Origin of the sequence: Fulvimarina thalattae, from assembly GCF_040239565.1 — a bacterium.
Classification (GTDB): domain Bacteria; phylum Pseudomonadota; class Alphaproteobacteria; order Rhizobiales; family Rhizobiaceae; genus Fulvimarina.
In genome coordinates, this window is record NZ_JBEHWS010000015.1 from 1 (window position 1) to 56,816 (window position 56,816).

The following is a 56,816-nucleotide window of genomic DNA, read 5'->3' on the forward strand; positions in this document are numbered from 1 at the left end:
GCATGAGCCAGAAACGGCGGTAGAGCACGCCGTTCGGCCCGGAATTGGCATCAGAGAACAGCCGATTGGGGCAAGAGGGAACCAAATCCGCCTACCAAACGGAAATCATCGGGTTTCCGGAGGCGTCCAGGTGGTCAGGCAACAGGTTCACATCTTCGGCGAACATGCAAAAGACCAGACGGTTGATGAAATGAGCGACCAGTTCCGGTTCATGCCCCTTTGAGCGGAGCGACGTTGCGAGTGCCGCGAACTCTCCCGCGACCTCTTCGGTCAACTCTTGTCGGCTCTTTGCGGGCCGAAGGGCATCAGGGTCCGTGAAGGCGTGCTTCAGGCGCTCTCGTTGCGCGGCGTCCTCAAGTTCCACGATCGGGATTTCGTAGGTCTTCGAGACCGAGTTCGTCCAGTTCGTGTGAATACGGATCGTCGTTCCCATGTCGGACACGATCAACAGCGGAGGATTATCGAGAGCGACCGCGTATCGCTGAAGCTGGGCAAACGCGCCGTTCAGATCCCCTTTGGTCCCTTTATACTCCCAGCCGAAGCACCCGCGCTTGAACACGTCGGCGAACCCATGACCGCCCGTGGTTTTCGTTGCACCGACTTCAAAGCCGTAATCTAGCCCTGTGGGGTCCACATCGCCTGGGGTAGGTTCATCCAACAGACGGCAGAGGTCGAGGAAGTGTTCTTGCGCAGCAGCTCGCTCTTTGCGCTTCGTGGCCTGCCATTTCTTAATGAAGTCGTGCGGTGTCATGCGGCTCCCCTTGCAAAGGGAAGCTTCACAATCTCAGGCGAGAAAATGCAAGCCGAGAAAGGCAGCCGAGACAGCGAAGAGCATCATGGGCTACCAGTTTGGTCTAACGCTGGGCTACCAGAGCCGAGTTCCGACGGGCTAACCCACTGATATTTATTGCTGTTTTTTCATGATTTTGAAGTGGCTGGGGAACCTGGATTCGAACCAGGACTAACGGAGTCAGAGTCCGCTGGTCTACCGTTAACCTATTCCCCAACAGGCCGCCGGACGGCGTGTGATGGTCGATATATCGTCTCGGGGGCGGGATGGAAACCCTGTAGGGGTGAAAAATTCGATCGCAAGCCGATTTTACGGGGCTTGAGTTCCGGCGCTCATTCGGTGCGTTGCATAGACCTACGCGACCTGCCCCATTGCGCGGCTTTCCGAGTGGGGAGGCGTTCGGCGCGATTTTTGCTCCCTATCGACGGCCATGCGGAATCGATATGGAATTTCGACGCGATGACATGGGCTCGTTCGGATGGTTGAAGACGGAAAAACAGGTCTGATCGAGGGACATGACGGAACATGCCGTTGCGCATGGGCGGGACATGATCCGCTGTATCAGGCCTATCATGACGAGGAGTGGGGACGGCCGGTCTCTGATGATCGGCGGCTTTTCGAGAAACTCTGCCTTGAAGGCTTTCAGGCGGGCCTCTCCTGGCTGACCATCCTGAAAAAGCGCGAGGCGTTTCGCGAGGTCTTTCATGGCTTCGACATCGAGCGCGTCTCCTCGATGGGCGAGGAGGATGTCGCGCGACTGCTTGGCGATGCGCGCATCATCCGCCATCGCGGAAAGATTTCGGCTGCGATCTCCAATGCTCGCGCGGCGCTGGCGCTGATAGAAAAACAGGGCTCGCTTGCGGCCTTTCTTTGGTCCTTCGAGCCGCCGCAGTGTGAGCGTCCCGAACGCGTCACGCCCGAGTGGATGGGCGAGAACCCCGTGACACCGGCATCGGCGCGACTTTCCAAGGCACTGCGCAAAGAAGGCTTTCGCTTTGTCGGCCCGACGACCTGTTATGCGTTCATGCAGTCCATGGGCTTCGTCAACGATCATATGCCGGGGTGTCATGTGCGGCCGGCGACGGAGGCCGACCGCAAGGACTTCATCAGGCCAGAGAGCAAAAGCTGACTTCGTCAGGCAGACCTCTGACTTCTCAGCTCGCTTCGTCGCCGGGCGTCAGCTTGATCAGCCGGCCGCCCGCGCCGTCTTCCAGCACCCAGACCGCACCGTCCGGTCCCTGCTCGACCTCGCGCACCCGCGAGCCCCAGGAGAAGCGCTCGGCTTCGCTCGCCTCTTCGCCCTCGATGTCGACATGGACGAGCGCCTGACCGGAAAGGGCTGCGATCAGCGCATCGCCCTGCCAATCGGTGAAGGTCTCGCCATCGTAGATAAGGAGGCTTGCGGGCGAGATGACGGGCGTCCAGGAGGCTTCCGGCGCGTTGAAACCGTCCGAACCTGGATCATGGTCGGGGATCGGCACGCCCGAATAGTTTATTCCGTTGGAGGCTTCCGGCCAGCCGTAATTGTCGCCGGGTACGATGAGGTTCAGTTCGTCGCCGCCGCGCGGTCCCATTTCGATCTCCCAGAGACGATCCTCGGTGTCGAATGCGAGACCCAGAAGATTGCGGTTACCAACGGTCCAGAACTGGGCTGCGATGCCGCCTTCTTCGGCGAAGGGATTATCTTCTGGCACGGAGCCGTCGAGATTGAGACGAACGATCTTGCCGAGATTTTTATCCATGTCCTGCGCGGGCGTCTGCTTCTGCCGATCGCCGGAGGAAATGAACATATAGCCATCCTGATCGGAGCCCTCCGGCCCGAAGGCAATCTTGTGTGAGTAGTGGCCCTGACCCGGAACGTGCGGCTCCTGTTCCCAGATTTTTTGGATCTTGGTGAGCTGTGGTGCGTCTCCAGAGCGGTCGAGTTCGGCGCGAACGACGGCGGCTCCGAAGGTCTGGCCGTCGTCGAGGCTCTCGGCATAGGAGATGTAGATTTCGTTCGACTGCTCGAAATCGGGTGCGATCACCACGTCGCCGAGGCCGCCCTGTCCGCCATATGCAACTTCGAACATGCCTTCGACGGCTGTCTTCTCGCCTTCGGGTGAAACGTGCTGAAGCGTGCCGCCGCGCTCTGTGACCAGCATTGAGCCGTCCGGCAGGAAGGTCATTGCCCAAGGCTCGTTGAATTCGCTCAGCGGCTGGCCCGAAAGGGTCGTGCCGTTGTTACCGTCGATCGTGAGTGTGTCCTGTGCGAAAGCAGGTGCCGCATTCAGAGCACTGGTGGCGATGAGTGCGATGGCCGTCGAAAGACCGGTTCTGGCGGTGCGTTTCATAACGTTGACCTCCGTAAAAATTGCAATGGGCTTAAGGGTTTAAAGTAGTGCACACTGCGCTTCGATGGACCCCCTCCGTGCACTCACTTTGACGCAGCCCCTTCACGATTCAGACATGTCGGACTGAAGGCAGGCGGCATGACCGGTGGCTCGTGATAGCCAGCGGACAGGAAAGCGGGCCGGGCCGGTGGTAGTTTGACTTCCCGGCGATGAAAAAGCCCATATACCCTTTAGTAAGAGAGCGTTGTTGTTCGCGTTTGAATTGCGTCATTCTTTGAAATAGCAACAACCAATTGTTGTCTGGGGTGGCGAGGGAGGCCGAAACATGCCTCATCGATTTGGGCGCCGGCCGGCTGCAGCGGTTCGATGGCTTCCCATTCCGCATCCGAGAAATCGGTTTCGCAGCGCAAGTGATTGGGGTCATGATTTGCGAAAGTGGCCGGGGCCCAAATGTCTCCGCCAGAACAGGCTTCCGATACCTCCTCAGATCATCGCCATTCCGACCATCCAACATTTTGGGGAGGGACTCAAAATCCGCTGGCGATCAGCAGCTACAACCGAGCAGCAACCACGGCAGTCACGTCCGCCTTCTCCTCTTGACTGGCTCGGCACCCCAGCCGCGAGATAGCGACAAACGCCCTGCTAAATCGGGGCGCTAACATACAAATCATTTGGAAAATCTGGAGCGGGCGATGGGATTCGAACCCACGACCCCAACCTTGGCAAGGTTGTGCTCTACCACTGAGCTACGCCCGCCCGCTCCGGCCGCTCACGCTTTTGCGTGTCGGCGACGGGCGCTATATCGCGCAAAGAGACGGCGAATGCAACATGGCCAGACGCGAAATTTTTGCTTTCTGAAAAAGCGCGGTAAGGGGCTCGGCAATGGCGAGTTCGAGCGGCTGAGTGGGGACGAATATGGCAATGACGCGCGGCGATCTCATGGAATTTTTCGCGGAGCACGATATCGTGGTGACGACGGTCGATCATCCGGCTCTTTTCACGGTTGAAGAGTCCCGCGCCGTCCGCGGCGAGATTCCGGGTGCGCACACGAAGAACCTCTTCCTGAAGGATAAGAAGGGCAAGATCTTCCTCGTCGTCGCGGAGGAGGAAACCGATGTCGCGTTGAAGACCCTCCACAAGCGGATCGGCGGTTCGGGGCGGCTCTCCTTTGCGAGTGCCGATCAGATGCGTGAGCTGCTTGGGGTGGAGCCCGGATCGGTTACGGCCTTCGGTGTCGTCAACGACAATGATCATGTCGTCAATGTCGTTCTTGATGAGAGCCTCGGCGCATACGATATCGTCAATGGACACCCGTTGACCAACACCGCCACCACCTCTCTTCGCTACGAAGATCTGTTGCGGTTCTTCCGGTTGACGGGTCACGAAATTCTCGTCACCAAGCTCGGTGACGACGATGAACCGAATGCGAACGAGACGAGCGCCCCATGAGCGACAACCCTTACGCCAATTCCTTCGCGGGTTCTTACGCGCCCGGTCCCGGTGGCGCGCCGGGCCCTGCCGGTGCGTCCGGGCCAGCCGCCGCTGAACCGAAGCCGACCCTTCAGGGCTTTGGCGACATAGCGGGCTCTGGCTCGCCTCCGGCCGGCGATCTCATCAAGGACACGACGACCCAGGCTTTTTCGAATGACGTCATCAAGGAGTCGCGCAATCAGCCCGTGCTCGTCGACTTCTGGGCGCCCTGGTGCGGACCCTGCAAGCAGCTGACGCCGCTTCTTGAGCGCGTGGTTCAGGCCGCGGGCGGCAAGGTGAAGCTCGTCAAGATGAATATCGACGAGCATCCCTCGATTGCCGGACAGCTCGGCGTCCAGTCGATCCCGGCGGTGTTTGCCTTTCTCGACGGTCAGCCGGTCGACGGCTTCATGGGTGCGCTTCCGGAAAGCGAGCTCAAGAAGTTCATCGATAAGATCGTTCAGCAGGCCGGACCGTCGCGCGGCGGGGGCGATCCGATCGCCGATGCCATGGCGCAGGCCGACGAACTGCTGAAGGCCGGCGATGCCGGCAATGCCGCGCAGATCTACGGCGCGGTCCTGCAGCACGAAGAGGGCCATATCGGAGCGACCGGCGGACTTGCCGAATGCTACATGAAAAGCGGTGACAGCGAGCGTGCCTCGCAGCTGGTGGCATCGCTTCCGCCCGAGGCCGATAGCGACCCGAAGGTTGCCGCAGTGAAAGCGAAGCTCAAGCTCGACGAGGAAATCGCGGGGCTCGGCGATCCGGCTGAGCTTCAGACTCGGCTCGATGCCAATCCCGACGACCATCAGGCGCGCTTCGACCTTGCCCTTATCGCCCAGGCCCGGAACAACCGGCCGAAAGCCGCCGAACTGCTCTTGGACATCATGAGCAGGGATCGGGAATTTGCCGATGACGGCGCACGCAAGAAGCTGCTCGAACTCTTCGAGGCCTGGGGGCCGACCGATCCGGCGACGAAGGATGCGCGCCGCAAGCTCTCTTCGCTTCTGTTCCGCTGAGCGTGGGACAGGCGGCCGCGCCGCGAAGGCCTTGAGTCGGCCAAATAAACTCCCAGTTTCCGTCCCTGAACCAACGAGGGAGATAACCTGTGGCACAGGCTGGAAACCGGGTCTATCGTGACGAGACCGAACTTCCCGAACGCGTGCCGGTCTTTCCCCTGAGCGGCGCGCTGCTTCTTCCGGGCGGTCAGTTACCGCTCAACATCTTTGAGCCGCGCTATCTGGAAATGATCGACGACGCTCTCGGCTCCGAGCGTCTGATCGGCATGATCCAGCCGCGGCTCGATGGTGCGAGAAAGGCCGATGGCGAACCCGAACTCTGCCGGGTCGGCTGCATCGGCCGTATCACGTCATTTTCCGAGAGCGGGGACGGCCGCTATCTGATCGCTCTTCACGGTGTCGCGCGGTTCCGCGTTCTCGAAGAGGTGGATGTCCGACGGCACTACCGCACCTGCCGCATCAAGGCCTTCGCCGGCGATCTCGTTGAGGACGACGGCGCGGCGGCGGTCAACCGGCAGGGCCTTCTCGACATCTTCCGGCGCTATCTGGAGGCGAACCAGCTGGAAGCCGACTGGGACAGCGTGAAATCGGCGCCGGATGATCTGCTCGTCTCGGCGCTGTGCATGATGATGGCGCCGCAAGGTGCGGCGGAACGTCAGGCGCTGTTGGAAGCGGAGGACCTGAAGACGCGCACTGAGACACTGATTGCGATCACCGAGATGGCGCTCGCCGAAGATGGCGAGGACGACGACGGGCCACGCACGCTGAATTGAGTGCCGGCATTGCCCCGGATCGAATGGGTGGGCTAATCCGGCTTGGATATTGGTTGAGAGACCACTCGGGGCGGGTTGGAGAAACGAGACATGACCGACGCAAAGACAATCGCTCAGCCCGATCCGAAGCTGCTTGAATTGCTCGTTTGCCCGCTGACCAAGGCGACGCTGCGCTATGATCGCGAGGCCCAGGAGTTGATCAGCGAAAAGGCGAAGCTCGCCTATCCGATCCGCGACGGCATTCCGATCATGCTGGCGTCGGAAGCGCGCGAACTGGAAGACTGACGTCCTGATGGCGTATGAGCGGAGCCGCAATTTGCGTCAGCTCCGCTCGAACTGATGCCTCAGATGCCGTCGCCGTAATAGCCGGGACCAGCCTCGCCCTTCGACTTTTCGACTGTCTCCTCACGCCCGTCTCCGAAAAGATCGTAGAGAATCGGGCGGAGAAGGAAGTCGAGTGCCCCGATGATCGTCGCGGCGAAAACGCTCAGGCCGAAGAGAACCCCCAGAACGACCAACAGTCCGCTCATGACGAAGCGGTTGCGCGTGAGCGATACGGCGATATCGGGATCGACGCTTGCGTCCCGGCCGAGCCATTTTGCCTTTAGCTTCTGAAAGCCGGAAAGAGGCGTCGCCTCGCTCGCGCCGGGCGCGGGCTGTTGTATAGCCGGTTTCGCCAGCTTGGTGACGATGCCGAGCGCGACCGTCTCGTTCGTCAGCTGGTCGATCAGGATGAACGCGCCAAGTTCCCGGTTTTCGGCGTAGGTCGTCGCCACCGGCGGCCGGTCGAACGAGATGGTCACCTTGCCGATCTCGTTCATGAGAAGGGCGTTGGCGGGCTTCACCTCATAGGAATGAATGTCCACCGAACCGTTCAACGCGCGCAAGGTCGCGGGCGTGTGGTGCGAGCCGAGCTTGGCGATGAGGCGGCCGCCGGCGACCATCGGCCGGTCGACCATCCAGAGGATGTCCGCCTCGACCGTCTTCACCGGCTGGATGGAGTCGCCGTCACGCACGATGACGTCGCCGCGCGAGGCGTCGATCTCGTCGTTCAGCGTCAGCGTGATCGCATCGCCCGTCCGCGCGTCGGCCGCTTCGGCATCTGCATTCCACACGGATTTCACCGTGGATTTTTGGCCCGAAGGTAGGGAGATGATCTTGTCACCGGCCTTCACCGTTCCGCTCGCCACCGTGCCGCAAAAGCCGCGGAAGTCGAGATTCGGGCGGTTCACCCACTGCACAGGCAGGCGGAACGGCAGGTCGTCGGCTTCGAAGGTCTCCGGATTGGCGGTTTCAAGGCGCTGAAGCAGCGTCTCGCCCTTGTACCACGGCGTATTCGGCGAGCGCTTGACGATGTTGTCGCCATTCTTGGCCGAGAGCGGAATGTAGGAGACGTCCGTGAAGCCGAGCTGCGGCAGGATCGCTTCGTAGCCGCGCTTGATCTCCTCGAACCGCTCCTCGGAGAAGTCGACGAGGTCCATCTTGTTGATGGCGATGACCACCGACTTGATGCCGACGAGAGACGTGATGAAGGAATGTCGCCGCGTCTGCGGCAGGATGCCCTTGCGCGCATCGACGAGGATCACGGCGAGCTCGGCCTGAGAGGCACCCGTCGCCATGTTGCGCGTGTACTGCTCGTGACCGGGCGTATCGGCGATGATGAAGGCGCGGTTTTCGCTCGAAAAATAGCGATAGGCGACGTCGATCGTGATGCCCTGCTCGCGCTCTGCCGAAAGCCCGTCCACGAGAAGCGCGAAATCGAGATCGCCGCCGGTTGTGCCGAACTTTTTTGAGTCCTTTTCGAGCGCTTCCATCTGGTCGTCGAAGACCGCGTTCGTTTCGTAAAGGAGACGGCCGATCAGCGTTGACTTGCCGTCGTCGACGGAGCCGCAGGTGATGAAGCGTAAGAGAGATTCGGCCGGCGAGACGAGCGGCGTCATCGCCCCCTGCGGATCGACGATCGTCGCGCCGTCGGCATCGGGGGCGGGGCCGGCATAGGTTTCGTCTTGAAGCGCGGCAGGCGTTGAGCCTTGCGCCGTATCGGCCTCGTCGGGGAGGCGTTCTCTGAGAGCGTTGGCCATGATCAGAAATAGCCTTCCTGCTTCTTTTCTTCCATCGATGCGCCCGAGTCGCGATCGATCACGCGCCCCTGCCGCTCCGAAACGCGCGAGCCGCGCATTTCGGCGATGATTTCGTCGAGTGTTTCGGCTTTCGATTCGACCGCACCGGTCAGCGGATAGCAGCCGAGGGTGCGGAAGCGGACCATCATCTCTTCCACGGTCTCGCCGGGACGAAGCTGCATCCGGTCGTCGTCGCGCATAATCAGCGCGCCGTCACGCCGCACGATCGGGCGCTTGGCCGCATAATAGAGCGGCACGACGGGGATGCTTTCGAGAGCGATGTAGTCCCAGATGTCCTGCTCGGTCCAGTTCGACAGCGGGAAGACGCGGAAGCTCTCGCCGTTCTTCTTGCGCGTGTTGAAGAGGCGCCAGGGCTCCGGCCGCTGGTTCTTGGCGTCCCAGCGATGCTCGGCCGAGCGCAGCGAAAAGACGCGCTCCTTGGCGCGGGACTTTTCCTCGTCGCGCCGCGCGCCGCCGAAGGCCGCGTCGAACTTGTACTTGTCCAGCGCCTGCTTCAGCGCCTGCGTCTTCATCACATCGGTGTGGACCGCCGAACCGGAATCGAATGGGTTGATGCCAGCCTTCACACCCTCCTGATTGGTATGGACGATCAGCTCGATGCCGAGTTCCTTCGCACGCCGGTCGCGGAACTCGATCATCTCCCGAAACTTCCAGGTCGTGTCGACGTGGAGAAGCGGGAAGGGCGGCTTGCCCGGCGCGAAGGCCTTCATCGCGAGATGCAGCATCACCGCCGAGTCCTTGCCGATCGAATAGAGCATCACCGGGTTGTCGGCGCTCGCCGCAACCTCGCGGATGATGAAGATCGATTCGGCCTCCAGGCGCTGGAGGTGTGTCATGTGTTTCATGGCCGGTGGCCTTCGTTCTTTTCTGCCGTTACCCAGCGTCTGCCACTGGGTCGGGTTCAAACTCTCGGATCGTCATCCTCGGGACGTGCCCAAGGTGACGGAGGAGGGGAGGAAGGAATTAATCCTTAAATACCGGCGCCCTCTGCGACGTCGTGCCGGTCCGGCACGTGGAGGCCGCATTCGCGTTTGGTGTCGTCTTCCCACCACCAGCGTCCAGCACGCTCCGGCTCGCCTGGCTGGATCGCCCGGGTGCAGGGCGCGCAGCCGATGGAGAGGAAGCCCTTGTCGTGCAGCGCGTTGATTGGCACGCCGTTGTCTGCGGTGAATTCGGCGATCGCCTCGCGCGACATGTCGAAGACCGGGTTCGCCTTGATCAGCCCGCGCACCGCGTCGAAGCCGACGAAATCCATATCCTGCCGGTTCGCCGACTGATCGGCGCGCAGGCCCGTCACCCAGCCGTTCGCGCCGTCGAGTGCGCGGCCGAGTGGCTCGATCTTGCGGACGCCGCAACAGTTCAGGCGAAATTCCTTGGCATAGTAGAAGCCGTCGATACCCTGCTCGTCGATAAGCTCTTCCAGCTTGTCGCCCTTCGGATATTTCGCGTGAATGCGCTTGCCGTATTTTTCTTCCGTATTGCGCCAGAGATCGTAGGTCTCCGGGAAGAGACGTCCGGTGTCGAGCGTCACGACATCGATCTTCACGTTATGCTTGAAGATCAGATGGGTAATCATCTGATCCTCGATGCCGAGGCTGGTGGTGAAGACCAGGCGGCCGGGCGTGACCTCGCGCAGACGCTCGAGTCGCTTCACCGGCGAGAGCGCCGGAAATTCGGCATTCAGCTCGCGGGCAAGCTCCTTCAGTTCAGGATGCGCGTCGTCTCTCATTGCGCCGCCTCCTTCCGTGCCGCCAGCCTCTGCTGGAGAATGCTCTGACCCTCGCCGAAGCCGGTCTGATAGTGGACCGTCATGGAATCCTTCATGGCCAGCCACTGCTGTACCGGCTGGCGGTTCGCCATCGTGTCCGGCAGGTCGACCTCGTCGAAGCCGCAGGCGAGCGCATCGGCGAACTGATCGGCGATCAGCGGCCCGCTGGCGCGGAGCGTGCCCTCGAAGCCTTCGCGGCGCAGACGCTTGGCAAGCGAGAAACCGCGCCCGTCGGCAAAGGCCGGAAAGGTGACGGCGATGAGATCGACCGAACCGAAATGCCTGGCGATCTCATCGACAGGCGTATCGTTCGGCACCAGAAGGCCGTAGGGCGACGTCGGCACCTCGATTTCACTCGCGAGCGCCAGAGGCACCAGTGGCTTGGACGCCGACTTCGCCTCCTCCGCGGTATCGACGAGCGTATAGGCGTTCGGGCGTTCGCCCTCGCTGGAGATGATCGTCATTATTCAGCGGCCTCCAGAGCCTTCGAACGCTCCTCGATGAAGCTTGCGAAGCGCGTCTTGAACGGGTCCGGACCCACGCGCCGCACGGTTTCGATGAAGCTCTCCGACCCCTGCTTTTCGCCCAGATAAGTCTCGACGATCGCCTCGATCGCGCCCGGCACGTCCTCGCCATCGATGCCGGGGCCAAGCCGCTCGCCGAGCGCAGCATGCTCGGTGGCATCACCGCCGATGGTGATCTGGTAGTTCTCGCGCCCGCCCTTTTCGAGCCCGAGAATGCCGATCGCGCCCACATGGTGGTGGCCGCAGGCATTGATGCAGCCGGAGATCTTGATCGGCAGTTCGCCGATCTCCCGTTGGCGAGCATCATCCGCGAAGGTTTTTGCGATCTCCTGCGCGATCGGGATCGATTTCGCCGTCGCGAGCCCGCAATAATCGAGGCCGGGACAGGCGATGATGTCGGTCACCAGGCCGGCATTCGCCGTCGCGAGATCATGGCTTTTCAGCTCGGCATAAAGCGCCGGTACATCATCCTTCTTCACATAGGGAAGGACGAGGTTCTGGCTGTGCGTGACGCGCAGCTCGCCGAGTGAATACTTCTCCGCGATGTCCGCGAAGGCATCCATCTGATCCGCGCTCATATCGCCCGGCACACCGCCGACCGGCTTCAGCGAAACCGTGAAGGCGATATAGCCCGGCTGCTTGTGGGCAAAGCCATTCTGCTCGACGAAGCGGTCGAGGCCAGAATCCTCGCGCCGCGCATTTTCGAGCGTCACAGATTCGGCCGGCAGATCCTCGTAATCGGGCGCTGCGAAATAGGCCGATATGCGATCGATCTCTTCCTGCGGCGCGTTGATCGTCGGGCCGTCGAGCTTGGCGTACTCGGCTTCTACACGCGCCTTGAACTCCTCCGTACCGGTCTCGTGGACGAGGATCTTCACCCGCGCCTTGAACTTGTTGTCGCGCCGTCCTTCGGCGTTGTAGACGCGCATGATTGCCTCGACATAGGCGAGCAGCTCGTCCTTGGGCAGGAATTCCCGGATCACCTTGCCGATCATCGGCGTGCGGCCGAGACCGCCGCCGACCGAGATTTCGTAGCCCGGCTCGCCGGCTTCGTTGCGCTTCAGCTTCAGGCCGATGTCGTGGACCTTGATGGCCGCGCGGTCGTGCTCGGCACCTGTGACGGCGATCTTGAACTTCCGCGGCAACCAGACGAATTCCGGATGCTGGCTCGACCACTGGCGCAGGAGCTCGGCGGTCGGGCGTGGATCTTCCGATTCGTCGGCGGCAACGCCGGAGAACTGGTCGGCCGTCGTGTTGCGGATGCAGTTGCCGGAGGTCTGGATCGCGTGCATCTCGACATCGGCGAGGAGGTCGAGGATCGCCGGAACGTCTTTCAGCTTCGGCCAGTTGAACTGGATGTTCTGGCGCGTCGTGAAGTGGCCGTAGCCTTTGTCGTATTCGCGCGCGATCTTCGCGAGCTGCCGCAGTTGCCGCGCGCTCATCGTGCCGTAGGGCACGGCTATGCGCAGCATGTAGGCGTGCAGCTGGAGATAAAGCCCGTTTTTGAGGCGCAGCGGCTTGAACTCGTCTTCGGTCAGCGAGCCGTCGAGGCGCCGCGCGACCTGAGTGCGGAACTGCTCCACCCGTTCGCGCACGAAGCGCTCGTCGAATTCGTCGTAGCGGTACATATCGAAACCTATTCGCGTTCGAAGCGGGTCAGGCGATCGGGCCGAAATCGGCCTGCTTGCCCATGTCGGGATGGACGGACGGGCCCTTCTGGCGCATCACGTCCCGGAAATGCTTTGCAACGGGGCGGCCGTCCTCGGTGAGTTCGACCGGCACAAGATAGGGATCGACCACGGCATTCGCCGCAGCCGCGCCCCGGCCCTCTGCCTCCATGGCGTCGGCCGTTTCCTGATCGTAGGCAATGCGCGCCTCTCGAGAGTCGCGCGTCCAGCCGTCCTTCACGAGGAATACAGTATCGCCTTCCAGAAGGTCGCTCGCCATCAGGATGGCCGGCAGCTTTTCGCCCTTCACCTTCGATCCGGCGCGGTGGTCCTTCGCCATGGATCAACTCCCATCGTTTTGAAGCGGCCAGCGCGAAGCATGGTCGGATAGTTGTCGTAAGCGGGAAAGTAGGGCTTTCGCCTCGACGTTGCGCCGTCAGCGATTGCAAGCAGACGGCGATGAGAGAAACATTATTCCCCGCCCGAAGGTTCAAAACGGCAGAATCATTCTAAGGAAGACGGGGCGGGTTATTCGCCGAGTGGCTTGACCGGACCGGCTATGGCCGGCGGACCGTCATCCGATGTCAGCAATGGCGTGTGCAACTGAAAGCTGATCGCGTCGAATTCCGGTACGATCCGCTTGAGGCACTCGACGGCGCGGCCGGTCTCGCCTGCTTCGATGGCAGCTTCCACCGTCTTCAGGTTGCGCGAGAGCAGTTGGACGTCAAGGACGCGCGAGCGTGCAAACATTAGGCCTTCCCGGCCGGTCTCTTCGCGCGCTTCCTCGGTGGAAAACAGCTCCTCATAGAGCTTTTCACCTTTGCGCAGGCCGGTAAATTCGATGGCAATATCGATATGAGGGCGAAGGCCCGCAAGCTGGATGAGGCGCTCGGCGAGCTCGGCAATGCGCACCGGCTTTCCCATGTCGAGAACGTAGATGAGGCCCTTCGAACCGGCATTGTTCATGCCATGCCCTGCCGCATGGAGGATAAGGCGCGTTGCTTCCGGGATCGTCATGAAGAAGCGTACGATGTTCGGGTCGGTCACGGTAAGCGGGCCGCCGCGTGCGAGCTGGGTCTGAAACAGCGGGACCACGGAGCCTGTGGAGCCCAGCACGTTGCCGAAGCGCACGGTCATGAAGCGCGTTTCATCCTGGCTGAGATCAAGCGACTGGCAATAGGCTTCGGCCGCACGTTTGGAGGCGCCCATGACATTTGTTGGGTTTACGGCCTTGTCGGTGGAGACCATGACGAACGCCCGCGATCCATAGGCGAGGGCCGCGTCCGCCACGTTGCGCGTGCCGAGGAGATTGGTCTCGATGCCCTCGATCGGGTTTTCCTCGACGATCGGTACATGCTTCATCGCTGCGGCGTGGAAAATCACCTCTGGTTTGAGCTCGGCGAACAGCCGGTCGATCCGGTCCTTGCGGCGAACATCGAGCGTACGCGCGACGACGGCGAGATCGGGGAAGTCGGCAGCAAGCTGGCGCTCGATTGCCCAGAGATTGAATTCGCTGTTTTCGACGAGGATCAGCACGGCGGGATTGAAGCTCGCGATCTGGCGCACGAGTTCCGAACCGATCGATCCGCCTGCTCCTGTGACCGCAATCCTTGAACCGAACAGCAGGTCGCCGGTCTCTTCCAGATCGAGGTCGACGACCTTCCGACTCAAGAGATCCTCGAGCTGGATCGGCTGTGGCTCGATCGGTGCATTTTCGTCCACGATGCCGGCGCGGTTGATATCAGGCAGGCGCTTGACCGTGATCTTGTGGGGTGCGGCATGCGCGACGAGGTCGGATAGAACCTGGGCGGGAATTTCCTGGTCGGCAACGACGATCTCGCCGATCGCTCGCAGCCCTTTTGCCTGTTGCTGCGCGATCACCGAGGAGAGGTCGGACCATCCACCGACGACAGGTACGCCGTGAAGCTGCCGCCTGCGGTTCTTCGGCCGCTCGTCGAGAATGCCGACGATCCGCTGCCCTTCGCCGGCCCGTCGCGCATTGCGAACGTAAAGATCGGCACTGTCGGTGAAGCCTACGACGAGAACCGCATTGCCAATGTTGACGCTCGGATCCTCGACCTCAAAGCCGCGCCCGCCCTCCTTCATCAGCCGGTAGGCGAGACGAGGGCCGCCAAGGCCAACGATGAGTATGAACCAGGTGTTCACCAGCGCCGCGCGTGGGACGTAGTCGCCGCGAAAAATAAAGAAGCCAATGCCGAGGAAGATGAAAACGACTGCCGTCACCGCCTTCACGATCGAAGCAACGTCCAGCAGAGACGCGTAGCGCCAGGCGCCGCTGTTCAGCCGGAAGAACGGGAAGACGACGATGCAGAGGATGGTGAAGATGCCGATCAGCGCCCAGATCTGCCAGAGCGTCATCATGGCGGTTAGACCCCATGAAAGGCTCATTGCCGCCGTGATCGCAAGGAAGCTGACCAGAGCGTCGTGCACGAAGCCGAGCTGGCGCAGGGATGTGCGTGGCAGACGCGGCATCCTCAGACCGTCGAGAAACTTCCTGGCGAACGACCGGCTCATTCCCGTCCTATATTCTTCGTGCGCTATGGGCCATGATTACCGGACAGTTTAAAACCGTTCAAATCGCGGTGCCTTACGCCGCGAAGACGCCGGCGCCTTCGTCGGCCGCGCCGACCATTGCCCGGAACGGCGCGAAGAGCTCGCGGCCGATGCCGTGTTCGTAGGCCGACAAATCCATCGTGAAGGGCTCGCGCGCTTCGAATTCGGCTGTGTCGACCCGCACTTCCAGCGTGCCGGCCTCGGCGTCGAGTTTCACGACGTCGCCTTCCTTCAGCTTGGAGATCGGACCGCCGGCTTTCGCCTCGGGTGTCACGTGGATCGCCGCCGGCACTTTGCCCGATGCGCCGGACATGCGGCCGTCGGTGACGAGCGCGACCTTGTGGCCGCGATCCTGGAGGATGCCGAGGAGCGGCGTCAGCTTGTGAAGCTCCGGCATGCCGTTCGACTTAGGGCCCTGGAAGCGCACGACGCAGATGATGTCGCGGTCGAGTTCTCCGGAATCGAACGCCGCCTTTACCTCGTTCTGGTCGTTGAAAATGCGCACGGGTGCCTCGACCGTCCGGTGCTCCGGTTTCACGGCGGAAATCTTGATGACGCCCTTGCCAAGATTGCCGGTCAGCATCTTCAATCCGCCATTCGAGGAGAAAGGTTTGTCCGCCGTCGTCAGAACCTTCGGGTTGCCGCTTTGCTTCGGGGCCGGTTCGCGCACCACGCTCTGGCCGTCCTCGCCGAGCTTGGCTTCGATCGCATAGGCACTGAGTCCCGTGCCCCAGGCGGTCTTGACGTCGTCGTGTAGAAGCCCGCGCGAGAGGAGTTCGCGGATCAGGAAGCCCATACCGCCGGCCGCGTGGAAGTGGTTCACGTCGGCAAGCCCGTTCGGATAGACGCGCGCAAGCAGAGGCGTGATGTCGGAGAGGTCGGATATGTCCGACCATGTGAGCTTGATGCCCGCCGCCCGGGCAATCGCGACGAGATGCAGCGTATGGTTGGTCGAGCCGCCCGTTGCGTGGAGGCCGACGACGCCGTTCACCACCGCGCGTTCGTCGACCACCATGCCGGCTGGCGTATACTCGTTACCAAGCGCGGTGATCGCGAGGGCGCGCTTCGTCGCTTCCCTGGTCAGCGCATCGCGCAGCGGCGTGTTCGGATTGATGAAGGACGAGCCCGGCGTGTGGAGGCCCATGATCTCCATCAGCATCTGGTTGGAGTTCGCCGTGCCGTAGAAGGTGCACGTGCCGGGGCCGTGATAGGACGCAGACTCCGCCTTCAGAAGTTCGTCGCGGCCGACCTTACCCTCGGCATAGAGTTGGCGGATGCGGCTCTTCTCGTCATTGGGAAGGCCTGAGGTCATCGGCCCGGCTGGCACGAAGATCGCAGGCAGATGGCCGAAGGTGAGAGAGGCGATGGCGAGGCCCGGGACGATCTTGTCGCAGACGCCGAGATAGACGGAGGCATCGAACATGTCATGCGACAGGCCGACGGCGGCGGCCATGGCGATCACGTCGCGCGAGAAGAGCGAGAGCTCCATCCCGGCCTGCCCTTGCGTGACGCCGTCGCACATGGCGGGAACGCCGGAGGCGACCTGCGCCGTCGCACCAACCTCGCGCGCCGCTTCACGGATGATGTCCGGAAAACGTTCGAAGGGCTGATGCGCCGAGAGCATGTCGTTATAGGCGGTGATGATGCCGAGATTGGCCGTCACGTCCCCCATTAGCCGTTCCTTGTCGGTCGGGCCGCAGGCGGCAAAGCCATGGGCGAGATTGCCGCAGGTCAGCGTAGAGCGCTTCGGGCCTTCCGCGCCCTTGGCCTGTATCCGCGCGACATAAGGCTCGCGCGTTGCCTTTGAGCGTTCGCGGATGCGGTCGGTGATCTCTTCGATGCGACGATCGGCGGTCATGCTATCTTCCTCTTGGCGCTTGCGCGAAAGGGTGTCGGACGGGATGCTATCACGAAGGCGTCGTCGTGCGATGTCGGTTCGCCGCCGATGGTGATCGAAGCGGATGGGCGTCGTCAGGGCGCCCAGAAGACGTTGAGCGGTTCGGCGCGTTCCGCCTTCAGGATCGCTCGAACGGGCATTTCCGCAACATCGTCTCCGCCCATCGCCTTGCCGTAGACATCCTGCTTCTCGCTCCCCTCGATATGGAGAGCGAGAAGCCGCGCGTCCAGCAGCATGGGGAGGGTCAGGGTGATGCGGGGCTCGCCCGCGCCGGGTGCTCTGACGGCGGCGACCTCGCCATGGCCTTCCGGATGAAGCACAGCGTCGAGATTTTCGGCGCCCGGAAAGAAGGAAGCGGTGTGGCCGTCCGTCCCCATGCCGAGAACGACTGCGTCGAAGGGGCGGGCGAGGCGGCAATAGCGATGCTTCAGATCGTCGAGCGCTTCTTCCGGCGTTTCATGGCCGGTGTAGAAGGGCAGAAGATTGGCCGCGCTTGCCGGCCCGGTCATCAGATGGCGTTTGACGAGCGCATGGTTGGACCGCTCGGACGTCTCGGGCACCCAGCGTTCGTCGACGAGGGTGATCTCGACATTGTTCCACTCGATCTCGGCTTGGCCCAGATGCTCGAAGAAGAGCTTCGGGGTCGAGCCGCCGGAAACAACGAGCGTCGCCGAACCGCGTGTCGCAATGGCACCGGCCAGCACCGCTGCAACCCCGGCAGCGAGCGCCTCGGCGAGGGCTTCGCGCGTCTTGTATTCGTGGAAGACCGGTTCGGCCATCTGGATCGCCTTCTCGTTCGTGGGTTGGCTGACGATGAGCGCCGGTTCAGTCCGGTTCGTGCCAGGTGCGTCCGTCGCGCTCAATGAGGGCGATCGAGGCCGAGGGGCCCCAGGTGCCCGAGGTGTAACCCTGCGGCTTCTGGCGCTTTTCCTCCCAGGCTTTCAGGATCGGATCGATCCAGTCCCAGGCGGCTTCAACTTCGTCGCGGCGCATGAAGAGGGTCTGGTTGCCGCGCACGACGTCCAGAAGGAGACGCTCATAGGCGTCTGGATTGCGTACCTTGAAGGACTGGGCGAAGGTCATGTCCAGCGGGATCTGTCGCAGGCGCATTCCACCGGGACCGGGGTCCTTGATCATCAGATACTGCTTCATGCCCTCGTCGGGCTGTAGGCGCAGGACGAGCTGGTTGTGCGAGACTTCGCCGGTCACGTCCGCGAAGATGTTGTGCGGCGGCTTGCGGAAGGTGATGACGATTTCCGACATCCGTTCGGCCAGACGTTTGCCGGTTCTCAGATAGAATGGCACGCCGGCCCAGCGCCAGTTGTTGATCTCGGCTTTGATCGCGACGAAGGTCTCGGTCATGCTTTCGGCTTCGCCGAGGTCTTCCAGATAGCTTTTCACCGCATTGCCGCCGGAGGCGCCGGCCTTGTACTGGCCGCGCACGGTGAGAGTCTCGACATTGCTTGCGTCGATCGGGTGGAGCGAGCGCAGGATCTTCAGCTTTTCGTCGCGCAACGCGTCGTCCTTGAAGACCGAAGGCGGCTCGAGCGCGACAAGGCACATCAGCTGGACGATATGGTTCTGCACCATATCGCGCAGGGCGCCCGCCGTGTCGTAATAGCCAGCCCGGCCTTCGAGACCGACCTGTTCGGCGACCGTGATCTGAACATGGTCGATATGGCCAGCGTTCCAGATTGGTTCGTAGAGCGCGTTCGCGAAGCGCAACGCCATCAGGTTCTGCACCGTCTCCTTGCCGAGATAATGGTCGATGCGGAAGACCTGATCCTCACGGAAATATTTCGCGATCTCGGCATTCAGAGCCTTTGCCGAGTCGAGGTCGCGCCCAACCGGTTTCTCGACGACGACGCGCGTTTTCTCGTCAGCAAGGCCGAACTGCGAGACTTTTGCAGCGAAATCGCCGAAGAGATTGGGCGATACTGCCATGTAGAAGGCCCGAATGCGGGACGAGCCTTTTTCGTCGAGCAGGGCCTTCAGTTCCGACCAGCCGTCGTCCGATCGGGCATCCACATGGCAATAGAACAGCCGGTCGAGGAACCGACCGACCGTCTCTTCCTGCAAATCCTCCGGCTTGACGTGGCTGGTCAGCGCCTCGCGGGCAAAGCTGCGATATTCCTCGCTGCTGAAGGCAGTCCGCGAAGCACCGATGATACGCGCTTCGTCGGGAATCTGGCCGTCGCGGTCGCGATGGTAGAGCGCCGGTAGAAGCTTGCGGGCGGCGAGGTCACCATTACCGCCAAAGACGACGTAATCGAACGGATCGACGGGGATGATCTGACTGGACATGAATGGCTTCTGTGCTGGCGGGTCTGAAATGTCTCAGCCAGCTTTATGATAAATGGGCGCGGAAAAGAAACCGAGCCGGCGCAAAAAGCTTCGTATCGAGCCCGCAAGCTCGAAACGAAACGCTCGCTGCGGTGCTAATGCCTACTTCGGCCGCAAATAAGCTGCTCGGGATCCGTCGGTTCGCCAGCCTCAACTGGCTTTCGACCGCTTGATCGCGCGGGCAAGGGCAGCGAGAAGATCGTCCTCCGCAAAGGGCTTTTTCACGGCCTCGACATGCGGGCCGGCCGCTTCCGGAAATTCGATCTGCTCGCCATAACCGGTGACGAAGACAAAGGGGATACCCCGCTCAACCAGCGGCTCGACCAGGGGAAAGCTCGTTTCGGTGCCGAGATTGACATCCAGCATTGCGACGTCGACGCTTTCCTCATCGAGGATGCGCCGTGCCTCGGACACGTTGGCGCCCACGAACACCGCGCTTGCCCCATGGCTCTCGAGCAGCTGTTCGGCGTCCAGCGAGATGATGACGTTGTCCTCGACAAGGAGAGCATTCATGCCTTCCAGCAAAGGACCATTACCCAACTTCATAGTGTCCGATCCCTGGGAGCGGTTCCTGTTGTTCTCTTTTGTATCCGCGCCCCTCGAAGTGTTCCCGTCCGTATTCGAGCCGTTGCGTGCATCGTCTTCGAACTCGATATAGAGGTTGGGTATCATGAAGCGAGCCTGAAGGCCCGCAAGCTTGAACGTCAGCTCGGCTTCCCCGCCGAGATCATGTGGGATCGAGCGCTCGATAATGGTCGAACCAAAGCCGCGACGGCTTGGTCTCTGGACGGCCGGACCGCCTTCTTCTCGCCATTTCACGACGCAGCTGTCGTACGAATCGATGTGCCAGTCCACGAAAACCTTGCCGCGCGAATCCGAAAGACCGCCGTACTTCGCCGAATTGGTCACCATCTCGTGGAAGACGAGGGCGAGTATCGAGAATGCTTTCGGCGAGACGAGAATGTCCGGCCCGGTGAGCATCACCCTGTCCGCCTTGCCGCCGATATAGGCGTCTACCTCGGTCTGGATGATCTCCGACAGCTTCTGCGGTGCGTATTTCTCGTCGGTGATCTGATTATGGGCGCGCGCCAGCGCCTGGATGCGTCCGCTGACGATATCGGAGAAGTCGTCGATGTTCGTCGCCGTCACCTTGCTCTGGGTGACCAGCGCACGGATCAGCGCGAGAATGTTGCGGACCCGGTGATTGAGTTCGGCGATAAGCAGTTCCTGCGCCTGCTGGGCCTGTGCCTGCTGACGTGAGGTTTCCTCGGTGAACTTGACCAGAACCTCGAGGATCGAGATCCGCAAAGCTTCCGATGCCTTTTTTTCGGCGTCGGTCCAGGACCGCGACTTGCCACGGACCGTTTCCTGCCAGGCTTCGAAGCTCTTGCGCGGAGTCAGGCGCGGGCCGTTCGGCCCGTAACCCATCTCCTTTTCTTTCGGATTTCCGGCCCAGTTGACGGTCTGGACGAGTTCCTGGCGGAAGAACATGATGTAATCACGCGGCGATCGGGAGATCGGGATGGCGAGAAGACCGGCTGCCTCATGCTCGAATTCCTTCGCCGGCGGATAGACGGCGCCGAGTTCGTCGCTCGAATAGATGCGGCTCGCGGCAGCCCGGTTCAAAAAGCGGGCGAGCGCCGGCATCGCACTGTCCGGCGGTGTCTTTCCGTAGCTTTTCACGGCGCCGTCCGCCCATACGGCGAAGCCGTCGGAAGGGATGATGTCGCGCAGATCTCCTGCGAAATCCGACAAGTCGGCGACCGAGGGCGTCAGGCTCATCAGCTTGCCGACGAACCGGTCGTGCAGTTCGCGCGCCTTTTCTTCCGCCTCCCGCCGTTCGCGGGCAAGCTTGCCCTCGATCATCAGCGAGATCATCAGGCCGAACAGTTCGGTCGCGTTGCGCATCTCCATCGAGAGACGGCGCGGCTTGTAGTGATGCAGCGCGAAGAGACCCCAAAGACGACCGTCGATGACGATCGAGATCGAGTAGGAGGCATCGACGCTCATGTTCTTCAGATATTCGATGTGGATCGGCGAAACCGATCTGAGGGTCGAGATGGACAAATCGAGGGGCTCGCCCGAGGGATCGAGCTGCGGTTCGATCGGTACCGGCTCGGCCCGGACATCGGCGATCGTGCGGACGCGGTTGCGCACGTAGAGCGCGCGTGCCTGAACTGGGATGTCCGTCGCGGGATAGTTGAGGCCCCGGAAGGATTCGAGTCCGGCACGGAGCGCTTCGGCGACCACCGTGCCCGCGCCGTCCGTGTTGAAGCGGTAAAGCATGACCCGGTCGAAGCCGGTCACGCTTCTGAGCTGGCGAACGCTTTCCTCGAAAAGATCCTGCGTTGCGTGGGTTCGCTGCAGGCGGCCCGACATGGAGCGTACGAGTGCGCCCGGACTGACGGCCTGGCTGGTGTCGGAGGGTTCGGCTTCGATGATGATCGACGTGCTCGATACATGCAGCGAGACGTCGAACTTGCGGCCGTCTGAGAGGAAATCGATGCCGAACATGCGCTCGGATCCGTCTTCCGAGGAGAGCATCTGAAGCCGCGATCTCAGAAGATGAATGACGCTGTCGCCGAGAAGCGTATTGAGATTGGCGCCGAGACAATCGTCGACGCTCTTGCCTGTGAAGGCTTCGACATTGGCGGAGACGCGCTGGATCAGCCAGTCGAAGGACACGGCCAGAAGAAATCCGAAATCCTGGATGCCACCGAGAAGGTGAATGGGTTCCCGGTCGCAATTCGTCAGATCGACGGAAAACTTCGTCGGGTCCTCTTCGACGCTCATCGATCGTCTTTCCTGCTCGTGCATGCCTTACCGGGCTCTCGCCTGTTCCGCCGTTTCCCTGAAGAGCGCGAAGACACTCTTTGCGACCTGAACTGCGCTTTCGAGGTCATCGCCATCTTTCATCAGAGTGTCGAGAATGCCCATACGCTGGGAGAAATTTCCCGAAGCCCGAGCGGTTTCGAAAAACGCGATGGGGCGGGGCTCAAGCCGGTCGATCCATGTCGAAGCGATAACTTTTCGATGCAACATGCGCGCACCTAGCCGCGACCCTTCGAGCACGTAGAGGGCGCCCGCTAGTGCTGTTAGCTCGCTCAAATCCGAAAAGAAAGAGCGGGAAGCCGAAAGTGGTTTTTCTTCAAGAGCTTCCAGATCGCGATCAAGCGCATGGCGCATCGCCTGATATGGCAAGGTCACATCGCGGCGTTGAAGCGCGGACTCGATCCACGGTTCAACCACGTGATGGGCCCGGTGGTTCATCAGAATATAGGCGGCGTAGGATTCACGATCGATCCATACATCGCCCACGAGCGCATCGAGGTCTCTATGGTCGCGTTCGGTTTGATCACGAAGCACCGACCGGAGATCTGTTCTCTTCGATTGCGCAGGTGTTGTAGGCTTGTCAGCGCTGGTGATGGGGGAAGACCTGCATTCGGCCAGAGCCGCGTCGAATATCTCCGACCCAACGTCAAATGCGACGTCACGGTCGTTGTCCGACGTGATGTTCCGGTCAAATTTCAAGGAAATAGTTCCCGCCTCGATTATCAATCATGCACATCTGGAGAGCGTGCGTGGAAATGACAGAGATCGAAACACTTCGCTGTCAAGATAATGCTTAGGCGTCAACTATTTGGAGCGGCTCTGGTTGCATTTGCCGCAGGTGCCCGTAGGGCGAGAGCTAGAAGCGATCCCGGAAGGCGTACCAGGTCATCGCGAGCGTTGTCAGCGGACCGCGCAGTTTCGTGCCTCCTGGGAACGGTGGGATGTCCAGCTCTTCCAGAAGCTTCAGCCGATCGCGATTGCCGGCGAGCCGCTCGGCATAAAGGCGGCCGGCGAAATTGGCGAGCATCACGCCATGGCCTGAAAAGCCGCCGATCGCCGTCAGGCCGTTCGAACTCGCCTCGACGAACGGCATACGCTTCATTGTGATTGCCACATGACCGCCCCAGGCGTGGGTGAGGCGGACGCCTTTCAGCTGCGGATAGACCTCGACGATCTGTTTCTCGATATGCCGGGCGATATTGCCGGTCGCCGACGTATAGGCCTCGCGGCCTCCGAAAAGCAGGCGGTTGTCGCGGGACTTGCGGAAATAGCGCACCACGAAACGCGAGTCGTGACAGGCTTCGCCGCCTGGCAGGATCGTTGTGTCGTCGAGCGGCTCGGTCGCGCCGATGAAGGAGCCGATCGGCATGACATGGGCATCGAGCGCCGGCGATAGATCATGCCCATAGGCATTGGTCGCGAGAAGCACATTCGGCGCGCTGACCTCGCCCTGTGCGGTCGTCGCGATGTGGCGATCGCCGCGATGGGTAAGCGTCTCGACCGGGCTCGCCTCGAAGAGCTTCGCACCCGCTCGGGCAGCAGCAGCCGCCGTGCCGACGACGAGCTTCAGCGGATTGAGGTGCGCCGTGCCGGTGTCGCGCATGCCCCCGAAGAAGCGGTTCGTGCCGAGCCGCTCTGCGGTCTCGTCGCGATCCATGAAGCTCGCATGGAGATAATCGTAGCGTTCGGTCAGCGCCTCCACCTGAGCGCGGAAATCATCGACGTAGCGCGCCTTGTGGGCGACCGCGAGCTGCCCCTTGCGCAGATCGACGTCGAGGTCGTTGACCTCCAGAAACTCGAAAAGGCTCGCCTTGGCCTCCTCCGCCAGCCTGAAGAGCGCTCGGGATTTCTCGAAGCCGATGTCGGGTTCCAGCTCGTCCGGCCAGAGCCGCTGGCCGGTGCCGATCTGGCCGCCATTGCGCCCGGACGCCCCGTCGCCGAAGCGGTGCGCTTCGAGAAGCGCCACCGCTGCGCCGGTCTTGGCAAGATTGAGCGCGGCCGAGAGCCCCGTAAAGCCGCCGCCGATGACGAGAACGTCGACAGAAAGGCTTTCTTCGAGGGCCGGATAGGTTCGGCGCTCGACCGTATCCTCGTAATAGGATCGGCCCGGCGCGATGGGGGAGGTGGCGGCGTAATCCAAGCGGTCAGACCTGTAAGAGAAGGAACTCGCGCTCCCACGGGCTGATCACCTGCATGAACGTCTCGTGCTCGCCGCGCTTGATGCCCGCATAGGTGACGACGAAATCCTTGCCGAGCACCTCGTGCAGCGCCTTCTCGCTTTCGAAGATCGCAACCGCTTCCAGAAGCCCGCGCGGCAGGGAAATCTCGCCGTCCTCGTTCGCCGTCCGCTCGGTCGGCTCCGATGGCGCGATCGCCTCCACCATGCCGAGATAGCCGCAGGCCAGCGATGCCGCGATCGAGAGATAGGGATTGGTGTCGGAGGAGGGTAGGCGATTCTCCACGCGCCGCCCCTCGGGGTCTGAGGTCGGGACGCGGAAGGCAGTGGTGCGGTTATCGAAACCCCATTCGCAATTGGTCGGCGCGGCCATGCCGTAGGTGAGCCGGCGATAGGAGTTCACGTACGGGGCCATCATAATCAGCGCGGCCGGCACGTATTTCTGCATCCCGCCAATGAAGTGATGGAAGAGATCGGACGGCCCGCCATCGGGATTGGAGAAGATGTTTTTCCCCGTGGCGGCATCCGTGATCGACTGGTGGATGTGCATCGCCGAGCCCGGCTGGCCCTGTATGGGTTTCGCCATGAAGGTTGCATAGATGTCATGCGCCATCGCGGCTTCGCGAATGGTCCGCTTGAAGAGGAACACCTGATCGGCGAGCTCCACCGGATCGCCGTGCCGCAGGTTGATCTCGAGCTGCGCCGCGCCCTCCTCGTGGATCAGGGTGTCGATCTCCAGCCCCTGCGCGTCCGAATAGTCGTAGATGTCGTCGATCAGCTCGTCGAACTCGTTGACGCCGCCGATGGAATAGGACTGGCCAGACTGGATCTGTCGGCCCGAGCGTCCGATTGGCGGCGTCAATGGATAGTCCGGATCGGCGTTCTTGGAGACGAGATAGAATTCGATCTCCGGCGCGATCACCGGCTTCCAGCCGCGCGCCTCGTAGAGCCCCATCACATGCTTCAGGACGTTACGCGGCGTATAGCCCACCCGGCCGCCAGTCTGGTCGACGAGATCGCAGATGACCTGGGCAGTCGGATCGGTCTCCCATGGCACCGCACAGAGCGTCGAGAGATCCGGCACGAGCTTCAGGTCGCCGTCGTTCGGCGAATAGCGGAATTCACCGGTTTCTTCCGGGTACTCGCCCGAGACCGTGTGCATGAAAAGCGCCGAGGGGAGGGCGAGCGAGGTATTGCCGACGAACTTCTTGGCCGGCATCATCTTGCCGCGCGCGACGCCCGCGAGGTCCGGCGTGATGCATTCCACATCGTCGATGCCGCGCGCCATCAGCCAGTCGCGTGCGTCTTCCATCGAGGCGACGCCGCGCTTCGATTCCCAGAACGCGTGAGAGGGAGCGGCGGGCGTTGCCGGTACGTCCCTCCGCGGTTGAAGCTGAGGCGCCTTGGGTCCGATCCGCGCCGGAGCGGATGATGCGCCATCCGGCATGGGTTTGCGGGGCGGTTTGGAAACTTCGGGATTGCGCGGGCGCGATGAAGTCTTGTCTCGCTTGGCCATGATGTCCGATTGTTTTTCGTCCAATCGCTTCATAGCCCTTCGAGCTTGCCCGTAAAAGGCTTCCCAACAATCAGGACAATGCCTTCAGCCTCCCGACCGCCTCTTCCGGTAGCGGTGTCGAGCGTCTTGTGCTCGTATTCGTGAGGACGACGACCGAAAATGCCTTCGCGCAGGGCTTGCCATTCTGGAACAGAGCCTGCTCGACCTTGATCGAGCTCTTGCCGACCGACTGGACCCGCGTCCCGGTCTCCACCGTGCCGGGCCAGAGCATTTCGTCGAGGAAGTCGATCGCGATATGGGCGACGACGAAGGCGCAGCCCTCCGGCGCAAGCGGGTCCTCGGGATCGTAGATCACCTCGCAGCGCCCCTGTTCGAAAAACTCCATGAAAGCGACGTTGTTGACGTGGCCCTGACGGTCCATGTCGGCAAAGCGCAGCTTGTCCGTCGTCACATGGGGAAAGTCTTCAAGGCGGGGCAGGTCGTCCATTGCGGATCGTCTCTTTAGCTGTCGATGGTGGTGCGCCTAGGATGAGCTTGTGGCGCGGCTGGCGAGAAGGTCGAAGCGGACGGTTACATCCTTTGACAGCTCGGTTCCAGACGGATCGTTCTTCACCCCGATGCCGTAAGCCGTGCGATCGATGGTGGCCGATCCGGTGACGCGCGCTGTGCCATCCTCCTGCGGTTCGAAAGTGAAGGGTACCGTTACGGGCTCTGTCTTTCCCTTGAGCGTCAGTTCGCCGATCGCCGTGTAAGCGTTTTGACCATCACCCGAAGTCTCGAAATCGGTCAGAACGAGGTTTGCTTCCGGGTATTCTTCTGACGCGAAGCCATCGGACTTCTGGAGCTGCGGCGAGACGAACGAATTGTCGACGCTGATCGAAGCGGTCCGGATAGTGATTTCCGCCCGTGCAACGCCGAGAGCGTCCGGCGAGAACGTGATGTCGGCAGACCAGTCCTCGATCTCGCCGGCAAACGGCGAACCCGAGAACTCCGCCTCGAAGCCGAGCGTGCTCTGTGCCTGATCAATCGTCCATTCGCCGGCACTGTCCGAACCTTCTGCGCCCGAAGAGGCCGATGCGGTGTCTGCGGTCTGATCGACCTCTGCCGTTGCCGTGGTCTCTGTTGTGGAGATGTCCCCCGACCCTGCGGCCTCGTTCGTGGCCGTCTGGCTGGTCTGAACCATCTCGCCCCGACCGATGAGAAGTCCGACAGCGAGAACGGCAACAAATCCGGCGAGGGCGAAGAGACCCGAGCCCGACCGGCTCTTCTGCGGCGTCAGCCCGTGGCCGAGCCCGATCCGGGAAAAGGACGGAAGCTGATCGACGATCGTATGTTTCAGCGCCCCACCGATATGCAGGACGAGCAGACCGAGAAACGATAGAGCCAGCCATTTGTGACTGAATTCGGCGATTCCGGAGAGGCTTTCGCGTGTCGCTTCCGTCACTGCCTCGCGGATCGGCAGGCTGGGCCAGGGCAGGGCTTCAAGCATGAAGAGATAGGTCGGGACCTGTGCATCGGAGACCGAAACGACCAGCCAGCCGAGAAGCGGAACGATCAGCATCAAAGCGTAGAAGGCGTAGTGGACGGCATCCGCGGCGGCGCGCTCTGTCCAAGGCATGGTGGGTGCGTGAGCCGGCGGCGGATTGGTCGCGCGCCAGATGATCCGCGCAACCGTGAGCGCAAGCACGAGAAGGCCGATCGTCTTGTGGAACTGAAAAACGGGGAACTGGATGGCTCTCGGCAGGATCTCCGAAGTCATCACCAGGCCGCCAGCGATATTGAAGAGGATCAGGATCGCAATCATCCAGTGGAGGAAGACCGCACCCCGGCTATAGCGGGTATAAGCGGCGCGCCATGCGCCCCGTTCGCTCGTCGCGCTCATCGCCTACGCTCTCTGTTTCATACGCCGCAGCCTTAAACGGCGGGCAAACCGCAAGGTCAACCCGCCGTAATTCAGTGTGCGAAAGCCGTCGCGCTCGAAAAAGCGGGCGCGACGGGCATGCAAATCGAAATCAGGATTGCGGAACGAACTCGGCCTCGATTTCGAGCGTCACTTCCGATGCGACCGGGCCTGCGAGATAATCGATGCCGTATTTGGTGCGGTCGATGGTCATCTCACCGCTGAAACCCACTGCGGGCTGATCCGTCATCGGATGCGGGTTGAGCGCCGTGTTGAAGGTGACGTTCATGACCTCTTCATGGGTCTCGCCATGAAGGGTCAGATCTCCGGTGACCGTGCCGGTATTGTCGCCGGTGACCTCGATCGACTTGGAGACGAAGGTCGCTTCCGGGAACTCCGCCGCATTCAGGAACTGGTCGCTCGAGATCTCGTCCGCGAAGCTCTTGTCACCCTCGAAGTTGACGCTGACCGATGCCGGATCCACCGTGGCGTTGAGGCTGGACTGGGTCACATCCTCGGGATCGAGCTCGAGCGTCGCGTTCATCGTGTCGAAGCGACCGATATAGGTCGAGAGACCGAAATGGCTGACCTTCCAGAGCACGTTGGTGTGGTTCGGGTCGTTGACATAGGTCCCGGCCGGAACGTCGATCGACTGCGCGTTGACCGCGCCGGTGAAAAGCAGGGTGCTGGCCGCAGCTGCGAGAAGGATATGACGCATTCATGGTCTCCTTTGAGGTATGGCGTTCCGCACCTACTAAGAGTATCGCGCTGTCATGCTCAAGAGATGCGTCTCTAACAGATTGTTTATCGACAGGTTTTCTGATGATATTTTGGGCGGTATAGATTGGCAGGTCTCTGAAAATACATCGAGACCCGTGTATTGGATAAGTCAGGAATGGAATTGGGCATCAAAAGATGAACGGTCCTTCGTCTCAGCGTGATGTTTCGAGTCGCCTGAAATCCATACTCGAACGCGATGCGGACCGACTTGGTTTCTGCGCCGTGGGCGTTGCATCTGCCGACCAGGACGGGCTTGCCGGTGGTCGGCTTGAGGAATTCGTGGAGGCTGGCCGCCACGGCACCATGGGCTGGATGCCGGAGACGTTGGAACGTCGCCGCTCGGCGAAGTCGCTTTGGCCGGATGCGAAGTCGATCCTCGTTCTCGCGATGAATTACGGCCCCGACGAAGACCCCCTTGCGGTGCTCGACCAGCCCGATCGAGGTGGAATCTCCGTCTATGCCCGGCACCGGGATTATCATGACGTCATCAAGGGCAAGCTCAAGGAGCTTGCGGGCCGTCTCGTCGCAGAGGGGCGTAAGGCGGGGCTCGGAGACCATGATGCAAAGGTTTTCGTCGACACGGCTCCGGTCATGGAAAAGCCCCTTGGCGCAATGGCTGGCCTCGGCTGGCAGGGCAAGCACACCAATCTTCTCTCGCGTGATTTCGGCTCCTGGCTATTTCTCGGCTCGATCTTTACGACGCTCGATCTGCCGGTGGACGAGCCCGTCAGCGATCGGTGCGGGTCCTGCTCGGCCTGTCTCGACATCTGCCCGACGGATGCGTTCCCCGCGCCATATCAGCTCGATGCGCGGCTCTGTATTTCCTACTTGACGATCGAGACGAAGCGCCCGATCCCGCGTGACCTCCGGCCAAAGATGGGCAACCGCATCTATGGCTGCGACGACTGTCTTGCGGTCTGTCCATGGAACAAGTTCGCCAAGCAGGCTAGCGAAGCCAAGCTGATCGCGCGAGACGATCTGAAGGCGCCCCATCTCCACGATCTTCTATCGCTTGACGACAAGGCCTTTCGCGCACTCTTCTCCGGCTCGCCGATCAAGCGCATCGGGCGGGACAAGTTCGTCTCGAATTGCCTGATCGCGGCGGGGAATTCGGGCGATCGAAGCTTTCTGCCACGCATCGCCCAACTCATGCATGATCCCGCCGCGATCGTTCGCGCGATGGCAATCTGGGCTTTCGGCCGACTTGCTGATGAGAGCGACGTCTTGCAGGCGGCGAGGGCCGCGCAAGATAGGGAAACCGACGAAACGGTTCAGGACGAGTGGCAGGCGGCAATGACGAAAGTGGACGAGCGGGCAATCGACGGAAATGGAGGCGCTTCCCGATGAAACTGTTCGTCTTCGGATACGGCTATTCCGCCTCGCACTACGTCAAGCGGGTTCATCCATCGCAAGTGCGTGGCGTTACCGTCCGCAGCCTCGAAAAGGCCGAGAGCCTCTCCGCCGCAAGCTTCCCCGCTTTTATCTTCGACGGCGAGGATTTCGTGCCGGACATCGCCGAGACGCTGAAAGAGGCGACTCATATCCTCGTTTCCATCCCGCCCGGCCATAAGGCACCTCCCGAAGCGCGCGTCGGCGGCGCAAACGCACCCGAGGGCGACCCGGTGCTGAAGTTCTATGCCGAGACGATCGCCGAAGATTGTCCGGATCTGCGATGGATCGGCTATCTGTCGACCGTGGGTGTCTATGGCGATCACGATGGCGGTTGGGTCGACGAAGAGACGCCGGTCAATCCAGGCTCGGACCGTTCCAAGGCCCGCGTCGTGGCGGAAGAGGGTTGGCAGGCGCTCGCCGAAAAGCGCGGGGTACCGCTCGCGATCCTGCGGCTGTCGGGCATCTACGGACCGGGGCGCAATCAGTTCGAGAGCCTTAAGAGCGGCAAGGCCAAACGGCTGATCAAGCCGGGTCAGGTGTTCAACCGAATCCACGTGGAGGATATCGCCGGTAGCCTCGAACTCTTGGCGGAGAAGGCACTCGGAGGCATCTTCAACGTGACCGATGACGAGCCAGCGCCGCCGCAGGATGTGGTCACCCACGCCGCTGAGCTTGCGGGTGTCGAGCCGCCGCCGGAAACGGCCTTTGAAGATGCCGAGCTTTCACCCATGGCGCGCAGCTTCTACGGCGATAACAAGCGTGTTTCGAACGCCAGGATCAAGAGCGAAGGTTATAGCTTCCGCTATCCGACCTACCGCGAGGCGCTGGAAGCGCTCAAGCCGCGCTAATCCTTGGAGCCAAGCCGACTGAAGGCGCGTGCGAACTGGAAAAAGCAGGAAAACGCGAGCACCATCATGAATGCGGTTTCGTAATAGGCGAACCGCCAGACCGGAAAATTGAAGTCGTAAAGACCGTGCATGACGATCGTCATAGCCGCGCCGAGCGCGGTGACGAGAGTCAGGAAATCGAGCAATTTCATTTTCGATGACCTCATCTTGAGATCGTCGGGCGCGAGCCGGTCGCCGGACGTCATGTCCCTTCCCAGAGTGCGTCTTGCTGCCCTCGACTCATTCGATCAGGTCCGCGGACTCTTGGCAGCAGGCTCCCCCGCAAGATGCGCGGCGTCGGGCCATGTGGCAAATACTTGCTCTTCCTATGCCAAGCAAAGACCTATGGGACGATCGCAATATTGAGGCGAATCTGACCTTTCGGAACTTTCGACCTGCTCCCGTCCCTGTCGGAGTGAAGTACAGAATGCCTGAAACTGGTTCGACTTTGGGAGTTCGCTGTCCGAGAAAACGAACAGTCCTGGCGGCTTAGGGGCCGCCGGGACTGTTCTGACTCATTCGGCCGGAACGATCTCGCCACCTTTCGGCCGCCGGCGACCCAGCGGATCGCCGAGCCGCGGGCTCGGGGCATCATGTCCGCGTTTGCGTTTCGCCCAGGCAACGACGCTCTCGCCAAGCATCAGAAGCGCGGGCGTCAGGACAAGTGTCAGGATGGTCGCAAACGTGAGACCGCCCGCGATCGAAGCCGAGAGTTCGGTCCACCATTGGGTCGACGGAGCGCCGAATTCGATCGTCCGGTTCAGAAAGTCGACATTGGCTCCCACCACCATCGGCACGAGCCCGAGAACGGTCGTGACCGAGGTCAGGAAGACCGGCCGCAGGCGCTGGGCACCAGTGCGCAGCAGTGCTTCCAGCGGTGGCTGCCCCTGTCGGCGAAGATCGTTATACGTGTCGATCAGAACGATGTTGTTGTTCACGACGATGCCGGCGAGCGCGATCACGCCGATGCCACCCATGACGACACCGAAGGGGCGGCCGGTGATCAACAACCCGTAAAATACGCCGGCTGTCGAGAACACGATCGCGCTCATGACGAGGAAGGCCTGATAGAGCGAGTTGAACTGCGTCACCAGCACGATGAACATCAGCGACAGCGCCACGGCGAACGCACCGCCGAGGAAGCTCGCAGCCTCGGCCTGATCCTCGGCCTCGCCGCCGAAGGAGTAGTCGACGCCCGGTGGCAGGTCCATTTCCTCCAGCCGTTGGGTCAGTTTCTGCACCTGATCGTCGACAAGCAGGCCTTCGGCCGCATCGGCCTCAATCGTCATCACGCGGCGCTGGTCGATACGGATGATCGTTCCGACCTTGGGCGAGGGCTGGAACGAGACGAAGTTGCGGATCGGCACGAGGCCCTGACTTGTCGGAATACGCAGGTCTTCGAGCCGCTCCAGTGTTCGGTCGCCCGCCGGGAAGCGCACGCGGATCGGCACTTCGCCGTCGCCGCTCGCATCATCGGGCCGGTAGTCGGACACTTCGATACCGCGCGTCAAAAGCTGCACCGCTTGTCCGAGAAGCGAGACGTCGGCGCCATAACGCGCGGCTTCCTCACGGTCGACGCTCATCTGCCATTCGACGCCGGGCAGAGGACGCGTATCGGTGACGTTGGTGTAGCCACCGATATCGGCCATTTCCGCGCGCACCTGAGCCACTGCATTCGACAGCGACTGAAGATCCGTGCCGTTGAGCTTCACGTTGATCGGTTTGCCGGAGGCCGGCCCGTTCTGCTCCTGCTGGACCTGAATCGTGATGCCCGGAATATCGGCGGTAAGACCGCGGACGTCCTCGAAAATCTCGGTCGCCTTGCGTCGCTCGTTCCATTCGTCGAGTTCGAGCTGGACCGTGCCGATGACATCTGCGCCGAGCTGGCGGGAGGAGCCTTCACTCAAGGTCCGCGCATAGACGCTATTGACCTCGTCGAGGTCGAGCAGACGGTTCTCGACCTGCCGCACCAGAGCGTCCTTCTCGAAGATCGAGAAGTTGTCGCGCGCCCGGATCTGGACCTGGGCGAATTCCGGTTCGATCGAGGGGAAGAATTCGACGCCGCGCCCATACTGGGAATAGCCGTAGAATGCACCGATCAGGATGGTGAGTGCGATGACGAGCGTCGCGAACGGTCCTTTGAGCGCCGCATTGAGAACCTTCAGATAGATGCCGGTCGCACCGCGGATCGTCGAAAGATCGCCGGTTTCGGCGGCCTCAAGGGCCTCCCGCTGTTTCTTCGGCATAGGCTGGGCCTTGCCGATGACGCCACCGAGCACCGGGATGAAAACCAGTGCCATCGCGAGCGAGGCCGTCAGCGTGATAATGACGGTGAGCGGCAGGAACTTCATGAACTCGCCGACGATGCCGGGCCAGAAGAGCAGCGGCAGGAAGACGGCGAGGGTGGTGATGGTCGAGGCGATGATCGGCCAGGCCATGCGCTTGGCGGCATGGCGATAGGCATCGCGCGGGCTCGCACCCTCAAGCAATCGCCTATCGGCAAGCTCCGTCGTCACGATCGCACCGTCGACAAGCATGCCGACGACGAGAATCAGCGAGAACAGAACGATGATGTTCATCGTGAAGCCGGCCATCCAAAGGATCGCGATACCGGCGAGGAAAGAGCCCGGAATCGACAGTCCGACGAGAATGGATGTTCTGAGGCCGAGCGCCGCCACGATGACGATCATGACGAGGACGATCGCCGAGATGACGTTGTTTTCGAGGTCGGTCAGCATGGAGACGACCTGCTCGGACTCGTCCTGCAGGAACTGGACGCTGAGCGTATCGGGCCAGGCTTCCTGATGCTGGGCAACGATGCGGCGCGCCGCGTCGACCGTCTCGATGATGTTGGCTCCGGAGCGCTTCTTGACCTCCAGCGCGAGCGAGGGCTGCCCGTCGATCCGGGCAAAGCCCTCGGGATCTTGGAAGGTCCGCCGCGCGACTGCGACGTCCTTGAAGGTCAGCACCGTCGAGCCATCGACCTTGATCGGCATGTCGAGCACGTCCGTCACGTCCTCGATGAGGCCCGGCACCTTGAGGACGATCCGGCCCGCGCCTGTATCGATCGCGCCGGCCGCGATCAGCCGGTTGTTGCGGCTTAGCTGGTCCAACAGTGCGTCGAAGGAAATGTCGTAGGTTTCGAAAACGGTCGGATCGATCAGAACTTCCATCAGCTCGTCGCGATCGCCACCGATATCGACTTCGAGCACGCCGGGCGCAGATTCCAGATCGTCCTGGAGCTCGCTCGCCAAATTGACCAGCGTGCGCTCCGGCACGGGGCCGGACAGAACGATGGTGACGATTGGAAAGAGCGAGGTGTTCACCTCGTTGACGGTCGGCTCTTCGGCTTCCTGCGGCAGATTGGGCTTCGCCCGGTCGACCGCGTCCTTGACGTCGGTCAGGGCCTCGTCCGCATCGAAGCCTGCCTCAAAGGTGAGCTGCACCGAGGCGAAGCCCTCATAGGCATGCCCCTCGATCTCGTCGAGACCGGAGAGCGAGGAGAGCTCGGTTTCCAGCGGCTTCACCATCAGCCGTTCGGCGTCCTCCGGCGATATGCCCTCCAGAACGGTCGAGACGTACATCACCGGGATCGGGATGTCGGGCTGGGACTCCTTCGGAATCGACTGATAGCCGACCGTGCCGGCCAGAATGATCAGAACCAGAAAAAGAAGAACGGTTCGCGAGCGGTCGAAAGCCGCGTCGATGATCGCATTCATGATCGGCCTGCCCCAGCCGCGAGGGCCTGCCTAAGCGCGGAGGCGAAGGCTGCGCTGAGCGTTCCAGTGGTTTTGAGGCCGTTATCTTCCTGAAAGGCGCGGATGGCGTCGCGGGTCGATGCACCCATCAGCCCATCCGTCGGACCAGCCTCATAACCGAGCGTATTGAGCGCTTCCTGCGCCATGCGGACGAGAGCTTGCGGCGGCTCTCCTTCGGAAGCTGCCTGAGCCGCGAAATTGGCTTGGTCCAGGAATGTGGTGCCTGCCGAATCGCCGCTGCCGTCCGTCGCTCCGGCTTCGGCTGCGTTGGAGGCGACGACCTGATTGTCCCCGGTCTGCGCATCCGTATCGCCCTCCGCCATCAGGCCGGAGCCGGTCTCGCTTCCGCCTGCATCGGCCGAGAGATTGGGCAATTCCGGCTGGGGTGGCGCGTCTGCGGGCGTTTCGATGTCCGGGCCATTGCCGGTGGGGGCAACGGCGTTGACCGCTTCACCGTCCGAGACGAATCCCTGGCCGACCGAAATGATGCGGACGGTTTCGGGCAGTCCGTCGACCCAGATGCCGTCGGTTTCCGCGCGCACGAGTTGGGCGGGATAGAACTTCACTTTCGAATTTTCATCGACCGCCTTGATGCCGAGTTCGCCATTGGGACCGAGCGCGAGGATCGCGGCCGAGAGGAAATGGGCCGGAGTTTCGCCCACCGGAATGCGGACTTCGGCGGAAATGCCGGCCGGAATGTCGCGATCCGGATTGGGTATCGTAATCTCGATCGGGAAGGTGCGCGTCGAGGCATTGGCGTTGCTAGAAACATAGGTGACTTCGCCCTGACGGGTCGCGCCTGTAATGAAGTTCACCTGCGCGGTCTGGCCGAGCTTGATCCGACCGATGCTCTGCTGCGCGACCTGCACCTCGACCGTGAGCGGATCGTTGTCCACCTGGGTTCCGACCTCCGCCGAGGCGGCGATGAATTCGCCAAGATCGAGATCGAAGTTTTCCAGAACACCGGTGATCGGCGCGCGGATATCCGTATCTCCTTGCGTCTGGCGGATCGAGGCGAGGGAAGCGCGCGCGACGGCCAGTTCGGCTTCAGCTGCTTCCAGTTCCGCGCGTGTGGAATAGCCGCGCTCGACAAGACCGCTGACGCGATCGAACTCGCCCTGACGACGGCTGAGTTCGGCTTCGGCCTGCGCGATCTGTGCGCTGCGATCCGCGAGCGCGATCCGCGCGATGATGTCGCCTTCGTTGAGGAACTGCCCTTTTCGCGCGACGATCTCCTCGATGGTGCCGCCGGTCTTGGCGCGCACCGGCGTCTGCCGATCGGGCTTCGCCTGGCCTTCGGCCGATACGAACTGTGTGACCGGCTGGGCCTTCGATTCGAACGCTTCGACCGTGAACGGCTCCATGGCCTTTTCACGCGGTGCTTCGGCCACGGTCTCGCCCGTATCTCCTCCGAGGTAGCCGGAGCCCATCCAGCCCACGAGAGCAACGACGAAAAGCAGGGCAAGCCAGCCGGCTTTCGAGCGCGGCTCCTTCGGCTCTCCATGTCGACTGCTGGACGGCTCCACGGCCGTCGTCGACGATGAGGATTGCCCCATTCCGTGCCGCTTCCTGTCGTGGTTTACGGAGAGGGTATGTGCGTCCGGTTCCATCATCGGCTTGTCCCCCGAACGCATCGCTCCGCAAGGCGACCTGCAAGTTCTTCGAGGTTTGCGGCGGCTTCGGCGAAGAAATCGCGGGTCGCGAGGACACCGTCATTGATCGCCGGCCCGCCGCAGTCCCGGCAGCCTTCGTCTATCAGCGTCATGGTCTCGCGCATTCGTGCGGCGATACCGTGGATCATGTTGACGAAGGGTCTGTCGGCGAGGCGAAAAAAATCCTGCCGCTCGCCTTCGACGGAGACCCGCTCGATCAGTCCCTTGCCTTCCAGAAGCCGGGCATTGGTGGAGACCGATCCACGGCTCACGCCGAGACGTTCGGCAAGATTGGAAAAGCTGACCGGTCCCGGATCAACCAGTAGCAGGCCGAACAGCCGCCCGGCGATGCGAGGCATGCCCTCCATCTCCATATGCTCGCCCATCCGCTCGATGAAGCGCCCGCAAGCGTCCTCGCAGGAAAGCTCGGTTCTAAAACTGGTAGCAGCCGGTGTCTGGTTCATAGCTTGTAGCTACGGCTGCGTCTCCGTTTAATCAAGACTGAACAGAAATATTATTCAGTGAAGACTGAACGAATTATTGCAGTGCAGCAAAAGTGCGGCAGGCAGGCGGGCTTTGGGGGATACGTCTCGCTTCAAATCCGCCTATTCTGCCTGATCCGTCAGGCTTTTCTCAAGCTCCGGATCGATGGTGAGATGGTCGCGCGCGGCGGCCAGGATTTCGGCGTCCAGCTTAGGCGGGCGGAGATCGAGGCCGGTGCCGAGCTTGTCGACGATCTCCTGCATCGAAGCGATGCGCGCGAACTTCTTGTCGTTTGCCGGAATCATGCGCCACGGTGCTGCGTCCGTGCCTGTCTTCTCGACCATCTCGTCGACCGCCGCTTCGTAATCGGCCCAGCGATTGCGGTTGCGAAAATCCTCCAGCGACAGTTTGTAGCGCTTCAGTGGGTCGCGCAGCCTTTGCTCGAAGCGTCGCAGCTGGACGTCTGGCGAGACGTGGAAGAACAGCTTGGCGATCCTGACGCCGTCGTCGATCAACATCCGTTCGAAGTCGGTGATCTCCCGGTAAGCCTGCCGCCAGCGCGTTTCCGGCGTCAGCGCTTCGACCCGCTCGACGAGAACGCGCCCGTACCAGGATCGGTCGAAAGCGGAGATCGCGCCGCGCGGGGGCATGCGCTCCATAAAGCGGAGGAGATAGTGCCGATCTTTGTGATAGGGGCGCGGAGCGCCAATCGGCCAGACCTTGTAGCTGCGCGGATCGAGAGCGGACGACATCCGGCGGATCGTGCCGCCCTTGCCGGACGCGTCCCATCCTTCGAAGACGATGACGCCCGCGGAGCCGGAAGCCATGTAAGCCTGCTGAATGCGCATCAGCTGGGTCTGGAGTTCTGCCAGTCTCGGCTCGTAGACGTCCTTCGCCAGCTTCCGGTCGAGATCGACCGCGTGAAGCGGGAGGTTGTAGGCTGGCTTTTCATCGATCAGGGTCACTGAGATGTCATCAGCCCCGTTTTGCGATGCCGAGGGCCTCGCCGAATGCCTTGGCGAAGCTCTCGCGGTCGTCGGGATTGAGGAACTGGCCGATCTCGGTCGAGCGGCCCTGGCTCGCGACGTCCATCCTCAGGATGCCGACATCCTCCATGCGCTTGACGTGGAACTTGGTCCAAGCAGGTTGATAATGGGCCTCGCGCACCCGCCCATGAGGCGAAATCTTGCGGATCGCGAGTTCCGAACGCGAGATCGACACCTCTTCGCGTGCCTTGCCGGCCTGATAGCTCAGCTTGAAGGCGAAGTAGAGAATGACGACGTCGAGCCCAAGGAAGCCGAAGACCGGCCATGCGCCCTGCGAGGCGAACAAAATGCCGGCACCGAGGCAGACCGCTCCGAACAGCGTCATGGTGACGGCAAAGCCTCGCGGCCCGAGCGACCGGTAGGGCGTCAGGAGCGCTTCGAAGATCGGCTTGTCCGCATCGGCCATATGAGGCCCGGCGCGGTGAGAATTGTCATCCATTCCCGCGGTTCCTAAGAAGTAGCGTGGGCGATAAGATCGACCTAGGTCCCGGCGGAATCAAGGCCGGTAAAGCGACGCAGGGTTAGAAACGCGTGAGCAAGACGAAATCTGCGCCGAAGGCCGCCGCCAAGCCTCGCAAGCGCAGGCCGCGCATCCCCTATTCGAAGGACGAGATAACGGAAATTTTCCGGCGTTTCGCCGTACAGCGGCCCGAGCCGCAGCCGGAACTCGAACATTCCAACCCTTTCACGCTTCTCGTTGCTGTTGTTCTGTCGGCGCAGGCGACAGACGCCGGCGTGAACAAGGCGACGCGTGGCCTCTTTGCTGCCGCCGACAATGCCGAGGCTATGGCGGCGCTCGGTGAGGAAGCGATCCGCGAGCACATCAAGTCGATCGGACTCTATCGCAACAAGGCGAAGAACGTCTTTGCCTTGTCGCAGGTGCTCGTCGCCGACCACGGCGGCGGTGTGCCCCACGACCGCGCCTCGCTGGAGGCGCTTCCAGGCGTCGGCCGCAAGACGGCCAATGTCGTCCTCAACACCGCATTCGGCGAGGAGACACTCGCCGTCGATACACACATCTTCCGGATCGGGAACCGGTTGAAGATCGCGCCGGGCAAGACGCCGGACGAGGTGGAGGAGAGGCTGCTCGCGGTCATACCGCAGCCCTATCGTCGGCACGCCCATCACTGGCTGATCCTGCATGGCCGTTATGTGTGCAAGGCACGCAAGCCCGATTGCGAGGCCTGTGTCATCGCCGATCTCTGCAAGGCGGCGGAAAAAACAACCGATATCCCCGCCGAATTGAAAGCCTGGGACCGGCCGGCCGCCGGCTGAATATTTCTCGGCTTAGCTTGCGTGTCGCCGCGCCCTATCTCGGTGCCTATGAAGAAAGCAATCGTGACGGGCGGGGCCGGCCTCATCGGCTCCGGTATTTGCAAGACGCTGGCGGCGAACGGCTGGGAGGTCGTTTCCTTCGACCTCGAAGAAGGCGAGGGGACGCGCTTCATCCGATGCGACGTTTCCAACGAAGAGTCGGTCGGAGCTGCGTTCGACGAACTCGGCTGGGGCGAGCTCGACCTTCTCGTCAACAATGCCGGCAAGTCGGGACCCGAGACCGGACCGATCGAGAAACTCTCGCTCGACGGTTGGCGCGCGATCACCGAAAGCCACCTGACCGGCGCCTTCCTGATGACGCGCGCGGCGGTGCCGCTGATGGGCCCAGGCGCCTCGATCGTGAACATGATCTCGACCCGCGCTTTCATGGCGGAGCCAGAAACGGAGGCCTACGGCGCTTCGAAAGGCGGGCTCTTCGGCTTCACCCAGTCGCTGGCCGTTAGTCTCGGCCCGAAGATTCGCGTCAACTGCATCGCGCCCGGCTGGATTTCGGGAAGCGACGATTTGCGGGAAAAGGACCACGCCCAGCATCCGGTCGGCCGCGTCGGCCGGCCCGAGGATATCGCGGAGGCGGTTCTCTACCTCTCAGGTGCCGGCTTCATGACCGGGCAGGTGATGACGCTGGACGGCGGCATGACCCGCAAGATGATCTACGAGCACTGAAAATCAGGGAAGCCCGCCGACTTATCCACGGGCGCAAAGACCCGGCCTAACCTTTGGAGACGTCACCACGTCCGAGGGTTTTCCTGATGTTCAATACCAATCTCCTTTCGCTTCCCATGATCGCGCCATCCCAGGCGCAGAAGCATGTGACCCATAACGAAGCGCTGCGGATGCTCGATGCGATCGTTCAGCTGGGCGTTCTCGCCCGCGACCGGGCCGATCCGCCCGGTACGCCGGCCGAGGGTGAGCGCCATATCGTTGCGGACGGCGCAAGCGGGGAATGGCAGGACCGCGCGGGCGAAATCGCGGCGTTTCAGGATGGCGCATGGGCCTATTATCAGCCGCGTGCCGGCTGGATCGCCTATGTCGCGGAGGAAAATGCCGCGCTCGTCTACGATGGCGCCGGCTGGACCGTGGACCCGTTCGCGAGCGCGGGCGAGCCGCAGCTGACTGCCCCTAGATTCGGAGTGAACAGCGATGCCGACGACTACAACCGGCTGGTCGTCAAATCGAACGCCCTTCTCTTCTCCCACGATGACGTTTCCGGCTCCGGCAATGGCTCGGTTCTCGGTACGTTCAACAAGGCCGGGAGCGAGAACGCCGCCGGTTTCAACTTTCAGGACGGCTATTCGACCCGCGCCCTGATGGGCCTTTACGGCGACGACGATTTCCGCATCAAGGTCACGCCAGATGGCGGGAGCTATCACGATGCCCTCGTCGTCGACCGTGCGAGTGGCGCCGTCGACCTGCCGGCCACAAAGGCGGTCTCGCTGATCGCGGTCTCGGACGGCTCCGACACGCTGCCTGATGCGACACCGACAAACCTTTCCGGCTTTACCAGTGAATACGCCAATCTCGGCGACAGCAGTTTTTCGGGCGGCCAGCTGACGATCGGCCCGAAGGGCGCGGGGCTCTGGTCGTTCGGCTTTTCCGGCTCGCTGGCGGCGTCCGCCCCGGGGTTTTCCGTCGAGCTTCTGCGCAATGGCGCGGCCTATGCCCGCGCGCAGGCCGGCGGCTCGTCCTTCGATACCGTCCATCTGAGCGTCCTCGCGGTCTGTACAGCCGGCGAGGTGTTCGGCTTCCAAGGGACCCACTACGCCGGTGCGAACCGGGCGCTCGACGCAAAGACCCGCATCTTCGCACACCGGATCGGCCACTCTGGCTGAACTCGATGGGTGTGAAGCCGCTCTTTGTCCCTGTCTGAGACATGTGCCCGATTCTGGGACGCCAGGATCGGGACATCACTTCCGTGGCTCGTCGCGAATGGCCAATGCTGCTTTTGCAGCTGCCGTAACCCGCAATCACAGTTAACGAAGCCTGAACTGCGCGGCTTCGCGCTCGCAGCTCTATAATTGCGACGGTGCTCCAGACAGACCTTATGCTCCTTGCGGCGGCCGTTGGCATAACCCTTGCTGTCATCGGGCAAACACCATTTAACGTTTCGTTAAGGAGTTTGTCCCATGCGGCGCATATTCACCGTCACCACGGCCCTCGGCCTTTGTCTCGCAACTTCCGCCCTCGCGCAGCAGAACTTTCTGCAAGACGGCGGCGGCATACAAACCGGCGATGAGATCGGCCTCGATACCGAGGACGAATTCCTCGCGGGCGGCGGGGGCATTTCCGACGACGAGACGGTGACCTTTACATCCGAGGAAGAGGAATTCCTGGAAGATGGGGGCGGAGTCTCCGGCGGCGCTGAGGTCTACACCTCCGAGCGTGAGGAATTCCTGGAAGATGGCGGCGGCATTTCGAGCGAGATCACCGTGCCGGCGCGGGATGTCACGCGCTATTTCGACACCGCCGATCAATCACGCGGCGGCGTGCGCCTCGTCGGCAAGCCGGCCGAACGTGCGTGGCACAGCGTGAACACGCCGCGGGTTTCGACCGGAGCCGAGGGTTCCGTTCTCTACGTCTCGACCGGCGAAAGCGTCTTCGAAAATCGGGGGAAGCGCACACGTCTCAGCGAGGCGCGGGCCGGTCGCTACGCCAATCCGGGCCCGAAATTCATCGATATTGAGGAAGCCCGTCTCGACAAGCGCCCTTACCCGAAGTCCGGGGTGGATGTGATCATCACCGGAGGCGGCTCGAAGATCATCCGCATCGCGCCCGGATACTGATCAATCTCACATTCCCGAAAGAAACGGGTTCGACCGCCGCTCGTCGCCGAGCCGGCTGCCGGGCCCGTGGCCGCACAGGAAGCCGAAATCGTCGCCCAGCGGCAGCACCTTGTCGCGGATCGAGGCGAGCAGTGTCTCGTGGTTTCCGCCCGGCAGGTCGGTCCGCCCGATCGAGCCGTTGAAGAGCACATCGCCCATAATGATGAACTTGGCCGCCCGGTAGACGAAGATCACATGGCCGGGCGCATGGCCCGGCGTGTGCAGCACCTCGAACTCGTGCCCCGCGAAGGAGACCGTGTCGCCCTCTTCGAGCCACCGGTCTGGCGTGCAGTTGCGGATCTCGCTCTTCAGGCCGAACATCTTTCCCTGCTCGGCGAGATTGTCCATCAGAAACTTGTCGTCCTTGTGCGAGCCGATGATGTCGACGCCGAGCATCTCCTTAAGCTCCGCCGCCCCGCCGGCATGGTCGATATGCCCGTGGGTGATCCAGATCGCCTCGACCGTCACCCCCGCAGCCTCAACCGCGCTTTTGATCTTCCCGGCCTCGCCGCCCGGATCGACGACGACGCCGGTCTTCGTCTCGTCGTCGAAGAGCAACGTGCAGTTCTGCTGAAACTCGGTGACGGGAATGATCTGCGCATTGAGCTGAGCCAAGGGGCGGCTCCTTCGGTTCGTTTGCTTGTATTGGGCGTGAGAGACCGGAACGGGGCGGCGAGGTCAAGGGCGGATTTGGAACCGCGCGTTTACCTGCGGAACCGACCGCTAGGGCTTGATCCGCCAGCCCGTCTTGAAGATCCACCAGATCACCGTCATCGCAACCGCCATGAAGCCCAGCGTCATCGACAGGCTGACGAGGATCGAGACGTCTGAGGTCTCGAAGAACGCCCAGCGGAAGCCGGAGACAAGGTAGAGCACCGGGTTGGCAAGGCTTACATCCCGCCAGAAGTCCGGCAGCATGTCGATGGAATAGAAGGTCCCGCCGAGAAACGTAAGCGGCGTAACGACGAGGAGCGGGACGAGCTGGAGCTGCTCGAAGCCATCGGCCCAGATGCCGATGATGAAGCCGAGCAGGGAGAAGGTGAAGCCCGTCAGTACCAGGAAGAGCAGCATCCAGATCGGGTGCGCGATCTCGAAATCGACGAAGATCGTAGCCGTGGCGAGGATAATGAGGCCGATCAAGATCGATTTCGTCGCCGCCGCGCCGACGAAGCCGAGAACGATTTCCACCGCAGAAACGGGCGCCGAAAGCACCTCGTAGATCGTGCCGGCAAAGCGCGGGAAATAGATGCCGAAGGCGGCGTTCGAGATCGACTGGGTGAGGAGCTGCAGCATGATCAGCCCCGGCACGATGAAGGCGCCGTAGTCCACCCCGTCGATCTGGTCGATACGGCTGCCGATCGCGGCGCCGAAGACGATGAAATAGAGCGAGGTCGAGAGCACCGGCGAGACGACCGACTGGCCGATCGTGCGAATCGCCCGGTTGATCTCGAACATGTAGATGGCTTTGACGGCGTGCCAGTTCATTGTCCGTCCTCCACGAGACCGACGAAGATCTCTTCGAGGCTCGACTGCTTCGTCACGATGTCGCGGAAGCGCACGCCGTCCTCGGCGAGGAGGCGCATCAGGGTGGCGATGCCGGTTCTCTCGGCATGGGTGTCGTAGGAATAGGTGAGGCTCATCCGGTCTTCGGCGAGTTCGAGGTCGTAGTCGGACAGATTGTCCGGAATGGCTCGGAGCGGTTCCTGGAGGACGATGGTCAGCTCCTTGTGGCCGAGCTTTCGCATCAGCTCGTTCTTGTCCTCGACGAGGATGAGTTCGCCCTTCGATATGACGCCGATCCGGTCGGCCATCATCTCGGCTTCCTCGATATAATGCGTGGTGAGGATGACCGTGACACCGGTCTGGCGGAGATCGCCGACCACGTTCCACATCTCGCGGCGGAGCGCTACGTCGACGCCGGCGGTCGGCTCGTCGAGGAAGAGCACTTCTGGCTCGTGGGCGAGGGCCTTGGCGATGAGAACGCGCCGCTTCATGCCGCCCGAGAGGGTGCGGAGCTTGTTGTCCTTCTTCTCGTAAAGGGCGAGGGACTTCAGAACCCGCTCGATGACGGCCGGGTTTTTCGGCTTGCCGAACAGGCCGCGCGAGAAGGAGACGGTGTTCCAGACGGTCTCGAAGGCGTCTGTGGTCAGTTCCTGCGGCACGAGGCCGATCTTGGCACGGGCCTTGTAGAACTCGCTCTTCACGTCGTGGCCGTCGACGGTGATCGTGCCCTCGTTCAGCCGGGCAAGGCCGCATATGAGGGAGATCAGCGTCGTCTTGCCGGCGCCGTTCGGCCCGAGCAGGGCGAAAATTTCGCCTTTCTGGATCGTCAGGTCGACATCCTTGAGGGCCTTGTAACCGCCCTCGTAGGTCTTCGAGACTTGTCTGATGGAGAGGATGGGGTCTTGCGTCGTCTCGCTCATTTGCGGTTTTCGTCCACCTTCTCGGCTCATTTGCGGCTGGTCCGCTGCCGCGGCGACCGGCGGAGCGTAGCGTGAACGTAAGCGCTACCCGCGCGAAATAAAGGACGCCGGTTCGAGTGGCCCGGCAACACTGCGTTTCAGGCGAGCGTGCGATGCTTGCCGGCAAGGGCGCCGAACCGCGTCGCGGCCGTGAGCAGGAGACCGAGTGTGACGGCGTTCAGAATGTGCCAGACGAAATGCGTGCCGAGCGGCCACACATCGCAAAGCGGACCGTCGGCAATACGAAAGCCGAGTGATGCGGTGAAGACGAGGCCCGCCGCGAAGACGACCGCTCCGGCCGGGTGATGCTTCGCCAGCAGGAAGCCGCCGATGCCGAGCATCGCGAAAAGACCCGGCAGATAGGCTGCTGATCCGCCTGCAACGGGTGCAAAGATGGGTTCGGCGAGGGGTGAGACGGCGATGAAGAGAACCGTTCCGATCGCCGTCGCGATCCGCCCGAACCCGACGAAGCGACGCAGGGCGTAGGCGAAATAGGCGAAGATGAAGACGGTGATCGGCAAGACATCGGCAAGGCCGGCCCACCGTGTTGCGAAGGTATGAAAGAGAAAGGACCCGATGCCGATGATGAAGACAAGGGCGATCAGCGCCTTTTCGACGCCGCCGATCCTGTCGCTTCGGAGGAAGACGATGAGCGCCGCGAGAATGAAGGCCGCGTTCGAGACCGCGTTGATCGGCTCGGCCCAGAAGGCCGCATCCGTCCGTTCGCAATAGGCATCGATCGTCTGGAACCAGTCCATCTTTCTCCTTCCAGCCGATCAGCGTTGCGTCCGCGCGAACGAAGGGTTCGGTGTTACCACTCGATTGGCTGATTGTTCTGGTCCCAGAAGGTGCCGGTGTCATCCGGATCCCGTGCGTCGAGCGTGCTCACTAGATTACCGGCTGCCGTCGCGGGCTCGTCGGTGCTGTGGTGATCCTGAAAATCGGCCGTGAAGGGCGTTGAGACCGTCCCGGGATGCAGCGCCACGAGTGTCGCCTGCTTGTGGCTGCGCTTCAGCTCGATCGCCGCCGTGCGCAGAAACTGGTTCAGCGCGGCCTTGGACGCGCGATAGGCATACCAGCCGCCAAGCCCGTTATCGCCGATCGAACCGATCCGCGCCGACAGGACGCCGATCTTCACCGGATGATCGCGATCGAGCTTCGGCATCAGATGCTTGAGCACGAGAAGCGGCCCGGTGGCGTTGACTGCAAAGAGCGAAGAGAGTTCGTCCGGCTTGCAATCGCCCAGCTTCTTCTCGGGCTTGCCGCGTTTGGCGGTGAGAATGCCGGTTGCGATAAAAACGCGATCGAACGGGCCTTCGATGCCGGACAGAGCCCGCCCGATACTCGCCTCGTCGGTGACATCGAGCCGGTCGTCGCTACGAGAGAGCCCAACGACCTCGCCGTCTTTTCTGCAGCGCTCGACGAGTGCGGTGCCGATCCCTCCGGATGCGCCGATGACGAGGGTCTTGATAGGCATCTAGATTTTCTTTCCGATCTCGATTATCGCAGGGTCTGCCTCAGAGCGAGCTGAGCGCCTCGAACGCGATCGCCACCGCTTCGGCACCGGGATCCTTGTGACCCTTCAGCTCCTCTGACCGCACATAGGCGGAACGGCCGGCTTTGGCCCGGCCCATATCGGCCGTTCCATCGGCGCCCGCCCGCGCCGCCTTTGCGGCCGCCTGGAAAGACCCATCTTCGAGAAGAGCTTCGATCGCCGGTTCGAGCGCGTCGATCATCGTCCGGTCGCCGCGCTCCGCGCCGCCGGCCTCCTTAATGCGGTTCAATCCGGCTTTTAGCGCTTCGGGCAGCGTCCCCTTGTCGGAAAGTGCCTCGCCGGCCGAGGCGAAGAACAGCGACAGCAGAACTCCTGACGAACCGCCCATCGTCTTCGTCAGATCGAGGCCGATCGCGGCAAAGAGCTTTGGCTGCTCCGCGAGCGGCAACCTGTCCCGATCATCGAGGAGTGCGTTCGCGGCGCTGGCAAGGGTCGTTCCCGTATCGCCATCGCCGCTGCGGGCATCGAGCTTGTCGAGTTCATCGCGCGCGCTGAGAAGCGCCTCGCAGAGCCGCGTCAACAGAGCTTCGGTTCGCTCATCCTTCGAGGGTGCTGCGCGGTCCGGTGTGAGGCCGTCCGGAAGCAGTAGCGGCGAGACCGTGGCGGGCTCGTGGATCGGCGCCCAGGCATGTGGCTCGACAGATTTCTCGAGCGCTTCGAGAAATGCATCCTCGGCCGGCAGCAACGAGACCGAGAACCCGCGCATATCGAGCGAGGTCATCAGCGGCGCGGGGCCGGCGATCCGCGTAATTCTATCCCCTAGCGACGAAGATAAGAGCTCATTCGCGAGGACGGCGCCTTCGATGCCGGTCAGTCCGCCGAGATCGTTAATAAGCGCAACGAGAGGACTGTCGCCGACCATTGCCTGCCTCAACTTTTCTACGATTCTCCGCATGGCGCCAGCCGCATCGGTATGAGCAACCGTCTCGGCCCCCGGCTCGCCGTGGATGCCCAGCCCGAGTTCAGCCTTGCCGTCGGCGATCCGATCCGCCTCGTGCTCCCCGCCGGGCACATGGCAGGGCGTCAGCGACATGCCGATGGAGACGGTGCTCTCGGCGACTCTTCTCGCGATCGCCGCCACCTCTTCGAGCATTCTGCCTTCTTCGGCGAGTGCCCCTGCGATCTTGTGGACGAAAAGCGTACCGGCGAGCCCACGCTTCTGGTCGATTTCTGGAAGGGCGACGTCGTCCGCGACGATCACCATCTCGACGGTCTTACCGAGGGCTCGGGCGCGCTGAGCCGCAAGCCCGAAGTTCAACCGGTCGCCGGTGTAGTTCTTGACGATCAGCAGGCACCCGGACTCACCGGTAACGGCAAGAATTGCCGCGAGCACTGCGTCGACTGACGGCGAGGCGAAGATCGAGCCGCAGACCGCAGCCGTCAGCATGCCTTCACCGACGAAGCCGGCATGGGCGGGCTCGTGCCCTGACCCGCCGCCGGAAATCACGGCCACCTTCTTCGGATTACGCGTGGTTCGCGCAACCACCCGAATGTGCGGATAGCCATCGAGCCGGGTCAGCCGGCCGCCGGAGGTCCGGATCAATCCGTCGAGCGCTTCGTCGACGATCGTCTCCCGCGAATTGACGAAAAAATCCATGGGTGCCTCCTTCATTCCGCCGGCTTCTGTAGACTGCCGGTCGTTTGTCAGGAGGATAGAGCGCGCAAGGGGCGCGTCATCCGCGTCGTCAGGCTACGCGTTTTGAAGGAGGGAAAACGTGCGCAATTTTCAGAGCCGCATCGGACCGACCTGTCTCTAGGGAGCCTCGCCACGATATGCCAACGCAAGGACGAATGAGCTGACCCGAATGGCCGATCCATTTCCATCGGAATCATTCCCGCCACCGAAGGCGGGAATGAAAAGAGTGCGAACTGTACGGTGAGGCCCGAAGCCCGACCTCAAGCCGCCTGACGCTTGTCCAAATAACCACGCTCCACCAGGAGCTCGGCGATCTGGATCGTGTTCAGCGCCGCGCCCTTGCGGAGGTTGTCGGAGACGACCCAGATGTTGAGGCCGTTGTCGAGGGTCTGGTCCTCGCGGATACGCGAGATGAAGGTCGCGTCGTCGCCTGCCGATTCCAGCGGGGTGACGTAGCCACCGTCCTCACGCTTGTCGACGACGAGGCAGCCCGGCGCCTCGCGCAGGATCTCGCGGGCTTCGTCCGCCGAGATCGGATTCTCGAACTCGATGTTGACCGCTTCCGAATGGCCGACGAAGACCGGCACGCGCACGGCCGTGCAGGTGACCTTGATCTTCGGGTCGAGCATCTTCTTGGTCTCGGCCATCACCTTCCACTCTTCCTTGGTGGAACCGTCCTCCATGAAGACGTCGATATGGGGAATGACATTGAAGGCGATGCGCTTGGTAAACTTCTTCGCTTCCACCGGATCGGCGACGAAGACCGCGCGGCTCTGCTGGAAGAGCTCGTCCATTCCGTCCTTGCCGGCGCCGGAAACGGACTGATAGGTCGAGACGACGATGCGCTTGATCTTGGCATGGTCGTGCAGCGGCTTCAGCGCGACGACGAGCTGCGCGGTCGAGCAGTTCGGATTGGCGATGATGTTCTTCTTGGAATAGCCCTCGATCGCGTCCGGGTTTACCTCCGGCACGATAAGCGGCACGTCCTGATCGTAGCGCCAGGCCGAGGAATTATCGATGACGATGCAGCCATGTGCGCCGATCTTCGGGCTCATCTCCTTGGAGACGGTGCCACCGGCGCTCATCAGGCAGACGTCGACGTCCGAGAAGTCGTAGCCTTCGAGGGTCTTCACCTTCAGCGTCTTGTCGCCGTAGGAGACCTCCTGGCCGACGGAGCGGCGGGAGGCGAGCGCCACGACCTGATCGGCCGGGAAATTGCGTTCGGCGAGGATGGACAGCATTTCGCGCCCGACATTGCCGGTGGCGCCTGCGATCGCGACTTTGTAACCCATGGGGTTTCGACCTTTTCCGCTCTCCCCGACCCTGATCGAATACGCTTCTCCGCCGCCCCGGGGGAGAGAAGCGGGGCGGGCGTCAGCTGATCGACGTTTTAATGAGCGAGCGTATGGTCATGATGGCGCGTGGTATGGGGTGAACACGGTAGTTTGTCAATTCACCGGATCTGACGATAGCGGGCGTTCGAGGAGCACCAGATGTTCCTCCTTGTAGTCGGCTTCTCCATAGGGCCGATAGCCGAGTTTCTCAGCGAGCCGAAGTGACGGCTCATTCTCGAAATTGATCATGCAGACGGTCTTCGTCTGTGAATATCGACCCGAAAACCAGGTGTGAACCGCGGTCACGGCCTCAAAGGCGTAACCCTTGCCCTGCGCAAACGGCAAAAGCCGCCACGCCGCTTCGGGATAGGGATCGAAGCGCTGGCCAATCCCGCGGTTGAAGCGCTTGATCCCGGTTTCGCCGAGAAACGAACCGGTTTGCCTGTCGATCATTGCAAACATACCGAACCCGAGCGCGGTCCAATGCCCGATATAAAAGAGGATCCGACGCCAGCTTTCCTCCTCGGTCGAGGGCTTGTCGTTGCCGGTGAAGCGAAAGATCTCCGGCTCCGTTCCGAGACGATGCACATGCGGCAGATCGGCGATCGTATGAGCGCGCAGAACCATGCGTTCCGTTTCGATTACCGCTGGATGCCCGCTACAAAGCTCGTTCGGTGATGAGCACGCGTTCTGCACAGAGGATCACTCACTCCACCGGCGGTTCGCCCGCGACCATGTCCGGCTGCTTGCCATAGGTAAGTTCGCGCCGCAGGGATTTGTCCATCCGGCGCTGGCGCGAGACCGGGTCCAGCTTCTGGACCTCGCCTGTTTCGAGCGCCTTTTCGATCGCGGCGAGAACACGCATGTCGAGAACGCCTTCCTCGCCGTTCGGCTCGGGCTCGCGGTCGTTCAGAATGCAGTCCGAGAAATAGTCGGTCTCACCAGCGAACTGGTCGGTGATCGGGGCCTTGCGGGTCTCGGTCTCGCCGTCTTTCTTCGAAATCTCGTAGGTGATCGCAAGATCGGGCGAGAAGCCGAAGGCGGGCTCCATCTTGAGGGTGCCATCGGTGCCGACCACATTGAACATATCGACCCCGTCGGCCGAATAGCAGACCGTGAAGCTCGCCTGCCTGCCTTCCGTGAACTTCATGACGACAGAAACCGTATCCTCGCAGCCGAGTTCGCGCTCGGTGCGCGACCCGATCGCCGCGACCTCGATGGGCTCCGCCTCGAAGAGATTTCGGACCGCGTTGATCGGGTAATTGCCCATATCGGCCACCGGACCGCCCCAATAGCCAGACTGGGCACGGTAGTTCGACGCCTTCACCCTTTGGGAAAAGGTGGAGGTGAAGAAGCGCGGCTTGCCGATCTCGCCCCGGCGAATGGCCTCGACCGCGGAAATCGTGCCCGGTTCGCAATGCAGGCGGTAGGCGATCATCAGCTTGACACCGGAGGCCTTCGCGGCCGCCTCGATCGCTTTGGCGTCTTCGAGGCTCGTCGCAACCGGCTTTTCGAGAAGGACGTGAATGCCCGCTTCCAGCGCGCGAACGGCGAACTGGCGGTGCTGATCGTTCGGCAAGCCGATATAGACCGCGTCGATCAGCCCGGAATTCAGCAGTTTGTCGTATTCGTCGTAGGTGTAGGTCTCGAGGCCGTAATCGATGCCGAGCCGCTCGTTCTTCTCAGGCGTCCCCGAGACGAGAGCTGTCAGGATCGAATTCGTCGTCTGCGGCACGCCGGGCATGAAGGCGCATTGGGAAATCCAGCCCGCGCCAACCACGCCGTAACGGACCTTGCCTTCGAGACTTGGCATTGATGAACTCCTGCTTGTGCTGATGGGCTCGGCGGCCAGCGCCGTCCGAGCAGCGAGGGTAGTGCGGGATATAGAGACTTGAAGCGGGACGGGCTGAAAAAGTGCGAAGGCGGGTGAAGAGGCGGTGGCCTCTGGGAAACCGCGTCTCGCTGCGTTAGGGACGGATGACGGGCAAGGCGTTCGCATTCGCCCGCATCGAGGAGGAAAAGCGATGTCCGAACAGAATTTCGAAACGAGATCGATCCATGCCGGCGCGCAGCCGGACCCGACCACAGGCGCGCGCACGACGCCGATCTATCAGACGACGTCCTACCAGTTCGACAGCGTCGAACACGCCGCCTCATTGTTCGGCCTTCAGGCCTTCGGCAATATCTACACCCGCATCATGAACCCGACGCAGGAAGTGCTCGAACAGCGCATCGCCTCGCTCGAAGGCGGTACGGCAGCGCTCGCGGTCGCTTCGGGCCATGCTGCCCAGCTCTTGATCTTCCATACGATCATGCAGCCCGGCGACGAATTCGTCGCGGCGCGCCAGCTCTATGGCGGTTCGATCAACCAGTTCGGCCATTCCTTCAAGAGCTTCGACTGGCGGGTAAAGTGGGCCGATATCAAAGACATTTCGAGCTTCGAAGCGGCGATCACGGAGAAGACCAAGGCGATCTTCATCGAGTCGATTGCCAATCCGGGCGGCGTCGTCACCGATATCGCCGGCATCGCTGAGATCGCGAAGAAGCACGGCATTCCGCTGATCGTCGACAACACGATGGCAACGCCGTACCTCTGCCGTCCGCTGGAACACGGTGCCAATCTCGTCGTCTATTCGCTGACGAAATTCATCGGCGGGCACGGCAACTCCATGGGCGGCGTCCTCGTCGACGGCGGCAATTTCGACTGGGGTGCCTCGGGCAAGTATCCGATGCTGTCGGAAGCCCGGCCGGAATATGCGGGCGTAAAAATCCACGAGACCTTCGGCGGCATGTCCTTCGCCATCGCGGCGCGCGTTCTCGGCCTGCGCGATCTCGGGCCGGCGATCTCGCCCTTCAACGCCTTCATGATCCTGACGGGAATCGAGACACTCGCGCTTCGCATGCAGCGCCATTCCGACAACGCCAAGCGGGTCGCGGAGCATCTTAAAGGCCATGCGAAGGTGAGCTGGGTCTCCTATGGCGGTCTTGCCGACGATCCAAGCCACGAGAACATGAAGAAATATGCCCCGAACGGCGCCGGTGCGGTGCTGACCTTCGGCGTCAGCGGCGGCTACGAGGCGGGTGTGAAGCTCGTCGAAAGCCTGAAACTGTTCTCGCACCTCGCCAATATCGGCGACACGCGCTCGCTGGTGATCCATCCGGCCTCGACCACGCACAAGCAGCTCGGCGAGGAGCAGAGGAAATCGGCCGGTGCGGGCGAGGATGTCGTACGTCTGTCTGTCGGTATCGAGAATGTCGAGGACATCATCGCCGATCTCGATCAGGCTCTCGCTGGACTCTGACCTCAAAAGATAAAGAGCCACGCACCGGGGCGGGTGCGTGGCTCTGCCGAGCATTCCTCTGATGGGGCTATGAGCCGTTGGGGCAGGACCTCAACAGGAGCCGCGAAGGCTGACCTGCTGCCACCCTTGGCTCGCATCACGAACCTTCACCTGACGGTGACGGGTCGTGTACTCGGCGGGAATCGTGCGCGACAGAGTGCGCGCCGGTTGGACGACGACTTTCTCCGAGATCGTCTTCGTCACCGCCGGAATATGGCGAGCGACCTTCCGCTCGGGGCTGACAAGCACCTTTTCATGAGTGGTGCCGTAGCGCGCAGGGATAACTTCGACCCAGCTTTTGCCTGGATCGACCATGACGCGGCGGGTCTGGTGGGCGTATTTCGCCGGAATATGGACCTTGCAATACACCCGCTGGCCCTTGATGACGCGCCACTCGTAGCCGATCCGTGCCGGCTCGATCATCACCTTCTCCGTCACAGTTCGATAGACAGGCGGCGAAGAGCGGTGAACCGTCCGCGCCGGCTCTATGACGATATGTCTGGCAACCGTCTCGTAGCGCGCTGGAGCATAATCGTAGACGACGCGGGCCGGTGAAACGATTACTTCGCGGGCGCTGTAGCCATATTCGGCGGGGATCTCCTCATGCACCATGCGAGCCGGATGAAGAAGAACGGCCTCCTCGACCGTCTGATACTGGGCGGGCACATGAACCGGCTTGTAGCATTCGAGGGAACTGCCGCGACTGCCTGCGAGAGCGGGCTGCACCGCCACGCTGCAGCTGGCGGCCAAGGCAAGGAAAGCGGTAAGATGACGCATGAACGAACTCCGGAAGAGACCTCTTGCGAGTAATAGTCCTAGTTTCCGGAAGAAAATCAAGCGCGTTGCCATAATTGTGGCGAAATAATGGATATCTGGGTTAAGTATAAAATTGTAATAAAAAGCCCGGCATAAGCCGGGCTCTCGAATTAATATTGTATTGTTCGTATTCGAAGCTTCCTTGCGAAGGCCTCAGCGCTCGATCTCGATCAGGATCTCGTTGCGCTTCATGAAGCCCGGCGTCCAGGGCGGATTGTAGAATGCGTATTCCGGATCGCCCTTCTGGGTCAGGTTGTTGTCCGCCAGATAGTTGTAGAGCGTCATCAACTGCTTGGAGGCGAGCGTCGCATTGAAGTTGCCGCTGAAACGGATCGCTACCGTGCGGCGGGCCGGAACTTCTTTCAGCACGACGTCGCGCTGCTCGGGTTTCGGCAGCGTCGCCATGGTGTGCTTCTTCGGCATGACGAAGCGGATTGCCCAGCCTTTGGTCTTGCCGTCGGAGTCGGCGAGTTGCTGGAGCACCGGCGTGGTCATCTTGATCGACTTGCCACCGCGATTCTTCGCGGCGATGTAATCGTAGAGAGTGTCGAAGCCCGCCCGGCGCGCCTTTTCATGGTAGCCGCTCTTCACTGTCTCGGCGACGATCACTGCGTCATAGTCGCGGATTTCGACGACGCCGTCTTCGCGAACTGCTTCGTAGCCGGGCTCTTCCGCGTGTTCCTGAACCTTCTTGGTCACATAATAGGCGGCGCCGAGGGCGGCGATCGTTCCGCCAGCGACCAGAAGCAGTGTCAGCTCCTTGTCGCGCTCGCTCATCGTTGCCCGGATCTTGTCGATCCCGCGCTGGGATTCCATGCCGCGCTTGAAGCTCTTGGTGCGGGGGAGACGCATGTCGGGAAGCGAATTGTAAAGCGCGGCGAGGGAGCCCCGAGCGCTGTCGTAACCGTCCTCTGACGCATCGCGAAGGACGCGGACCTGTCGCTTGGCTTCGGCCCGCGTCGGCGAGTACCAGCTCGTCATGAAGTCCGGCAGATATCGCTCGGAAAAAGTCGGTTCGTGATGGAAGGGATTGGCCCGGACAAGAGCTCGGCGAGCCCGCTCTGTACGGCTCGGACGCGGATCGTAACGAGCAGCAATATCGTGCTCAATTTCCGACAATCGTTCGCCAATCGAGTGCATGCTATCGGACAATCCGTCCAGTACGGAACGATCGCGGCTCATGGGATACTCCTGCTCGTATTCTCAAGATATCGGCGCGACCACGTGAGCGCACATTACGTGCTCCGCAGCCCGTCTTTCACCGCCAACGTGAAGCGGCTGGACTTGGTTGCGCCGCAACGTCGATTCTCCAGAGAGTAATTGGAAAATTCGGACCGACCGCCAAAACGAGAATGTCAAGCGTCTGACGCTATCCCGAGTGCCAATCCTCTGAAACGCAATAAATTTTTGAAAGCTGTAGCAACTTTGCAGCATATGGCGCATTTTAGGGGATCAGGTTTTTCATGACCTGATACTCCAGCCAAAACTTTAAAGGCGGCTTCGTGCCGCCTCTTTTTTTGTCTAATCGTCACTGTAGATTCCGGTTTGCCTTTGTCTTGGGTCAGTGGCTGCATCGTCTTGGAAGCCCTGAAGTCCCGCGCGCCAGATGACATCCCTCCCGCGATCGATGCCGAGGACGCCAAGCATGACCGATCTTCCAGACTGGTACGACGATCTCGACGGAACGCTCGACAATGCGCTTGCAGAGCTCTCGGCCGCGGTATCCGATCGAGGGCATGGTTTCAGAACGTTTACCCTTGCCTCTATCGGTCCTGAGGGTGCGCCGAGCGCTCGTATCGTCGTCCTTCGTGCCGTTGATGCTCCACGCCGGCAGCTCCGTTTCCATACCGACCTGCGCTCGGAAAAGGTGGATCAGCTGGCCAAGAACGATCTTGTCTCGATGGTTTTCTACGACAAGGCGCGCAAGCTTCAGCTTCGCGTCAATGGTCGTGCAGCGGTAAAATCCATCGCAGAAGGGGATGGCGATGATCTCGCAGCGCAAGCCTTTGCTGCTTCACAACCCATGAGCCGCGAATGCTACCGCGTAGAGCCGGGATCAGGTTCGATCATCGATGCGCCGGATGGCTACTCACATGCCGCGGTCTCCGATCGCGAGGATGGTGACGTCTTAACCGATCCGGGCGCCGAGCACTTCGCCGCCGTGGTCGTCACTTTCGATGTGATCGAGGTTCTTTATCTTGCGGCCGAAGGCCATCGCCGTTCGCGGTTCGAATGGAGCGATGGCGGTGCTTTCCAGGGTGTCTGGCTCACGCCTTGAGGATCAGGCTCGCTCTCATCCTTTCGAGGCGGCAAAACCGCGTTCGAGATCGGCCTTGAGATCCGCGACATCTTCCAGCCCGATCTGAAGACGCAGAAGCGGTCCTTCCGTCGGGCCTTTCGCGATCGTACGGTCGAACAGATCGACGAGGACGGCAAGGCTTTCATGGCCGCCCCAGGAATAGCCGAGGCCAAAGATGGACAGTGCGTCGAGGAAGCGCCTTGCCGCCGCCGCATCGCCGTTAAGAACGAAGCTGAAAAGGCCTGAGGACCCCGAGAACTGCCTCTTGAAAGCGTCGTGATCGGAAAAGGAGGGAAGCGCCGGATGGAGAACGGAAACGACCTCCTCTCGATTTTCCAGCCATGCCGCGATGTCGAGAGCGGCCTGTTCTTGATGGCGCAGGCGGACGCCGAGCGTCTTCATGCCGCGCAGGACGAGCGATACGTCGTCGGGATTGGCGTTAATGCCCAGTGCCGTCTGGGTCTTCAGAAGCTGGTCCCAGGTCTTCTCGTTCGCCGAAACGGAGCCCATCAAGAGATCGGAATGGCCGCCGGGATATTTCGTCAGCGCATGGATCGACATGTCGACCCCGTGCTCGAGGGGCCGGAAGAACAGAGGCGTCGCCCAGGTATTGTCGAGCATCGTGACCGCGCCGCCAGCATGGGCGGCATCGCATATCGCGCGAACGTCCTGGATCTCGAATGTATTCGAGCCCGGCGCTTCGAGAAAGACGATCGAAGTCTCGGGCCGCATCAGATCGGCGATGCCGGCGCCGATATAGGGATCGTAATATTCGACCGTGACGTTCATGCGCTTCAGCACCTGGTGACAGAAACGACGTGTCGGGGAATAGACTGAATCGACCACGAGGACGTGGTCTCCGGCCGAGACGAAGGCGAGGAGCGGCAATGTGACCGCCGCGAGCCCAGAGGGCACAAGTGCCGTGCCGTATGCGCATTCGAGCTCGCTCAGCTGGTCTTCGAGGACCTTCGTTGTCGGCGTGCCGGCGAGGCCGTAGGAATATTTGAGGTTTTTCCGGTCCGCCATCGCGGCCGTCGATTCGAACAGCACCGTCGAGCCGCGCACGATTGGCGGATTGACGAAACCGTGCATCGTCATCGGGTCGTAGGGTGGGTGAACGAGACGGGTGCCGATTCTGGGGGAGGTCGGTTCGTTTTTATTGTCTTCGCTCAAACTCGGGAACTTTCTGCAACTTATAGTGGATTGGATGGCGATTCGCTGTCTATCGCAGTGCGAAATTTTATGCAGCAGCTTGACCTGCATAAATCTTTGCCATGACATGGGCGCCGGACGATGGCTCCAATTTGGGGCGGCGCTCGCAATCGGCCAACCGCCGGTGAGGGACGACCGTCAGGACTGGATGCCATCGAACACCGAACGGGTCGATCGAGGCTCGATGAATAAAACCGAACAGGGAAACCCAAATGAACATCAAATTCCTGACTGCGGCCCTCGGACTGTCCGTCGCGGCATTCGCGACCTCCGGCGCCCAGGCTCA

51 protein-coding genes and 2 tRNA genes (1 of these 53 running past the window's edge) are annotated in these 56,816 nt (G+C 61.7%); 14 read left to right on the forward strand and 39 right to left on the reverse strand.

Annotated features, from left to right (window positions below):
• Positions 1-91 precede the first annotated feature (91 nt).
• Both ABRA89_RS16390 and ABRA89_RS16395 read right to left on the reverse strand, forming a co-directional pair.
• Positions 92-751: a type IIL restriction-modification enzyme MmeI gene (locus ABRA89_RS16390; protein WP_349942572.1), complete on the reverse strand. Its 660-nt coding sequence runs from the start codon at positions 749-751 to the stop codon at positions 92-94.
• 181 nt (positions 752-932) lie between these two features.
• A tRNA-Gln gene (locus ABRA89_RS16395) sits at positions 933-1,006 on the reverse strand.
• 262 nt (positions 1,007-1,268) lie between these two features.
• Here ABRA89_RS16395 and ABRA89_RS16400 point away from each other — a divergent pair.
• Positions 1,269-1,919, forward strand: coding sequence for a DNA-3-methyladenine glycosylase I (locus ABRA89_RS16400; RefSeq protein ID WP_349942573.1), 651 nt, complete (start codon positions 1,269-1,271; stop codon positions 1,917-1,919).
• Between the two features lie 25 nt (positions 1,920-1,944).
• Here ABRA89_RS16400 and ABRA89_RS16405 read toward each other — a convergent pair whose 3' ends face one another.
• Both ABRA89_RS16405 and ABRA89_RS16410 read right to left on the reverse strand, forming a co-directional pair.
• Positions 1,945-3,123: a PQQ-dependent sugar dehydrogenase gene (locus ABRA89_RS16405; RefSeq protein WP_349942574.1), complete on the reverse strand. Its 1,179-nt coding sequence runs from the start codon at positions 3,121-3,123 to the stop codon at positions 1,945-1,947.
• Positions 3,124-3,804: 681 nt separating this feature from the next.
• Positions 3,805-3,879 (reverse strand) — tRNA-Gly (locus ABRA89_RS16410).
• 159 nt (positions 3,880-4,038) lie between these two features.
• On the opposite strand from ABRA89_RS16410, the gene ABRA89_RS16415 reads away from it, so the two are divergent.
• From ABRA89_RS16415 to ABRA89_RS16430, 4 genes are all read left to right on the forward strand, one after another.
• On the forward strand, positions 4,039-4,572 hold the full coding sequence (locus ABRA89_RS16415; RefSeq protein ID WP_349942575.1) for a prolyl-tRNA synthetase associated domain-containing protein: 534 nt from the start codon (positions 4,039-4,041) through the stop codon (positions 4,570-4,572).
• On the forward strand, positions 4,569-5,612 hold the full coding sequence (trxA, locus tag ABRA89_RS16420) for a thioredoxin (protein WP_349942576.1): 1,044 nt from the start codon (positions 4,569-4,571) through the stop codon (positions 5,610-5,612). Before ABRA89_RS16415 ends, trxA begins: the two co-directional genes overlap by 4 nt.
• 89 nt (positions 5,613-5,701) lie before the next feature.
• Entirely contained in the window at positions 5,702-6,385 is a 684-nt protein-coding gene (locus ABRA89_RS16425) for an LON peptidase substrate-binding domain-containing protein (protein WP_349942577.1), read from the forward strand.
• Between the two features lie 90 nt (positions 6,386-6,475).
• Complete coding sequence (locus ABRA89_RS16430) at positions 6,476-6,670, forward strand: Trm112 family protein (protein WP_349942578.1); 195 nt, start codon at positions 6,476-6,478, stop codon at positions 6,668-6,670.
• A 59-nt stretch (positions 6,671-6,729) separates the two neighbouring features.
• On the opposite strand, the gene cysN is transcribed toward ABRA89_RS16430, so the two are convergent.
• The 17 genes from cysN to ABRA89_RS16515 form a co-directional block, all read right to left on the reverse strand.
• Positions 6,730-8,466 carry a sulfate adenylyltransferase subunit CysN gene (cysN, locus tag ABRA89_RS16435; RefSeq protein ID WP_349942579.1) on the reverse strand — a complete coding sequence of 579 codons (1,737 nt, stop codon included), beginning with the start codon at positions 8,464-8,466 and terminating at the stop codon, positions 6,730-6,732.
• Between the two features lie 2 nt (positions 8,467-8,468).
• Positions 8,469-9,371, reverse strand: a complete 903-nt coding sequence (gene cysD / locus ABRA89_RS16440; protein ID WP_349942580.1) for a sulfate adenylyltransferase subunit CysD — start codon at positions 9,369-9,371, stop codon at positions 8,469-8,471.
• A 125-nt stretch (positions 9,372-9,496) separates the two neighbouring features.
• The gene (locus ABRA89_RS16445) at positions 9,497-10,255 is read right to left on the reverse strand and encodes a phosphoadenylyl-sulfate reductase (RefSeq protein ID WP_349942581.1); all 759 of its coding nucleotides are present in this window, start codon (positions 10,253-10,255) and stop codon (positions 9,497-9,499) included.
• Entirely contained in the window at positions 10,252-10,758 is a 507-nt protein-coding gene (locus ABRA89_RS16450) for a DUF934 domain-containing protein (protein WP_349942582.1), read from the reverse strand. Before ABRA89_RS16450 ends, ABRA89_RS16445 begins: the two co-directional genes overlap by 4 nt.
• On the reverse strand, positions 10,758-12,446 hold the full coding sequence (locus ABRA89_RS16455) for a nitrite/sulfite reductase (protein ID WP_349942583.1): 1,689 nt from the start codon (positions 12,444-12,446) through the stop codon (positions 10,758-10,760). The genes ABRA89_RS16450 and ABRA89_RS16455 overlap by 1 nt, the downstream gene beginning before the upstream one ends.
• Positions 12,447-12,474: 28 nt before the next feature.
• A complete protein-coding gene (locus tag ABRA89_RS16460) occupies positions 12,475-12,825 on the reverse strand; it encodes a DUF2849 domain-containing protein (protein WP_349942584.1) in 351 nt (116 codons plus the stop codon).
• A gap of 188 nt (positions 12,826-13,013) precedes the next feature.
• Positions 13,014-15,020, reverse strand: a complete 2,007-nt coding sequence (locus tag ABRA89_RS16465; RefSeq protein WP_349942585.1) for a polysaccharide biosynthesis protein — start codon at positions 15,018-15,020, stop codon at positions 13,014-13,016.
• Between the two features lie 73 nt (positions 15,021-15,093).
• A complete protein-coding gene (gene edd / locus ABRA89_RS16470) occupies positions 15,094-16,917 on the reverse strand; it encodes a phosphogluconate dehydratase (protein ID WP_349942586.1) in 1,824 nt (607 codons plus the stop codon).
• Positions 16,918-17,030: 113 nt separating this feature from the next.
• Entirely contained in the window at positions 17,031-17,735 is a 705-nt protein-coding gene (pgl, locus tag ABRA89_RS16475) for a 6-phosphogluconolactonase (RefSeq protein ID WP_463671308.1), read from the reverse strand.
• Between the two features lie 46 nt (positions 17,736-17,781).
• Positions 17,782-19,260 carry a glucose-6-phosphate dehydrogenase gene (gene zwf, locus ABRA89_RS16480; protein WP_349942588.1) on the reverse strand — a complete coding sequence of 493 codons (1,479 nt, stop codon included), beginning with the start codon at positions 19,258-19,260 and terminating at the stop codon, positions 17,782-17,784.
• A 189-nt stretch (positions 19,261-19,449) separates the two neighbouring features.
• Complete coding sequence (locus ABRA89_RS16485) at positions 19,450-22,092, reverse strand: HWE histidine kinase domain-containing protein (RefSeq protein ID WP_349942589.1); 2,643 nt, start codon at positions 22,090-22,092, stop codon at positions 19,450-19,452.
• A gap of 27 nt (positions 22,093-22,119) precedes the next feature.
• A complete protein-coding gene (locus tag ABRA89_RS16490) occupies positions 22,120-22,830 on the reverse strand; it encodes a biliverdin-producing heme oxygenase (RefSeq protein WP_349942590.1) in 711 nt (236 codons plus the stop codon).
• Positions 22,831-22,987: 157 nt separating this feature from the next.
• Positions 22,988-24,271 (reverse strand): NAD(P)/FAD-dependent oxidoreductase, encoded by a 1,284-nt coding sequence (locus ABRA89_RS16495; protein ID WP_349942591.1) that lies wholly within the window; start codon positions 24,269-24,271, stop codon positions 22,988-22,990.
• A gap of 4 nt (positions 24,272-24,275) precedes the next feature.
• The gene (locus ABRA89_RS16500) at positions 24,276-25,721 is read right to left on the reverse strand and encodes a glutamine synthetase family protein (protein WP_463671309.1); all 1,446 of its coding nucleotides are present in this window, start codon (positions 25,719-25,721) and stop codon (positions 24,276-24,278) included.
• Positions 25,722-25,893: 172 nt separating this feature from the next.
• Positions 25,894-26,310, reverse strand: coding sequence for an acyl-CoA thioesterase (locus tag ABRA89_RS16505; RefSeq protein WP_349942592.1), 417 nt, complete (start codon positions 26,308-26,310; stop codon positions 25,894-25,896).
• Positions 26,311-26,346: 36 nt separating this feature from the next.
• Positions 26,347-27,705, reverse strand: a complete 1,359-nt coding sequence (locus ABRA89_RS16510; RefSeq protein WP_349942593.1) for a cytochrome b/b6 domain-containing protein — start codon at positions 27,703-27,705, stop codon at positions 26,347-26,349.
• Between the two features lie 130 nt (positions 27,706-27,835).
• Positions 27,836-28,441, reverse strand: a complete 606-nt coding sequence (locus tag ABRA89_RS16515) for a YceI family protein (protein ID WP_349942594.1) — start codon at positions 28,439-28,441, stop codon at positions 27,836-27,838.
• A gap of 197 nt (positions 28,442-28,638) precedes the next feature.
• Here ABRA89_RS16515 and queG point away from each other — a divergent pair, with 197 nt between their 5' ends.
• Complete coding sequence (gene queG / locus ABRA89_RS16520) at positions 28,639-29,850, forward strand: tRNA epoxyqueuosine(34) reductase QueG (RefSeq protein ID WP_349942595.1); 1,212 nt, start codon at positions 28,639-28,641, stop codon at positions 29,848-29,850.
• Positions 29,847-30,743, forward strand: a complete 897-nt coding sequence (locus ABRA89_RS16525) for an SDR family NAD(P)-dependent oxidoreductase (protein WP_349942596.1) — start codon at positions 29,847-29,849, stop codon at positions 30,741-30,743. Before queG ends, ABRA89_RS16525 begins: the two co-directional genes overlap by 4 nt.
• Here ABRA89_RS16525 and ABRA89_RS16530 read toward each other — a convergent pair.
• The 6 genes from ABRA89_RS16530 to ABRA89_RS16555 form a co-directional block, all read right to left on the reverse strand.
• Positions 30,740-30,934, reverse strand: coding sequence for a hypothetical protein (locus ABRA89_RS16530; RefSeq protein WP_349942597.1), 195 nt, complete (start codon positions 30,932-30,934; stop codon positions 30,740-30,742). The two genes, ABRA89_RS16525 and ABRA89_RS16530, sit on opposite strands and share 4 nt — an antisense overlap.
• Positions 30,935-31,297: 363 nt before the next feature.
• A complete protein-coding gene (locus tag ABRA89_RS16535; RefSeq protein ID WP_349942598.1) occupies positions 31,298-34,501 on the reverse strand; it encodes an efflux RND transporter permease subunit in 3,204 nt (1,067 codons plus the stop codon).
• The gene (locus ABRA89_RS16540) at positions 34,498-36,153 is read right to left on the reverse strand and encodes an efflux RND transporter periplasmic adaptor subunit (RefSeq protein ID WP_349942599.1); all 1,656 of its coding nucleotides are present in this window, start codon (positions 36,151-36,153) and stop codon (positions 34,498-34,500) included. The genes ABRA89_RS16535 and ABRA89_RS16540 overlap by 4 nt, the downstream gene beginning before the upstream one ends.
• Positions 36,150-36,656 (reverse strand): GbsR/MarR family transcriptional regulator, encoded by a 507-nt coding sequence (locus ABRA89_RS16545; protein WP_349942600.1) that lies wholly within the window; start codon positions 36,654-36,656, stop codon positions 36,150-36,152. The genes ABRA89_RS16540 and ABRA89_RS16545 overlap by 4 nt, the downstream gene beginning before the upstream one ends.
• A 141-nt stretch (positions 36,657-36,797) precedes the next feature.
• Positions 36,798-37,640 carry a polyphosphate kinase 2 family protein gene (locus ABRA89_RS16550; protein WP_349942601.1) on the reverse strand — a complete coding sequence of 281 codons (843 nt, stop codon included), beginning with the start codon at positions 37,638-37,640 and terminating at the stop codon, positions 36,798-36,800.
• A 10-nt stretch (positions 37,641-37,650) separates the two neighbouring features.
• Positions 37,651-38,160, reverse strand: a complete 510-nt coding sequence (locus tag ABRA89_RS16555) for a DUF2244 domain-containing protein (RefSeq protein ID WP_349942602.1) — start codon at positions 38,158-38,160, stop codon at positions 37,651-37,653.
• Between the two features lie 92 nt (positions 38,161-38,252).
• On the opposite strand from ABRA89_RS16555, the gene nth reads away from it, so the two are divergent.
• The 4 genes from nth to ABRA89_RS16575 all read left to right on the forward strand — a co-directional run bounded on the left by nth (position 38,253) and on the right by ABRA89_RS16575 (position 41,836).
• Positions 38,253-38,996, forward strand: a complete 744-nt coding sequence (nth, locus tag ABRA89_RS16560) for an endonuclease III (RefSeq protein ID WP_349942603.1) — start codon at positions 38,253-38,255, stop codon at positions 38,994-38,996.
• Between the two features lie 48 nt (positions 38,997-39,044).
• Positions 39,045-39,719, forward strand: coding sequence for an SDR family NAD(P)-dependent oxidoreductase (locus ABRA89_RS16565; RefSeq protein ID WP_349942604.1), 675 nt, complete (start codon positions 39,045-39,047; stop codon positions 39,717-39,719).
• An 86-nt stretch (positions 39,720-39,805) separates the two neighbouring features.
• Entirely contained in the window at positions 39,806-40,885 is a 1,080-nt protein-coding gene (locus ABRA89_RS16570) for a DUF2793 domain-containing protein (RefSeq protein WP_349942605.1), read from the forward strand.
• A 294-nt stretch (positions 40,886-41,179) separates the two neighbouring features.
• Positions 41,180-41,836 carry a hypothetical protein gene (locus ABRA89_RS16575; RefSeq protein ID WP_349942606.1) on the forward strand — a complete coding sequence of 219 codons (657 nt, stop codon included), beginning with the start codon at positions 41,180-41,182 and terminating at the stop codon, positions 41,834-41,836.
• Positions 41,837-41,842: 6 nt separating this feature from the next.
• On the opposite strand, the gene ABRA89_RS16580 is transcribed toward ABRA89_RS16575, so the two are convergent.
• From ABRA89_RS16580 to ABRA89_RS16620, 9 genes are all read right to left on the reverse strand, one after another.
• A complete protein-coding gene (locus tag ABRA89_RS16580) occupies positions 41,843-42,490 on the reverse strand; it encodes an MBL fold metallo-hydrolase (RefSeq protein WP_349942607.1) in 648 nt (215 codons plus the stop codon).
• A 108-nt stretch (positions 42,491-42,598) separates the two neighbouring features.
• On the reverse strand, positions 42,599-43,360 hold the full coding sequence (locus ABRA89_RS16585) for an ABC transporter permease (RefSeq protein WP_349942608.1): 762 nt from the start codon (positions 43,358-43,360) through the stop codon (positions 42,599-42,601).
• Entirely contained in the window at positions 43,357-44,298 is a 942-nt protein-coding gene (locus ABRA89_RS16590) for an ABC transporter ATP-binding protein (RefSeq protein ID WP_349942609.1), read from the reverse strand. The genes ABRA89_RS16585 and ABRA89_RS16590 overlap by 4 nt, the downstream gene beginning before the upstream one ends.
• 137 nt (positions 44,299-44,435) lie before the next feature.
• Positions 44,436-45,095 carry a ceramidase domain-containing protein gene (locus tag ABRA89_RS16595; protein WP_349942610.1) on the reverse strand — a complete coding sequence of 220 codons (660 nt, stop codon included), beginning with the start codon at positions 45,093-45,095 and terminating at the stop codon, positions 44,436-44,438.
• A gap of 53 nt (positions 45,096-45,148) precedes the next feature.
• Positions 45,149-45,814, reverse strand: coding sequence for an SDR family NAD(P)-dependent oxidoreductase (locus ABRA89_RS16600; protein ID WP_349942611.1), 666 nt, complete (start codon positions 45,812-45,814; stop codon positions 45,149-45,151).
• 40 nt (positions 45,815-45,854) lie between these two features.
• Positions 45,855-47,489, reverse strand: coding sequence for a dihydroxyacetone kinase subunit DhaK (locus ABRA89_RS16605; protein ID WP_349942612.1), 1,635 nt, complete (start codon positions 47,487-47,489; stop codon positions 45,855-45,857).
• Positions 47,490-47,788: 299 nt separating this feature from the next.
• Positions 47,789-48,820: an aspartate-semialdehyde dehydrogenase gene (locus ABRA89_RS16610; RefSeq protein WP_349942613.1), complete on the reverse strand. Its 1,032-nt coding sequence runs from the start codon at positions 48,818-48,820 to the stop codon at positions 47,789-47,791.
• Between the two features lie 156 nt (positions 48,821-48,976).
• Positions 48,977-49,489 (reverse strand): GNAT family N-acetyltransferase, encoded by a 513-nt coding sequence (locus ABRA89_RS16615; protein ID WP_349942614.1) that lies wholly within the window; start codon positions 49,487-49,489, stop codon positions 48,977-48,979.
• Between the two features lie 79 nt (positions 49,490-49,568).
• A complete protein-coding gene (locus ABRA89_RS16620; protein WP_349942615.1) occupies positions 49,569-50,675 on the reverse strand; it encodes a Gfo/Idh/MocA family protein in 1,107 nt (368 codons plus the stop codon).
• Between the two features lie 211 nt (positions 50,676-50,886).
• Between ABRA89_RS16620 and ABRA89_RS16625 the strand changes: the two genes are divergently transcribed.
• Positions 50,887-52,164 (forward strand): O-acetylhomoserine aminocarboxypropyltransferase, encoded by a 1,278-nt coding sequence (locus ABRA89_RS16625; RefSeq protein WP_349942616.1) that lies wholly within the window; start codon positions 50,887-50,889, stop codon positions 52,162-52,164.
• 90 nt (positions 52,165-52,254) lie between these two features.
• On the opposite strand, the gene ABRA89_RS16630 is transcribed toward ABRA89_RS16625, so the two are convergent.
• Both ABRA89_RS16630 and ABRA89_RS16635 read right to left on the reverse strand, forming a co-directional pair.
• Positions 52,255-52,980: a hypothetical protein gene (locus ABRA89_RS16630; protein WP_349942617.1), complete on the reverse strand. Its 726-nt coding sequence runs from the start codon at positions 52,978-52,980 to the stop codon at positions 52,255-52,257.
• 192 nt (positions 52,981-53,172) lie between these two features.
• Positions 53,173-54,201 (reverse strand): SOUL family heme-binding protein, encoded by a 1,029-nt coding sequence (locus ABRA89_RS16635; RefSeq protein ID WP_349942618.1) that lies wholly within the window; start codon positions 54,199-54,201, stop codon positions 53,173-53,175.
• A gap of 463 nt (positions 54,202-54,664) precedes the next feature.
• Here ABRA89_RS16635 and ABRA89_RS16640 point away from each other — a divergent pair, with 463 nt between their 5' ends.
• On the forward strand, positions 54,665-55,297 hold the full coding sequence (locus ABRA89_RS16640) for a pyridoxamine 5'-phosphate oxidase family protein (protein WP_349942619.1): 633 nt from the start codon (positions 54,665-54,667) through the stop codon (positions 55,295-55,297).
• A gap of 15 nt (positions 55,298-55,312) precedes the next feature.
• Here ABRA89_RS16640 and metC read toward each other — a convergent pair whose 3' ends face one another.
• Entirely contained in the window at positions 55,313-56,491 is a 1,179-nt protein-coding gene (gene metC, locus ABRA89_RS16645) for a cystathionine beta-lyase (protein WP_463671307.1), read from the reverse strand.
• 251 nt (positions 56,492-56,742) lie between these two features.
• On the opposite strand from metC, the gene ABRA89_RS16650 reads away from it, so the two are divergent.
• On the forward strand, positions 56,743-56,816 hold the 5' end (the start) of the coding sequence (locus ABRA89_RS16650) for an amino acid ABC transporter substrate-binding protein (RefSeq protein WP_349942620.1). The gene runs 946 nt beyond the window's last position; only the first 74 of its 1,020 coding nucleotides appear in the window; the start codon lies at positions 56,743-56,745; its stop codon lies off the right edge, out of view.

What these genes read in the sequence shown, in the direction of transcription:
- ABRA89_RS16390 (WP_349942572.1), bottom strand. Translation starts at nt 751, where the DNA reads ATGACACCGCACGACTTCATTAAGAAATGGCAGGCCACGAAGCGCAAA.
- ABRA89_RS16400 (WP_349942573.1), top strand. Translation starts at nt 1,269, where the DNA reads ATGGTTGAAGACGGAAAAACAGGTCTGATCGAGGGACATGACGGAACA.
- ABRA89_RS16405 (WP_349942574.1), bottom strand. Translation starts at nt 3,123, where the DNA reads ATGAAACGCACCGCCAGAACCGGTCTTTCGACGGCCATCGCACTCATC.
- ABRA89_RS16415 (WP_349942575.1), top strand. Translation starts at nt 4,039, where the DNA reads ATGGCAATGACGCGCGGCGATCTCATGGAATTTTTCGCGGAGCACGAT.
- trxA (WP_349942576.1), top strand. Translation starts at nt 4,569, where the DNA reads ATGAGCGACAACCCTTACGCCAATTCCTTCGCGGGTTCTTACGCGCCC.
- ABRA89_RS16430 (WP_349942578.1), top strand. Translation starts at nt 6,476, where the DNA reads ATGACCGACGCAAAGACAATCGCTCAGCCCGATCCGAAGCTGCTTGAA.
- cysN (WP_349942579.1), bottom strand. Translation starts at nt 8,466, where the DNA reads ATGGCCAACGCTCTCAGAGAACGCCTCCCCGACGAGGCCGATACGGCG.
- cysD (WP_349942580.1), bottom strand. Translation starts at nt 9,371, where the DNA reads ATGAAACACATGACACACCTCCAGCGCCTGGAGGCCGAATCGATCTTC.
- ABRA89_RS16445 (WP_349942581.1), bottom strand. Translation starts at nt 10,255, where the DNA reads ATGAGAGACGACGCGCATCCTGAACTGAAGGAGCTTGCCCGCGAGCTG.
- ABRA89_RS16450 (WP_349942582.1), bottom strand. Translation starts at nt 10,758, where the DNA reads ATGACGATCATCTCCAGCGAGGGCGAACGCCCGAACGCCTATACGCTC.
- ABRA89_RS16455 (WP_349942583.1), bottom strand. Translation starts at nt 12,446, where the DNA reads ATGTACCGCTACGACGAATTCGACGAGCGCTTCGTGCGCGAACGGGTG.
- ABRA89_RS16460 (WP_349942584.1), bottom strand. Translation starts at nt 12,825, where the DNA reads ATGGCGAAGGACCACCGCGCCGGATCGAAGGTGAAGGGCGAAAAGCTG.
- ABRA89_RS16465 (WP_349942585.1), bottom strand. Translation starts at nt 15,020, where the DNA reads ATGAGCCGGTCGTTCGCCAGGAAGTTTCTCGACGGTCTGAGGATGCCG.
- edd (WP_349942586.1), bottom strand. Translation starts at nt 16,917, where the DNA reads ATGACCGCCGATCGTCGCATCGAAGAGATCACCGACCGCATCCGCGAA.
- pgl (WP_463671308.1), bottom strand. Translation starts at nt 17,735, where the DNA reads ATGGCCGAACCGGTCTTCCACGAATACAAGACGCGCGAAGCCCTCGCC.
- zwf (WP_349942588.1), bottom strand. Translation starts at nt 19,260, where the DNA reads ATGTCCAGTCAGATCATCCCCGTCGATCCGTTCGATTACGTCGTCTTT.
- ABRA89_RS16485 (WP_349942589.1), bottom strand. Translation starts at nt 22,092, where the DNA reads ATGAGCGTCGAAGAGGACCCGACGAAGTTTTCCGTCGATCTGACGAAT.
- ABRA89_RS16505 (WP_349942592.1), bottom strand. Translation starts at nt 26,310, where the DNA reads ATGGACGACCTGCCCCGCCTTGAAGACTTTCCCCATGTGACGACGGAC.
- ABRA89_RS16510 (WP_349942593.1), bottom strand. Translation starts at nt 27,705, where the DNA reads ATGAGCGCGACGAGCGAACGGGGCGCATGGCGCGCCGCTTATACCCGC.
- ABRA89_RS16515 (WP_349942594.1), bottom strand. Translation starts at nt 28,441, where the DNA reads ATGCGTCATATCCTTCTCGCAGCTGCGGCCAGCACCCTGCTTTTCACC.
- queG (WP_349942595.1), top strand. Translation starts at nt 28,639, where the DNA reads ATGAACGGTCCTTCGTCTCAGCGTGATGTTTCGAGTCGCCTGAAATCC.
- ABRA89_RS16525 (WP_349942596.1), top strand. Translation starts at nt 29,847, where the DNA reads ATGAAACTGTTCGTCTTCGGATACGGCTATTCCGCCTCGCACTACGTC.
- ABRA89_RS16530 (WP_349942597.1), bottom strand. Translation starts at nt 30,934, where the DNA reads ATGAAATTGCTCGATTTCCTGACTCTCGTCACCGCGCTCGGCGCGGCT.
- ABRA89_RS16535 (WP_349942598.1), bottom strand. Translation starts at nt 34,501, where the DNA reads ATGAATGCGATCATCGACGCGGCTTTCGACCGCTCGCGAACCGTTCTT.
- ABRA89_RS16540 (WP_349942599.1), bottom strand. Translation starts at nt 36,153, where the DNA reads ATGATGGAACCGGACGCACATACCCTCTCCGTAAACCACGACAGGAAG.
- ABRA89_RS16545 (WP_349942600.1), bottom strand. Translation starts at nt 36,656, where the DNA reads ATGAACCAGACACCGGCTGCTACCAGTTTTAGAACCGAGCTTTCCTGC.
- ABRA89_RS16555 (WP_349942602.1), bottom strand. Translation starts at nt 38,160, where the DNA reads ATGGATGACAATTCTCACCGCGCCGGGCCTCATATGGCCGATGCGGAC.
- ABRA89_RS16565 (WP_349942604.1), top strand. Translation starts at nt 39,045, where the DNA reads ATGAAGAAAGCAATCGTGACGGGCGGGGCCGGCCTCATCGGCTCCGGT.
- ABRA89_RS16570 (WP_349942605.1), top strand. Translation starts at nt 39,806, where the DNA reads ATGTTCAATACCAATCTCCTTTCGCTTCCCATGATCGCGCCATCCCAG.
- ABRA89_RS16575 (WP_349942606.1), top strand. Translation starts at nt 41,180, where the DNA reads ATGCGGCGCATATTCACCGTCACCACGGCCCTCGGCCTTTGTCTCGCA.
- ABRA89_RS16585 (WP_349942608.1), bottom strand. Translation starts at nt 43,360, where the DNA reads ATGAACTGGCACGCCGTCAAAGCCATCTACATGTTCGAGATCAACCGG.
- ABRA89_RS16590 (WP_349942609.1), bottom strand. Translation starts at nt 44,298, where the DNA reads ATGAGCGAGACGACGCAAGACCCCATCCTCTCCATCAGACAAGTCTCG.
- ABRA89_RS16595 (WP_349942610.1), bottom strand. Translation starts at nt 45,095, where the DNA reads ATGGACTGGTTCCAGACGATCGATGCCTATTGCGAACGGACGGATGCG.
- ABRA89_RS16600 (WP_349942611.1), bottom strand. Translation starts at nt 45,814, where the DNA reads ATGCCTATCAAGACCCTCGTCATCGGCGCATCCGGAGGGATCGGCACC.
- ABRA89_RS16605 (WP_349942612.1), bottom strand. Translation starts at nt 47,489, where the DNA reads ATGGATTTTTTCGTCAATTCGCGGGAGACGATCGTCGACGAAGCGCTC.
- ABRA89_RS16610 (WP_349942613.1), bottom strand. Translation starts at nt 48,820, where the DNA reads ATGGGTTACAAAGTCGCGATCGCAGGCGCCACCGGCAATGTCGGGCGC.
- ABRA89_RS16615 (WP_349942614.1), bottom strand. Translation starts at nt 49,489, where the DNA reads ATGGTTCTGCGCGCTCATACGATCGCCGATCTGCCGCATGTGCATCGT.
- ABRA89_RS16620 (WP_349942615.1), bottom strand. Translation starts at nt 50,675, where the DNA reads ATGCCAAGTCTCGAAGGCAAGGTCCGTTACGGCGTGGTTGGCGCGGGC.
- ABRA89_RS16625 (WP_349942616.1), top strand. Translation starts at nt 50,887, where the DNA reads ATGTCCGAACAGAATTTCGAAACGAGATCGATCCATGCCGGCGCGCAG.
- ABRA89_RS16630 (WP_349942617.1), bottom strand. Translation starts at nt 52,980, where the DNA reads ATGCGTCATCTTACCGCTTTCCTTGCCTTGGCCGCCAGCTGCAGCGTG.
- ABRA89_RS16635 (WP_349942618.1), bottom strand. Translation starts at nt 54,201, where the DNA reads ATGAGCCGCGATCGTTCCGTACTGGACGGATTGTCCGATAGCATGCAC.
- ABRA89_RS16640 (WP_349942619.1), top strand. Translation starts at nt 54,665, where the DNA reads ATGACCGATCTTCCAGACTGGTACGACGATCTCGACGGAACGCTCGAC.